Source organism: Streptomyces sp. NPDC005774, assembly GCF_042871645.1.
Lineage (GTDB): Bacteria > Actinomycetota > Actinomycetes > Streptomycetales > Streptomycetaceae > Streptomyces > Streptomyces pratens.
Genome location: NZ_JBIAIV010000005.1, coordinates 1 through 54914, shown reverse-complemented (window position 1 = coordinate 54914; position 54914 = coordinate 1). Strand labels below are relative to the sequence as shown.

Annotated in this window: 59 protein-coding genes (1 of these 59 running past the window's edge); 36 read left to right on the top strand and 23 right to left on the bottom strand. The window is 70.9% G+C overall.

The features are described 5' to 3' along the window. Positions 1-539 carry the 3' portion of an enoyl-CoA hydratase/isomerase family protein gene (locus ACFYQA_RS06805; protein ID WP_388912545.1) on the top strand. The gene continues 265 nt to the left of window position 1, outside the view, so the window shows 539 of its 804 coding nt (coding positions 266-804); its start codon lies off the left edge, out of view; its stop codon occupies positions 537-539. A 26-nt stretch (positions 540-565) separates the two neighbouring features. Here the strand turns inward: ACFYQA_RS06805 and ACFYQA_RS06800 are convergent, their stop codons facing one another. Then, on the bottom strand, positions 566-1387 hold the full coding sequence (locus ACFYQA_RS06800; RefSeq protein ID WP_388912542.1) for a nucleopolyhedrovirus P10 family protein: 822 nt from the start codon (positions 1385-1387) through the stop codon (positions 566-568). A gap of 88 nt (positions 1388-1475) precedes the next feature. On the opposite strand from ACFYQA_RS06800, the gene ACFYQA_RS06795 reads away from it, so the two are divergent. The 12 genes from ACFYQA_RS06795 (at position 1476) to ACFYQA_RS06740 (ending at position 10891) form a co-directional block, all read left to right on the top strand. Beyond that, a complete protein-coding gene (locus tag ACFYQA_RS06795) occupies positions 1476-1970 on the top strand; it encodes an Asp23/Gls24 family envelope stress response protein (protein WP_388913002.1) in 495 nt (164 codons plus the stop codon). Between the two features lie 69 nt (positions 1971-2039). After that, positions 2040-2225 carry a hypothetical protein gene (locus ACFYQA_RS06790; RefSeq protein ID WP_388912539.1) on the top strand — a complete coding sequence of 62 codons (186 nt, stop codon included), beginning with the start codon at positions 2040-2042 and terminating at the stop codon, positions 2223-2225. Between the two features lie 23 nt (positions 2226-2248). Further along, positions 2249-2623, top strand: a complete 375-nt coding sequence (locus ACFYQA_RS06785; RefSeq protein ID WP_388912536.1) for an Asp23/Gls24 family envelope stress response protein — start codon at positions 2249-2251, stop codon at positions 2621-2623. Beyond that, on the top strand, positions 2620-3252 hold the full coding sequence (locus tag ACFYQA_RS06780) for a DUF6286 domain-containing protein (RefSeq protein WP_388912533.1): 633 nt from the start codon (positions 2620-2622) through the stop codon (positions 3250-3252). Before ACFYQA_RS06785 ends, ACFYQA_RS06780 begins: the two co-directional genes overlap by 4 nt. Beyond that, entirely contained in the window at positions 3249-3836 is a 588-nt protein-coding gene (gene amaP / locus ACFYQA_RS06775) for an alkaline shock response membrane anchor protein AmaP (RefSeq protein WP_388912530.1), read from the top strand. Before ACFYQA_RS06780 ends, amaP begins: the two co-directional genes overlap by 4 nt. A 304-nt stretch (positions 3837-4140) precedes the next feature. Next, a complete protein-coding gene (locus ACFYQA_RS06770) occupies positions 4141-5061 on the top strand; it encodes a ribokinase (RefSeq protein WP_388912527.1) in 921 nt (306 codons plus the stop codon). Further along, positions 5058-6062: an ABC transporter permease gene (locus ACFYQA_RS06765; protein ID WP_388912524.1), complete on the top strand. Its 1005-nt coding sequence runs from the start codon at positions 5058-5060 to the stop codon at positions 6060-6062. Before ACFYQA_RS06770 ends, ACFYQA_RS06765 begins: the two co-directional genes overlap by 4 nt. Positions 6063-6215: 153 nt before the next feature. Next, positions 6216-7235, top strand: coding sequence for a sugar ABC transporter substrate-binding protein (locus ACFYQA_RS06760; protein ID WP_388912522.1), 1020 nt, complete (start codon positions 6216-6218; stop codon positions 7233-7235). Beyond that, positions 7232-8752: a sugar ABC transporter ATP-binding protein gene (locus ACFYQA_RS06755; RefSeq protein WP_388912519.1), complete on the top strand. Its 1521-nt coding sequence runs from the start codon at positions 7232-7234 to the stop codon at positions 8750-8752. Before ACFYQA_RS06760 ends, ACFYQA_RS06755 begins: the two co-directional genes overlap by 4 nt. Positions 8753-8785: 33 nt before the next feature. Next, positions 8786-9241: a D-ribose pyranase gene (gene rbsD, locus ACFYQA_RS06750; protein ID WP_055605790.1), complete on the top strand. Its 456-nt coding sequence runs from the start codon at positions 8786-8788 to the stop codon at positions 9239-9241. Between the two features lie 76 nt (positions 9242-9317). Further along, positions 9318-10034 (top strand): deoxyribose-phosphate aldolase, encoded by a 717-nt coding sequence (deoC, locus tag ACFYQA_RS06745; RefSeq protein ID WP_388912516.1) that lies wholly within the window; start codon positions 9318-9320, stop codon positions 10032-10034. Between the two features lie 95 nt (positions 10035-10129). Further along, positions 10130-10891 (top strand): GntR family transcriptional regulator, encoded by a 762-nt coding sequence (locus tag ACFYQA_RS06740; RefSeq protein WP_386395945.1) that lies wholly within the window; start codon positions 10130-10132, stop codon positions 10889-10891. Positions 10892-10929: 38 nt separating this feature from the next. Here ACFYQA_RS06740 and ACFYQA_RS06735 read toward each other — a convergent pair whose 3' ends face one another. Genes ACFYQA_RS06735 through ACFYQA_RS06725 form a run of 3 tightly spaced genes read right to left on the bottom strand, consistent with a single transcriptional unit; the run spans position 10930 to position 14351 of the window. Further along, on the bottom strand, positions 10930-11685 hold the full coding sequence (locus ACFYQA_RS06735; RefSeq protein WP_388912512.1) for an SDR family oxidoreductase: 756 nt from the start codon (positions 11683-11685) through the stop codon (positions 10930-10932). A gap of 5 nt (positions 11686-11690) precedes the next feature. Continuing rightward, complete coding sequence (locus ACFYQA_RS06730) at positions 11691-13484, bottom strand: glycoside hydrolase family 15 protein (protein WP_388912509.1); 1794 nt, start codon at positions 13482-13484, stop codon at positions 11691-11693. Positions 13485-13544: 60 nt separating this feature from the next. After that, a complete protein-coding gene (locus tag ACFYQA_RS06725; RefSeq protein WP_388912506.1) occupies positions 13545-14351 on the bottom strand; it encodes an SURF1 family protein in 807 nt (268 codons plus the stop codon). Positions 14352-14597: 246 nt separating this feature from the next. Between ACFYQA_RS06725 and ACFYQA_RS06720 the strand changes: the two genes are divergently transcribed. After that, positions 14598-14849, top strand: a complete 252-nt coding sequence (locus ACFYQA_RS06720) for a hypothetical protein (RefSeq protein ID WP_388912503.1) — start codon at positions 14598-14600, stop codon at positions 14847-14849. 29 nt (positions 14850-14878) lie between these two features. Here ACFYQA_RS06720 and ACFYQA_RS06715 read toward each other — a convergent pair whose 3' ends face one another. The 4 genes from ACFYQA_RS06715 to ACFYQA_RS06700 form a co-directional block, all read right to left on the bottom strand. Further along, complete coding sequence (locus ACFYQA_RS06715) at positions 14879-15865, bottom strand: DEDDh family exonuclease (RefSeq protein ID WP_388912500.1); 987 nt, start codon at positions 15863-15865, stop codon at positions 14879-14881. Positions 15866-16080: 215 nt separating this feature from the next. Continuing rightward, positions 16081-17088, bottom strand: coding sequence for a CopD family protein (locus ACFYQA_RS06710; protein WP_388912497.1), 1008 nt, complete (start codon positions 17086-17088; stop codon positions 16081-16083). A gap of 114 nt (positions 17089-17202) precedes the next feature. Further along, positions 17203-18696 (bottom strand): CoA transferase, encoded by a 1494-nt coding sequence (locus ACFYQA_RS06705; RefSeq protein WP_388912494.1) that lies wholly within the window; start codon positions 18694-18696, stop codon positions 17203-17205. Between the two features lie 178 nt (positions 18697-18874). After that, complete coding sequence (locus ACFYQA_RS06700; RefSeq protein WP_388912491.1) at positions 18875-20437, bottom strand: S8 family serine peptidase; 1563 nt, start codon at positions 20435-20437, stop codon at positions 18875-18877. 265 nt (positions 20438-20702) lie between these two features. Between ACFYQA_RS06700 and ACFYQA_RS06695 the strand changes: the two genes are divergently transcribed. From ACFYQA_RS06695 to moaA, 3 genes are all read left to right on the top strand, one after another. Beyond that, the gene (locus ACFYQA_RS06695) at positions 20703-21059 is read left to right on the top strand and encodes a DUF485 domain-containing protein (RefSeq protein WP_388912488.1); all 357 of its coding nucleotides are present in this window, start codon (positions 20703-20705) and stop codon (positions 21057-21059) included. After that, positions 21056-22684: a cation acetate symporter gene (locus tag ACFYQA_RS06690; protein ID WP_386395882.1), complete on the top strand. Its 1629-nt coding sequence runs from the start codon at positions 21056-21058 to the stop codon at positions 22682-22684. The genes ACFYQA_RS06695 and ACFYQA_RS06690 overlap by 4 nt, the downstream gene beginning before the upstream one ends. A gap of 167 nt (positions 22685-22851) precedes the next feature. Next, positions 22852-23841 carry a GTP 3',8-cyclase MoaA gene (gene moaA, locus ACFYQA_RS06685; protein ID WP_388912485.1) on the top strand — a complete coding sequence of 330 codons (990 nt, stop codon included), beginning with the start codon at positions 22852-22854 and terminating at the stop codon, positions 23839-23841. Positions 23842-23889: 48 nt separating this feature from the next. Here moaA and ACFYQA_RS06680 read toward each other — a convergent pair whose 3' ends face one another. Both ACFYQA_RS06680 and ACFYQA_RS06675 read right to left on the bottom strand, forming a co-directional pair. Next, a complete protein-coding gene (locus ACFYQA_RS06680) occupies positions 23890-24114 on the bottom strand; it encodes a hypothetical protein (protein WP_388912482.1) in 225 nt (74 codons plus the stop codon). Positions 24115-24378: 264 nt separating this feature from the next. Beyond that, positions 24379-24777: a DUF3099 domain-containing protein gene (locus ACFYQA_RS06675; protein ID WP_388912479.1), complete on the bottom strand. Its 399-nt coding sequence runs from the start codon at positions 24775-24777 to the stop codon at positions 24379-24381. A gap of 277 nt (positions 24778-25054) precedes the next feature. Between ACFYQA_RS06675 and ACFYQA_RS06670 the strand changes: the two genes are divergently transcribed. After that, positions 25055-25333 carry a GlsB/YeaQ/YmgE family stress response membrane protein gene (locus ACFYQA_RS06670; protein WP_386395886.1) on the top strand — a complete coding sequence of 93 codons (279 nt, stop codon included), beginning with the start codon at positions 25055-25057 and terminating at the stop codon, positions 25331-25333. A gap of 143 nt (positions 25334-25476) precedes the next feature. On the opposite strand, the gene tyrS is transcribed toward ACFYQA_RS06670, so the two are convergent. From tyrS to ACFYQA_RS06645, 5 genes are all read right to left on the bottom strand, one after another. Then, the gene (tyrS, locus tag ACFYQA_RS06665; RefSeq protein ID WP_388912476.1) at positions 25477-26745 is read right to left on the bottom strand and encodes a tyrosine--tRNA ligase; all 1269 of its coding nucleotides are present in this window, start codon (positions 26743-26745) and stop codon (positions 25477-25479) included. 86 nt (positions 26746-26831) lie between these two features. After that, positions 26832-28229, bottom strand: a complete 1398-nt coding sequence (locus ACFYQA_RS06660; protein ID WP_388912473.1) for a metallopeptidase TldD-related protein — start codon at positions 28227-28229, stop codon at positions 26832-26834. Beyond that, a complete protein-coding gene (locus ACFYQA_RS06655; RefSeq protein WP_388912470.1) occupies positions 28226-29749 on the bottom strand; it encodes a TldD/PmbA family protein in 1524 nt (507 codons plus the stop codon). Before ACFYQA_RS06655 ends, ACFYQA_RS06660 begins: the two co-directional genes overlap by 4 nt. A 104-nt stretch (positions 29750-29853) precedes the next feature. Continuing rightward, positions 29854-30075: a DUF397 domain-containing protein gene (locus ACFYQA_RS06650; protein WP_386395893.1), complete on the bottom strand. Its 222-nt coding sequence runs from the start codon at positions 30073-30075 to the stop codon at positions 29854-29856. Next, positions 30072-30938: a helix-turn-helix domain-containing protein gene (locus ACFYQA_RS06645; protein ID WP_388912467.1), complete on the bottom strand. Its 867-nt coding sequence runs from the start codon at positions 30936-30938 to the stop codon at positions 30072-30074. The genes ACFYQA_RS06650 and ACFYQA_RS06645 overlap by 4 nt, the downstream gene beginning before the upstream one ends. Before the next feature lie 152 nt (positions 30939-31090). On the opposite strand from ACFYQA_RS06645, the gene ACFYQA_RS06640 reads away from it, so the two are divergent. The 6 genes from ACFYQA_RS06640 to ACFYQA_RS06615 all read left to right on the top strand — a co-directional run bounded on the left by ACFYQA_RS06640 (position 31091) and on the right by ACFYQA_RS06615 (position 34344). Beyond that, positions 31091-31576: an ATP-binding protein gene (locus tag ACFYQA_RS06640; RefSeq protein ID WP_388912464.1), complete on the top strand. Its 486-nt coding sequence runs from the start codon at positions 31091-31093 to the stop codon at positions 31574-31576. 4 nt (positions 31577-31580) lie between these two features. Then, on the top strand, positions 31581-31802 hold the full coding sequence (locus tag ACFYQA_RS06635) for a hypothetical protein (RefSeq protein WP_388912461.1): 222 nt from the start codon (positions 31581-31583) through the stop codon (positions 31800-31802). After that, entirely contained in the window at positions 31799-32125 is a 327-nt protein-coding gene (locus ACFYQA_RS06630) for a PIN domain-containing protein (protein WP_388912458.1), read from the top strand. The genes ACFYQA_RS06635 and ACFYQA_RS06630 overlap by 4 nt, the downstream gene beginning before the upstream one ends. Positions 32126-32310: 185 nt before the next feature. Further along, positions 32311-33015, top strand: a complete 705-nt coding sequence (fabG, locus tag ACFYQA_RS06625; RefSeq protein ID WP_388912455.1) for a 3-oxoacyl-[acyl-carrier-protein] reductase — start codon at positions 32311-32313, stop codon at positions 33013-33015. 5 nt (positions 33016-33020) lie between these two features. Beyond that, complete coding sequence (gene fabI / locus ACFYQA_RS06620; protein ID WP_388912452.1) at positions 33021-33788, top strand: enoyl-ACP reductase FabI; 768 nt, start codon at positions 33021-33023, stop codon at positions 33786-33788. Positions 33789-33954: 166 nt separating this feature from the next. Then, entirely contained in the window at positions 33955-34344 is a 390-nt protein-coding gene (locus ACFYQA_RS06615; protein ID WP_388912449.1) for a hypothetical protein, read from the top strand. On the opposite strand, the gene ACFYQA_RS06610 is transcribed toward ACFYQA_RS06615, so the two are convergent. Further along, the gene (locus ACFYQA_RS06610) at positions 34322-35014 is read right to left on the bottom strand and encodes a FadR/GntR family transcriptional regulator (protein WP_388912446.1); all 693 of its coding nucleotides are present in this window, start codon (positions 35012-35014) and stop codon (positions 34322-34324) included. The two genes, ACFYQA_RS06615 and ACFYQA_RS06610, sit on opposite strands and share 23 nt — an antisense overlap. Before the next feature lie 82 nt (positions 35015-35096). Between ACFYQA_RS06610 and ACFYQA_RS06605 the strand changes: the two genes are divergently transcribed. The 4 genes from ACFYQA_RS06605 (at position 35097) to ACFYQA_RS06590 (ending at position 37699) form a co-directional block, all read left to right on the top strand. After that, complete coding sequence (locus ACFYQA_RS06605) at positions 35097-36539, top strand: CynX/NimT family MFS transporter (protein ID WP_388912443.1); 1443 nt, start codon at positions 35097-35099, stop codon at positions 36537-36539. Positions 36540-36615: 76 nt separating this feature from the next. Beyond that, complete coding sequence (locus ACFYQA_RS06600; RefSeq protein ID WP_095534108.1) at positions 36616-36732, top strand: SGM_5486 family transporter-associated protein; 117 nt, start codon at positions 36616-36618, stop codon at positions 36730-36732. Between the two features lie 177 nt (positions 36733-36909). Continuing rightward, a complete protein-coding gene (locus ACFYQA_RS06595; RefSeq protein ID WP_386395909.1) occupies positions 36910-37116 on the top strand; it encodes a hypothetical protein in 207 nt (68 codons plus the stop codon). 64 nt (positions 37117-37180) lie between these two features. Then, on the top strand, positions 37181-37699 hold the full coding sequence (locus ACFYQA_RS06590; protein WP_388912440.1) for a SixA phosphatase family protein: 519 nt from the start codon (positions 37181-37183) through the stop codon (positions 37697-37699). 171 nt (positions 37700-37870) lie between these two features. Here ACFYQA_RS06590 and serB read toward each other — a convergent pair whose 3' ends face one another. Further along, entirely contained in the window at positions 37871-39079 is a 1209-nt protein-coding gene (gene serB / locus ACFYQA_RS06585; RefSeq protein ID WP_388912437.1) for a phosphoserine phosphatase SerB, read from the bottom strand. 133 nt (positions 39080-39212) lie between these two features. Continuing rightward, positions 39213-41276: a streptophobe family protein gene (locus ACFYQA_RS06580; protein WP_388912434.1), complete on the bottom strand. Its 2064-nt coding sequence runs from the start codon at positions 41274-41276 to the stop codon at positions 39213-39215. 239 nt (positions 41277-41515) lie between these two features. On the opposite strand from ACFYQA_RS06580, the gene ACFYQA_RS06575 reads away from it, so the two are divergent. Beyond that, positions 41516-44023: an FHA domain-containing protein gene (locus ACFYQA_RS06575; protein ID WP_388912999.1), complete on the top strand. Its 2508-nt coding sequence runs from the start codon at positions 41516-41518 to the stop codon at positions 44021-44023. Between the two features lie 141 nt (positions 44024-44164). On the opposite strand, the gene ACFYQA_RS06570 is transcribed toward ACFYQA_RS06575, so the two are convergent. Further along, entirely contained in the window at positions 44165-44956 is a 792-nt protein-coding gene (locus tag ACFYQA_RS06570) for a transglycosylase SLT domain-containing protein (RefSeq protein ID WP_388912431.1), read from the bottom strand. A 464-nt stretch (positions 44957-45420) separates the two neighbouring features. On the opposite strand from ACFYQA_RS06570, the gene ACFYQA_RS06565 reads away from it, so the two are divergent. The 3 genes from ACFYQA_RS06565 (at position 45421) to ACFYQA_RS06555 (ending at position 47892) form a co-directional block, all read left to right on the top strand. Further along, positions 45421-46602: a GAF domain-containing sensor histidine kinase gene (locus ACFYQA_RS06565; RefSeq protein WP_388912428.1), complete on the top strand. Its 1182-nt coding sequence runs from the start codon at positions 45421-45423 to the stop codon at positions 46600-46602. Further along, on the top strand, positions 46595-47236 hold the full coding sequence (locus tag ACFYQA_RS06560; RefSeq protein ID WP_360036891.1) for a response regulator transcription factor: 642 nt from the start codon (positions 46595-46597) through the stop codon (positions 47234-47236). Before ACFYQA_RS06565 ends, ACFYQA_RS06560 begins: the two co-directional genes overlap by 8 nt. A 410-nt stretch (positions 47237-47646) precedes the next feature. Next, positions 47647-47892: a chaplin gene (locus ACFYQA_RS06555; RefSeq protein ID WP_381210325.1), complete on the top strand. Its 246-nt coding sequence runs from the start codon at positions 47647-47649 to the stop codon at positions 47890-47892. A gap of 128 nt (positions 47893-48020) precedes the next feature. Here ACFYQA_RS06555 and ACFYQA_RS06550 read toward each other — a convergent pair whose 3' ends face one another. Beyond that, positions 48021-48809 (bottom strand): hypothetical protein, encoded by a 789-nt coding sequence (locus ACFYQA_RS06550; protein ID WP_386395922.1) that lies wholly within the window; start codon positions 48807-48809, stop codon positions 48021-48023. Positions 48810-48960: 151 nt separating this feature from the next. Between ACFYQA_RS06550 and ACFYQA_RS06545 the strand changes: the two genes are divergently transcribed. From ACFYQA_RS06545 to ACFYQA_RS06535, 3 genes are all read left to right on the top strand, one after another. Continuing rightward, a complete protein-coding gene (locus ACFYQA_RS06545) occupies positions 48961-49758 on the top strand; it encodes an ABC transporter ATP-binding protein (RefSeq protein WP_332426432.1) in 798 nt (265 codons plus the stop codon). Between the two features lie 174 nt (positions 49759-49932). Next, a complete protein-coding gene (locus tag ACFYQA_RS06540; RefSeq protein ID WP_386395924.1) occupies positions 49933-50364 on the top strand; it encodes an NfeD family protein in 432 nt (143 codons plus the stop codon). Between the two features lie 181 nt (positions 50365-50545). Beyond that, on the top strand, positions 50546-51502 hold the full coding sequence (locus ACFYQA_RS06535) for an SPFH domain-containing protein (protein ID WP_388912422.1): 957 nt from the start codon (positions 50546-50548) through the stop codon (positions 51500-51502). A gap of 145 nt (positions 51503-51647) precedes the next feature. Here ACFYQA_RS06535 and ACFYQA_RS06530 read toward each other — a convergent pair whose 3' ends face one another. From ACFYQA_RS06530 to ACFYQA_RS06520, 3 genes are all read right to left on the bottom strand, one after another. Further along, a complete protein-coding gene (locus ACFYQA_RS06530; RefSeq protein WP_388912419.1) occupies positions 51648-52154 on the bottom strand; it encodes an HNH endonuclease in 507 nt (168 codons plus the stop codon). Positions 52155-52349: 195 nt separating this feature from the next. Then, positions 52350-52889: a YbhB/YbcL family Raf kinase inhibitor-like protein gene (locus tag ACFYQA_RS06525; protein WP_388912416.1), complete on the bottom strand. Its 540-nt coding sequence runs from the start codon at positions 52887-52889 to the stop codon at positions 52350-52352. A gap of 44 nt (positions 52890-52933) precedes the next feature. Continuing rightward, positions 52934-53716, bottom strand: coding sequence for a sporulation protein (locus tag ACFYQA_RS06520; protein WP_388912413.1), 783 nt, complete (start codon positions 53714-53716; stop codon positions 52934-52936). 162 nt (positions 53717-53878) lie between these two features. On the opposite strand from ACFYQA_RS06520, the gene ACFYQA_RS06515 reads away from it, so the two are divergent. Beyond that, positions 53879-54520, top strand: a complete 642-nt coding sequence (locus ACFYQA_RS06515; RefSeq protein ID WP_388912410.1) for a DNA-3-methyladenine glycosylase — start codon at positions 53879-53881, stop codon at positions 54518-54520. The last annotated feature ends 394 nt before the right edge of the window (positions 54521-54914 follow it).

Genomic DNA, 54914 nt, shown 5'->3' with positions numbered 1-54914 from the left:
CGTTCGTCGAGATGGCACGCGGCAGCGAGGCCGGCCTCGACGCGACCATCGCCACCTACCAGGAGGCGTTCACCTGGTGGCGGCGCAGCGACATCGTGTCCATCGCGGCCGTGCAGGGGCATGCCATCGGAGCCGGTTTCCAGCTGGCCCTCGCCTGCGACCTGCGGGTCGTCGCCGACGATGTCCAGTTCGCCATGCGCGAGACCAGCCTGGGACTCGTCCCGGACCTGACCGGCACGCATCCGCTGGTCGGGCTCGTCGGGTACGCCCGCGCGCTGGAGATCTGTGCGACCGGGCGGTTCGTCACGGCCGAGGAGGCCGTGAACACCGGACTCGCCAACATCGCCGTACCCGGTGACGAACTGGACGGAGCGGTACGGGACCTCGCCGCGGCGCTGCTCGCCGCACCCCGGGACGCCGTGATCGAGACGAAGGCGCTGCTGAGCGGGGCCGTGGAGCGTACGTACGAGGAGCAGCGAGTCGCCGAGCGCGCGGCTCAGGGCCGCCGGCTGCGGGACCTGGCCGGCCTCGGCGAATGAACGGGCCCGGGACGCGCTGAGGAGCGTCAGTCGACCGCTGTGACCAGGACCGCCACCGTCGGACGATCCGGCAGGGCGGCCGACACCGCCGAACGGACCGACCGGGCCACGTCCAGGGCCCGGTGGTCCGCCCCGACGGCGAGATCCACGCGCGCGTGACGACCGGCCAGGGCGACACCGTCGGGTGCCTGCGGTGACGGCGCGAGGTGCACCGCCCGGCCGAGCGCGCCCGTCAGCCGGGACACCCCCGGTACGGCGAGCGCCGCGGCGGCGACCCGGTCCTCGTCGGACCCACCGGAGTCCGGGGCATCGGACGGAGCAACGGCCGGCCCCTCGGACGGAGCAGCGGCCCGGCTCTCGGACGGAGCAGCGGCCGGTCCATCGGCCGGTCCGTTCGCTGTGTCCCGCGCCCTGCTCTCCGCTGCCGGGCCCGCCGCCGTCCCGGCCTCCGCGTCCAGCAGCTCCGTCACCCCCAGGTCCACCTCCGTCACCACCAGCCCGATCCGCTCCGCCGCGGCCCGCGACAACACCGCCCGCAGCCGGTCCGCCGTCACCGGCAGAGGCTCCGCCGCCGTGGCCGCGAACCGGGCCGTCACCCGCAGCGAGCCCGGTGGCAGGGCGCTGGGCGGAGCGGGCACCACCGGCTCCACGGCGTCCTCCGGAGCGGCGAGCGCGATCCGCAGACCGTCCAGGCGCAGGCCCGGCTCGGCCCGTGCCACCGCGTGTCGCAGAACCGCTCCGGCGGCCCGCTCGAAGATCCACGCGCCGTCGCGCGGTCCGCCCAGAGGCAGAAGCCTGCCCAGTCCCAACTGCTGCCGCACTGTCCGAGTCCATCGGTCCGCCGTCATTCCTCCAGCCTGCCGTATCCCTGGCGCGCAACCACGCATCGGCGCATACGGTGGTCCTGTGGACGACGATCGGAAGGGACGTACGGCGATGAGCGACATCACGGACGGCGGCTCGACGCGGGCCGCGGATCTCGAGAAGACCGGGCCGGACACCTCCGCGCGCAGGGGCCCGGGCACCCGGCGCGGCGGAGGCGATGCCGCCACGCGTGGCCGCACCACGATCGCCGACGGCGTCGTGGAGAAGATCGCGGGCCTCGCCGCGCGGGACGTGCTCGGGGTGCACGCCATGGGCAGCGGCCTGTCCCGCACCTTCGGGGCGGTGCGCGACCGGGTGCCGGGCGGATCGAAATCGGTGACCCGTGGTGTGAAGGCCGAGGTCGGTGAGGTGCAGACCGCGCTCGACCTGGAGATCGTCGTCGACTACGGCGTGTCCATCGGCGATGTCGCCAGGGCCGTACGGGAGAACGTCGTCGCGGCGGTCGAGCGGATGACGGGCCTCGAGGTGGTCGAGGTCAACATCGCGGTGAGCGACGTGAAGCTGCCGGACGAGGAGGACGAGGAGCCGGAGAGCCGCCTCCAGTGAGAAACCGGACGGTGAACGGGGCCCGGGACCGCGAGAACGGCGAACCGCTGAGCAACTGAGGAGCGCACCATGAGCATGGCCGTGGTCGGCATGATTGCCGGCATGGCGCTGGGCTTCGCCGGATATTTCGGCGGATTCGGAGCCTTCCTGCTGGTGGCGGCCCTGGGGGCCGTCGGTTTCGTCGTCGGGCGATTCCTCGAGGGAGACCTGGAGTTCGGCGACTTCTTCCGTCCCCGTAACGATCGGCGGCGGTGACACCGGTGAGACCGGTGGGACCGGTGAACACGGCGGAGGGTGAGGCCGACGGTGCCCCGGGCCTCGTGCCGCCGCGTGAGCGCGGCGCGACCAGGATCGCCGACCGGGTGGTCGCGAAGATCGCCTCCCAGGCGGCCCGCGAGGCGGTCGGACCGCTGCCCCGGGACGCCGAGCCGCCGTACGCCACGGTCGTCGTCCACCACGACGACACCGCGCGGGTCCGCGTCCATGTCGAACTCGGCTACCCCGGCGACATCGGCGGCCGGTGCGGACGGGTACGCCGCCAGGTGACCGAACGGGTGTCCGGACTGACGGGCATGCAGGTACCGGAGGTCGCCGTCCAGGTGGAACGGCTGCACCCGGCGGGGCCCGACGAGTTCCACGGGAGGACCCGATGAGCGAAACCGGGCCCGGCGAGGTCACCACGGGCACCGTCCTGGAGAAGGCACAGCCGCCCGCGCCGGACGACGACACCGTGGGCAGCGGGGTCCGGCGCTTCTGGTCGGCGCGCAGGATTTCCGCCGGCCTGCTCGCGCTGCTGCTTCTGGCAGTGGCGGCGATGTTCCTGTACGACATCGTCGCGGTGCGCGCCGGCCGGCCCGCGATGAGCTGGCGCCGGGAACTGGCCGACCAGCTGGCCGGGCGGCCCCTGGACGACATCTGGGTGCTGCTGGGCGCCGGTGTTGCCACCGTCCTCGGTCTCTGGCTGCTCCTGCTGGCCCTCACCCCCGGGCTGCGGTCCCTGCTCCCGATGCGCCGCACCCACCCCGACGTACGCGCCGGTCTCGACCGCGACGCGGCGGCGATGGTCCTGCGGGACCGGGCCATGGAGACCGCCGGGGTGCGGTCGGTACGCGTACGGGTGACCCGCAGGCGGGCCGACGTCCGCGCGGTGTCGCATTTCCGTGAACTGGACGACGTGCAAGCCGACCTGCGCGCGGTGCTCGCCGACGCGGTCGGACGGATGGCGCTGTCCCGGCCGCCGGTACTGGCGGTACGGGTGCGGCGCCCCGGACGGAAGGGGTGAGGGCGGTGGTCAGGGTCGTCAACCGTGTCCTGCTCGGCATCGTGGGCCTGCTGCTGGTCGCCATCGGCGGGTCCGTCCTGGCCGTCGGACTGGGGGCACCCGCGCCCTCCTGGTGGCTGCACGACGGACGGCACGACGTCCTGCTGGACGAGGCCGAGCGGACCCGGTGGCGGGACGAGGGCTGGTGGTGGCCGGTCGTGATCGCCACGCTCGCCGTCCTCGTCCTGCTCCTCCTGTGGTGGCTGATCGCGGTACTGCGCAGGCGACGGCTCGCCGAGGTGTTCGTCGACACCGGCGACGGTGACGACGCGGTGCTGCGCGGCCGGGCGCTGGAGACCGCCCTCGCCCAGGAGGCGGGCCGGCCGGTCGGCGTCGAACAGGCCCACGTACGGCTGACCGGCCGCCGCGGCATCCCGCGGACCCGCGTCCACCTCCTCCTGGAACCCCACGCCGACCCCGGCACCGCGCTGGACACCCTCACCACCGGAGCCCTGGCCCACGCCCGCGAGTCGGTGGGTCTCACCACCCTCCCGGCCGAGGTCCGCCTCAGTGCGGTCAAACACCGGGCAGAACGGGTCAGTTGAGCGCCCCGGCGCATTCACCGGTTCCCCGCGAAGACGCGCGGGCACTCCGCGGGCATCCCGCTCCCGCCGGCGTGCCCGCGGGCGGCCCGGCCGATGATCCTCACACCCGGGTGCACTGACCTTCGCCTGGATGCACCGGGCTCCACCTGAGTCCGCGGCGTACATCCGCGCCGCCCGCTGACGGCTCCGTCGGTCTTCCGATGTTGGCTCAAAAGACGCTTTCCCTTGGCCATTGACTATAGACATCACTGTACATACGCTCGGCCTCATGTTCACGGTTGTCCCTATGCAATGAGGTGGGCGCATGGTCAAGGTGGCGGTTGTCGGAAGCTATGGGGCCGGGCTGACCATGCGGTTGCCCAGGTCACCCGCCGCGGGCGAGACCGTCTCGGGCGGGGTGTTCTCGCCGGGGCCCGGGGGCAAGGGAAGCAATCAGGCCATCGGTGCCGCCAGGCTCGGCGCGCAGGTCTCCCTGCTGACCGCCGTCGGTGACGACGACTTCGGGCGGGCCGCTCGCGCACTGTGGCGCGAGGAAGGCGTCGCGGCGGATCACGTCCTGACGGCCGGAGCCCCGACGATGGTCGGCTTCATCCTGGTCGAACCGTCCGGGGAGAACCGCATCAGCATCGCCCCCGGCGCCCTGGACGAACTGGACGCGGCCGCCGTGGAGTCGTTCCACGCCGAGATCGCCGCGGCCGACATCCTCGTGGTCTCCATGGAGATCCCCGAGGCGGCCGTCGCCGCGGCGCTGCGCGCGGGCCGTGACGCGGGAACCACGACTCTGCTCAACCCGGCGCCCGCCCGCCCACTGCCCGACGACCTCTGGCCGCTGATCGACGTGATCACTCCCAACCAGACCGAGGCCCCGGTGCTCCTCGGACTCCAGGAGGGTCACGGACTGGACGACGAGGAACTGACGCACCGTCTGTGCGCGCTCACCGGCGGCGCCGCGGTCCTCACCCGGGGCGGAGAGGGAGCACTCGTCGCACAGGCGGGAGCCACGACACGGATCCCGCCGCACCCGGCCAGGTCCGTCGTCGACACCACCGGCGCGGGCGACTCCTTCACCGCCGCGCTCGCCGTCACCCTCGCCGAGGGGCGCCCCCTCACCGAGGCGGCGCACACCGCCGGGGTGGCCGGCGCCCACACCGTGACCATCGCCGGGGTCATTCCCGCACTGCCGACCCGAGACCAGCTGAATGCCCTGATTGGAACCGAACGATGACCACGACCACCGCGCCCGCGCAGCGGCAGTTCGCACTTCCACTGCGCAGAATGCTGCACGCTCGTGAGTCCGGTGTCTTCGCCGCGCTCGTCCTGCTCTTCGTGCTGGGCAGCATCCTCTCGCCGAGCTTCGCCCAGTCCGACAACCTGCTCTCGGTCGGTCAGCAGGTGTCCCAGATCGGCATCATGGCCATCGGCGTGACCTTCGTGATCCTCAACGGGGAGATCGATCTGTCCGTCGGTTCCACCTACGCCCTGTCGGCGATCTCGACCGGCATCCTGATCTCGGACGGCTGGAGCTGGGGCCTGGCGGCGTTCGTCGGACTCGCCGTCGGCGCGGTGGCCGGACTGTTCAACGGTCTGGCGGTGGTCGTACTCGGTGTGCCGTCGTTCATCGTCACCCTCGGCACGCTCAGCGTGTTCCGCGGCGCTGCCCTGCTCATCTCCGACGGCGCCCCGATCTCCCTCAGCTCCTCGCAGGCGGGCGTCGCGGACTTCAACCTGCTGGGGCAGGGCCTCCTGTTCGGCGTCGTCCCGATGCAGTTCGTGTTCTTCGCCGTCATCGCCGTGATCGGCGCGGTGCTGCTGTCCCGTTCCCGCTTCGGCTTCAACACCTACGCCGTCGGCGGCAACCAGGAAGCCGCCCGGCTCGTCGGCGTCAACGTCAAGCGGGTCAAGCTGACCGCGTTCGTCCTCTCCGGATTCACCGCCGGACTCGCGGGCGTCCTCGGCCTGTCCTTCCTGTCCTACGTCCAGGGCGTCACCGGCCAGGGCATGGAACTCACCGTGATCTCCGCGGTCATCATCGGCGGCGCGGCGCTGTTCGGCGGCTCCGGCACCATCTGGGGCACCGTCATCGGTGTCGCCTTCATCGGTCTGCTCCAGAACATCCTCAACGTCAAGGGGATCTCCTCCTTCTGGCAGACCGTCGTGACCGGCCTGGTCATCGTCGCCGCGGTCGCCGCCGACACCTGGCAACGCCGGCGCAAGTCCCGCGCCTGACCGCCGTCTTCCTCCCCTTCCGTCCAGACCCTCCCGACCACCTGCGCCCCGGCCGCGCACACGCCCCGAACAGCCGGCCGCACAACAGCGGCCGCCGAGGAGCGCCCCCGGACCGCTGTCCCCAGCGACACCCCGTGACAAAGGAGTCTTGCCGTGTCCTCTCGTCCCACCCTCCGAAGCCTCGTCGCCGTGGCCACCGCCACCACCGTCCTCGGCCTCACCGCCTGCGGCGCCGTCACCTCTGCCGACAGCGCGGGTACCGACGACGGGTTCAAGCTCGCCGCCCACGTCCAGCAGCGCATCGACGACGGCAAGCCGCTGCGGATCAAGCTCAGCTACCACGACCCGTCCCTGGCCTTCGCCACGCCCATCGGCGCGGGCATGAAGAAGGCGGGCAAGGAACTCGGCGTCGAGGCGAGCCTGATCGGGCCCACCGGCGGCGACGCGGCCAAGCAGGTCTCCGAGATCCAGACGCTGCTGCAGCAGAAGGCCGTCGACGGCCTCGCCGTCTCCTCCGCGTCCAGCGACGCCCTCAAGCCCGTCATAGCCCAGGCGTACAAGGCCGGTGTCCCCGTCGTCTCCTTCAACACCGACAACCCGGACTCGGAGCAGATGGGCTTCGTCGGCCAGGACCTCAAGGCTTCGGGCAAGGCGCAGGCCGAGCGGCTCCGCGAGGAACTCGGCGCCGACGCCAAGGGCAAGGTCGTCGTCTTCTCGGTGGACACCGGCGCCGGCTGGTCCCACGACCGGTTCGGCGGATTCGAGCAGGGCATGTCCGGGAGCGGCCTGGAGATCGTCGGCCCGGTCAACGTCGGCAACGAGCCCAGCGCCGCGTACAACACCGTCGAGTCCACGATGTCCGGGCAGTCCGGCGTCGTCGCGGTCGCGGGTCTCGACTGCTGCTCCACGACCGCCGCCGCCAAGTGGGTGGCGGGCGCGAAGAAGCAGGACGCCGTCACCGTCGGCGGTTTCGACCTGCTGCCGCAGACCGCCGAGTACCTCCAGAGCGGCGTGGTCGACTTCACGATCAGCCAGAACCCGACCGAGCAGGGCTACCAGGCCGTCAAGGTCCTCCACGACTTCCTCGACGAGGGCACGGAGATCAACGGCGTGAACACCGGGGCCCAGTTCGTCACCCGGGACAACCTCGGTGAAGCGACGGTGGAGAAGTGACCGTCGCGCCCCAGGCCACCACGGCCGTCGAGGTACGCGGACTGTCCCGCAGCTTCGGCCCGGTGCGCGCCCTGTCCGACGTCTCCTTCGACGTCCCCGCAGGCGAGGTCACCGCGCTGCTCGGGGAGAACGGCGCGGGAAAGTCCACCCTGCTCAAGATCCTCGCCGGTCTCCAGCCGCCCAGCGAGGGCACCGTCACCGTCTTCGGGGAGCAGGTGACCTCCTTCGACCCCAGCACCATGCTGGACCGGCACGGCGTCGCGATCGTCCCCCAGGAGCTGTCGCTGCTGCCCGACCGCAGCGTCGCGGAGAACGTCCTGAGCGGTATGGAACCGGGAAACCGCTGGTTCCCCTCCCGCGGCCGGATGGCGGAGCGCACGGCCGAGATCCTGGCCCGCCTGGACCTGGCCCTGGACCCCGCCACACCCGTCGGGTCGCTGGACCTGGCCACCCAGCAGCTCGTCGTGGTGGCCCGGTCCGTCGCCCGGGGCTGCCGGGTCCTGATCCTGGACGAGCCGACCGCGATGCTCACCCCCGCCGAGGCGGAGCGGCTGTTCACCCTGATGGACGGTCTCAAGGCGGACGGCACCACCCTGCTCTACGTCTCCCACCGCATGCCGGAGGTCTTCCGGCTGGCCGACCGCATCGAGGTGCTGCGCGACGGCTCCCACGTCGCCTCCTGGCGGAACTCCGAGACCACCCCCGACCAGGCGGTCGCCGCCATGGTCGGCCGCCGCCTCGGCCACTTCGAACGGCGCCCCGACCACCGGCCCGACCCCGGTGTCGCGCCCGCCCTGCGCCTGGCCGGGCTGACCGGCCGCCGGCACCGGGACGTGTCCCTGGAGATACGGCCCGGCGAGATCCTCGGTGTGGCCGGTCTGCCGGACTCCGGGCGGGTGGAACTGCTGCACAACATCTTCGGCGGCGACCGCGGCACCGGCGGCGCGGTGGAACTCCTGGGCGAGCCCTACCAGCGGCGCAACCCCGTCGCCAGCGTCGGCCGCCGCCTGGCGTTCGTCCCCGGCGAGCGCCGCGCCCAGGGCCTGCTGACGACCATGAGCGTCGGCGACAACGTGAGCGCGCTGACCACGGAGCGGCTGAGCCGGTTCGGACTGCTCCGCCGCCGGGCCCTCGACCGGCAGGCCACCGAACAGGCACAGCGCATGCGGGTCAAGACCGCCACCATGGAGCAGCCCATCACCAGCCTCTCCGGCGGCAACCAGCAGAAGGTGGTCCTCGGCCGCTGGCTGGCGATCGACCCGGCCGTGCTGATCCTCGACGAACCCACCCGCGGGGTGGACGTCGGAGCGAAGGCGGAGATCTACGAGCAACTGTTCGGGCTGGCGGAGAAGGGCCTCGCGATCCTCTGCTCCTCCTCGGACCTGCCCGAACTGCTCACCCTGACCGACCGGATCGTGGTGATGAGCGAAGGCCGCGTCGCCGGCATCGTGCCGTCGGCCGAGGCGACCGAGGAATCGATCATGACCTTGGCGACCGGAGCGGTGCCGGCCGCCTGAGCACCAACTTCCCCACCACAGAAGGGAACGACCATGAAACGACACGGCATCCTCAACGCCGAACTGAGCGGGGCCCTGGCCACCCTCGGTCACACCGACCTCCTGCTGGTCGTCGACGCGGGCTTCCCCGTTCCCCGGGACGCCCACCGCGTCGACCTGGCGATCGCGGAGAACCTTCCGGACCTGCGGACCGTGCTCGGGCTGATCGCCGACGAACTCGTCGTCGAGGGCGTGGTGCGGGCCGAGGACGTCCCCACCCGGCACCCCCGGCTCGACGCCTGGCTGCGCGAGAGGTTCTCCGGCGCCGAGTTCACCACCCGGCCGCACGCCGAGGTGCTCGGCGAACTGGCCCGCCAGGCCAAGGTCGTCGTCCGCACCGGCGCCTTCGAACCCTGGGGCAACATCGGCCTGTTCTGCGGTGTCGACGCGCCCCGCTGGTTCGACAAGGAGGACGTCGACGTTCCTCCGGAGTACGCCTCCAAGCTCTGATCCCCCGGGATCCGACGTCGTGGGCGCCGGACCGTTCCGCCGCCCGCACCACCCCCACCCTTCAGGGAGACAACCCGTGTCCGAGACCGTGACGACCCCCACCGCCGAACTGAAGCTCAGCCCGGCCGAGCTGGCCCCCTACATCCAGCACACCCGTATCGAGCCCGACGCCACCCGCGACGACATGGTCGCCCACGCGCAGGAGGCCGTCACCTACGGCTTCAACGCCGCGATGGTCCCCGCCTCCTGGCTCCCCGTCGTGGTCGCCGAACTGCGCGGCACCGGTATCGAGGTCGCCTCCGCCCTGGACTTCCCCACGGTCGGCGTCATGACCAGCGCGGGCAAGGCCGCCGAAGCGGCCGAGATAGCCCGGCTCGGCGCCACCCAGCTCGACATCGGCGTACAGGTCGGCTGGCTCAAGAGCGGCAAGTACGATGAGTTCCGCGAGGACATCGCGGGTGTGGTCCGCGCCTTCGGAGGCCCCGTCAAGGTCATGCTGGAGCTGCCGCTGCTCAGCGCGCAGGAGAAGGAGGCCGCCGTCGAACTGGCCATGGAGGCCGGTGTCGCCTACCTCAAGAACGCCAGCAGCGGACAGATCGAGACGGCCGGCCCGGACAGTGTCCGCTACCTTGTCGACCGGGCCCGTGACGGTGTCCGGGTGAAGGCGTCGGGGTCCATCAAGTCCTACCGCCAGTCCCTGGAACTCCTGCGTGCCGGCGCTTCGTTGCTCGGTACGAGCGCCGGGAAGGCGATCGTCACCGACACCGGCGACGATCACACCGTCAGCTACTGACCAGTCGCCGGGCGGCTGTGACCGACCGGCTGCCGCGCCCCGGCCTCCCACGGCCGGGGCACGGCGTATCCACCGTGGAGAGGAGACGTGTGACCGTGACGGCCGACGAAGGGGGTCTTCCGGGCATCCGGCGCAACGTCCCCACCGCGATCCACGTGCAGATCTCGGAACACATCCGGCTGCGCATCGCGAGCGGTGAGTGGCCGGCGCACTACCGGCTCAAGAGCGAGCCCGAACTGGCCCAGGAGTTCGGCGTCAGCCGCGGCACGGTGCACCGCGCCCTGACGACCCTCATCGAGGAAGGGCTGCTGAGGCAGGTCCGTGGACGCGGCACGTTCGTCACGTCCACGGTCATCGAACCGTCGATCGCCCAGAAGCTGAGCACCCTCTCGGAGGACTTCGCCAGCCAGGGCGTCGTCGCCGCCACCGAAGTGCGGGAGTGTTCCCTGATCACCCCGCCCCGGCCGGTCGCCGCCCTGCTCGACCTGACCTCCCCCGACGCCCGGGTACTGCGCCTGGTGCGGGTGCGTACGATCCCCGAAGGCCCGGTCGCGCTCCTGTTCAACTTCGTGCGGGCCGACCTCGCGCCCGGCATCGAGCGGGCGGACTTCACGTCCTCGAGCCTCTTCGGCGAGCTGGAGGGCACGTTCGGTCTCCGGATCGCCACCGCCCGCCGCACGTTCAGCGCCGAGGCGGCCACCGAGGAGACCGCCGCCGCCCTGGCCGTGGAACAGGGCAGCCCGGTGCAGTACCTCCAGCAGGTCACCTATCTGGACGACGGGCGGCCGGTGGAGTACTCCGACGTGTGGATCCACAGCGGCCGACTGCGTGTGACCTCGCTCCTGATGCGTCGCTGACCGGACCGTTCCGCGCGGCCCCGCCTCCGGAACGGCCCTCAGAACCCGTGCCGTACCCCGCCGTCCACCGGGACCATGACGCCCGTGACGTAGGAGGCGGCCGGGGAGAGGAGGAAGGCCGCGGCGCGGCCGAACTCCGCAGGGGTGCCGTAGCGGCGCAGCGGGATGCGGGACTGGGCCGCCTGGCGGGTGGCCTCCGGGTCGGCGGAGAGGGAGTCGAGCTCACGGACGCGGTCCGTGTCGATGCGTCCCGGGAGCACACCCACGACACGGATGCCGCGGGGGCCCAGCTCGTCCGCGAGGGACTTGGCGAAGCCGGCCAGCCCAGGGCGCAGCCCGTTGGAGATGGTCAGGCCGGGCAGCGGCTCGTGCACCGAGCCGGACAGCACGAAGCCGATGACACCGCCCTCGCCCAGCTCCGCCGCGGCGGCCCGGGCCAGCCGCACCGCGCCCAGGAACACCGACTCGAACGCCGACTGCCACTGCTCGTCGGTGGTGTCGGCCACGAACCCGGGCGGGGGACCGCCCACGCTGACGAGGATGCCGTCGAAACGGTGGAACCGCTCACGCGCGGTCGCGATCAGCCGCGCCGCCGCCTCGGGGTCGGCGTTGTCGACCACCACGCCGACCGCGTCCGGCCCCAGATCGGCGGCCGCCTCGGCGACGCTCTCGCGCTCCCGTCCCGTGACGACCACCTTCGCGCCGTCCGCGACCAGCTCGCGTGCGGTGGCGTTGCCCAGCCCGCGGGTCGCCCCGGTGACGACGTACACCCGGTCCTTCAGTCCAAGATCCATGGCCCCTATCCTGCCTCCTCACCTGCGAACAGGGCGAGAGCGGTGTTCACCAGACCGATGTGACTGAACGCCTGCGGGAAGTTGCCCAGCAGCCTCTCGCCGACCGGGTCGTACTCCTCCGCCAGCAGACCCACGTCGTTGGCGAGTCCCAGCAGCCGTTCGAACAGCTCGCGCGCCTGAGCCGTCCGGCCCGTCATGTGCAGGGCGTCCGCGAGCCAGAACGAGCACACCAGGAAGCTGCCCTCCACACCGGGCAGACCGTCGACGTCGGTACCGGCCGGGGTGTAGCGGCGCACGAACCCGTTCTGTCCCAGCTCCGTGTGGATCGCGTCGACGGTGCCGAGCACCCGGGGATCGTCGGGCGGCAGAAAGCCCACCCGGGGGATCAGCAGCAGCGCGGCGTCGAGTTCCCGCGAGCCGTAGGACTGCGTGAAAGTGTTCCGCTCGGGGTCGTACCCCTTCTCGCACACGTCACGGTGCACCTCGTCGCGCAACGCGCGCCAGTCCTCGAGGTCGCTCTCCACGTCGCCTTCGAGGTCCGGGTTCTCCTCCAGGAGACGCACGGCACGGTCGGCGGCCACCCACACCATCACCTTGGAGTGCACGAAGTGCCGCCGGCCGCCGCGTACCTCCCACAGCCCCTCGTCCGGCTGCCGCCAGGCCGACCGTAGGAAGTCCAGCAGCACCCTCTGCAGCGCCCACACGTCCGGGTGCGGGGACAGACCCGACCGCCGGGCCAGTGCCAGCGAGTCCACGACCTCGCCGTACACGTCCAGCTGGAGCTGGTTGACGGCGTTGTTCCCGACCCGCACCGGAGTGGCGCCGTCGAAGCCGGACAGCCACGGCAGTTCGGTCTCGGGCAGCCGCCGCTCGCCCGCCACCCCGTACATGATCTGAAGATCCGCCGGGTCGCCCGCGACTGCGCGCAGCAGCCAGTTGCGCCACGCCTCCGCCTCCTCCTGGTAGCCGGCCGCCAGCAGCGCGCTCAGGGTCAGCGTGGAGTCGCGCAGCCAGCAGAAGCGGTAGTCCCAGTTGCGCACCCCGCCCGGTTCCTCCGGCAGCGAGGTGGTGGGCGCGGCGACGATGCCGCCCGTCGGCGAGTAGGTGAGCGCCTTGAGTGTGATCAGGGACCGCACGACAGCGTCCCGGTACGGCCCGTCGTAACGGCAGCGGGACGCCCACGCGCGCCAGTCGGCGATGCTGTGCCGCAGCGAGGAGTACGGATCCACCAGCGGCGGGCGCGGCTCGTGGGACGGGTGCCAGGTGAGGACGAACGCGACCCGCTCGCCCGGCGCGACCGTGAACTCGGAGTGCGTGCCGAGGTCCTCGCCCCAGGTGGGCACCTCCGGCACACTGCGCAGCCACGCCGAGTCCGGCCCGGCGACCGCCACCCGGTGGCCGTCCGCCCTGCGCACCCAGGGCACCACCGAGCCGTAGTCGAAGCGCAGCCGGAGCGTGCTGCGGACGGTCACCTCGCCACGGACGCCCTCGACGATACGCACCAGGTCGGGCGCGCGGTCGCGCTGCGGCATCAGGTCCGTGACACGCACCAGGCCCTCGTCGGTCTCCCATTCGGTGTCCAGGACGAGGGTGTCCCGGCGGTAGGCGCGGCGCGTGTACCGCTCGGCGCCCACGGGCGCGATGCGCCAGTGGCCGTTGTCCTCGTCGCCGAGCAGCCGGGCGAAGCAGGCGCCGGAGTCGAAGCGGGGCAGGCAGAGCCAGTCGACGGAGCCGTCCGCGCCCACCAGGGCAGCGGTCTGTTCGTCGCCGATGAGCGCGTAGTCCTCGATACGGTGCACGAGGTGCGGATGCCCGGCCACCGGGTGCGGCAATCAGGGCGGAGCCGGGTGAGTGACGGGCTACACCGCCGCGGGTTCGGTGTCCTCCGCGTCCTCGGCGTCCGCCTCCCGCTCCGCCTTCTCCGCCCGCTCCCGGACCTCGCGGCGGACGAGGACGACCCAGCCCACGGGGACGCCCGCGGCGAACAGCCACCACTGGACGGCGTATGCCATGTGGATGCCGGTCTCGTCGTGCTCGGGCGAGGCGATGGGCTCCAGGATGTCGCCGCCCGGCCCGGGGTCGGTCAGGTCGACGTAGCCGCCCAGGACCTCCTTGCCGAGACGGTCGGCCTCCAGCTCGCTGTTGATCAGCATGATCTGCCGGTCCGGCAGGCCCTGGAGGTTCTTGATGCCGCTGTCCTCGGTCGTCTGGTCCTGCATCAGCCGCCCGGTGATGGTGAGCTCGCCCCCGGGCGGTGCGGGAACCTTCGGGAACGCGGTCTGGCTCGGACCGTCCGAGGGGATCCAGCCCCGGTTGACCAGCAGGACCTTGCCGTCGTCGAGGACGAAGGGGGTCAGGACGTGATAGCCGACCTCCTCGTCCGCGTTGGTGCGGCGGCGCACGACGACCTCGTCGGAGGCGTCGAAGCCGCCCTTGGCCGTCACCCTGCGGTACAGGTGGTCACCGTCGACCTTCGCCCCGGGCGCGGTCAGCGACTCGACGGGGACCGGCTTCGCCGCCAGGGAGTCGGCGATCACCTGGTTCAGCGCGACCCGGCGCTCGTGACGGTGCAACTGCCAGAAGCCCAGCTCGACCATCGTCGGGATGAGCACGAGCGCCAGCAGAGTGAGGATCACCCACTGGCGGGACAACAGGAAGCGGTACACCCCACGACCGTACAACCAGGGCCGGGGGGTGCATTGAGGCGGGTACGTCCGCACGCCCGGCCGAGGATTCCGTCCCGACCCCACCGAGACCGGCCGGACGGGAATTCCTGAGCCGGTGGAGCCGCAGCGACTCCCTCAGAGGCCGCAGCGACTTCCTCCGGGGCCGCTGCGCCGACCGGGTAGAACCTTCGGGCAGCAGCCCCCGTCGGCTTGCCAGTGCCCCACCCGGCCCCAACGATGCGCTTTATGACACGTTGCGAAGTGTGCGGGAACGACTACGCGCTGGCGTTCACCGTCACGACCCAGGACGGTTCCGCCCATGTATTCGATTCGTTCGCCTGTGCGATTCATCGCATGGCCCCGATCTGTGAGCACTGCCGGGTGCAGATCATCGGGCAGGGCGTCGAGGTCGACGGCCACTGGTACTGCGGAGCGCACTGCGCCCGCGCGGAAGGGAAGGCCGGCATCGTGGACAAGGTCGGCAGCGCGAGCGGTTAGGGCCCCTCCGGCGGCCCGGGCGTACGGGGTCAGCTCTCCGGCGCGGGCTCGACGTCGTGCAGCAGCTGTCCGAACGCCGCCTCGTCCATGACCGGAGTGCCGTACTGCCGGGCCTTGACCACCTTGGACGTGCCCGAGTCCGGATCGTTGGTGACCAGGAGACTGGTCAGCCGGGAGATGCTGGTGGCGACATGCAGCCCGGCCTCGGTCGCCCGGTCCTCCAGCAGGTCCCGCTCCACGGAGGTGTCGCCGGAGAAGGCGACCCGCATGCCCTGCTCGAGGGGCTTGCCCGGCTCGTACCGGCCCGGGTTGGGGTACGGGCACGCCGGCCGCTTGCGGGACGGACGCCAACCGGTGGGCCGGTAGCCGCTCCCGTGGCCCGCCCCCTGCCCCACGCGGGGCCGGTCCGTCCACTCCGTCAGCGGCAGGCACTCGTGCAGCGGCAGCCGTACGCCGCGCGCCGCCGCGGTCCGCAGACTGGGCCGGAAGGCCTCTGCCAGCACCCGCGCGTCGTCCAGCGCGTGGTGCGCGCGCTGCTGGACCACGCCGAAGTGCGCGGCGAGCGACTCCAGTTTGTGGTTGGGCAGCGGCAGCGCGAGCTCCTTGGAGAGGGCGATCGTGCACAGCCGCTGCTTCACCGGCGCCTGCGCGCGGGCGCGCGCGTACTCGCGGGCGATCATCTGCCAGTCGAAGACGGCGTTGTGCGCGACGAGCACCCGGCCCTCCAGCCGGGTGGCGAACTCCCCGGCGATGTCGGTGAAGAGGGGTGCCCCTCGGAGCGCCTCGCTCGTCAGACCGTGGATCCACACGGGGCCGGGGTCCCGCTCCGGGTCGATCACCGTGTACCAGTGGTCCTCCACCTCGCCGCGGGCGTCCAGCTGGTAGACGCCCGCCGAGATGATGCGGTCGTCCCGGGCCAGCCCCGTGGTCTCCACGTCGACGACCGCGTATCCCTGCGGATACGCGGACGGCCACGCGGTGGGGGAGGACGCTTCGGTCGTGAGGTCTTCGAGCATGGTTCACGAGGATACGGGCCCCCGCCGACAGCGCTGCCCGTCAGGCATCGCGAGGGGCACGCCCGTTCGGTGCAGGGAATGTCCGGAGCGGTGTGCCGGGCGCCGTCTCCGACGCCACCTCCGGCGCGCCGGCCACCCTCGTCCCCACGGGCCGGAGCAGCGCCCGCCCGGGCGTCCGTGCAGGGAGGGTGAGGGAGCCCCACATCGCCCGCCCCTCACCAGCGGATCGGTACCGGCAGTGCCGTCAGGAGGCCCGAGACCGCCACCACCAGGGCCAGAACGTACGCCTCCGCCCGCGCGGGGGCGCGGGCGCTCAGCGGATCGGCTGCGCGGGCCAGCCGGATCCTGGCCCACAGGGCGAGGGCCGCGACCCCGGCCATCAGGATCACCTTGGCGAGCAGGACCCGCCCGTACGCCGTGTCCGTCAGCTGCTCCAGGATCGACCCCGGAGGCATCCGGCGCAGTGAACTGCACACCCCGGTCGCCGTGATGGCGACGAGCAGAACGGCCGCCACGCGCGCGTACAGCCCCAGCAGCACGGCGCCCGCCGCCGAGCCCCGCCACGCGCGCATCGTGCGCAGCACGTACAGCAGGCCACCCACCCAGAGCGAGGCGCAGACCAGATGGATCAACGTCAGCCCGGAGCCGATCAGTGGGGTGTACTCGGTCTCGGGGTGCGCGCGCAGGGCCTCGGCGACGACGATCGCGGCCAGTGGCCAGACCTGCGTACCCGGACGGCCGGAGGCGGCGCACAGGGCCGCGGCGAGGAACGCGTTGACCTCCAGGAGGGCGAGCTTGCCCTCCCGCGAGTCGTACAGACCGCCCACGTCGATGGCGGCGAGGCTGTCGGGAATCAGGTTCCCGGTGGCCACGACGCAGGCGAGTCCGAGAGCGGCCACGAAACCGACGGAGTTCGCGGCGGTGGACCAGCCGCGCGGCACGGCCGGGGGAGCGTTGGGCACGGAACGCAGCAGCCGCCTCACGAACAGCTCGCCGACGGGCACGGCCAGCGCCGCGAACAGCACCGTCCGGAGCAGGGCGATGCCCCCGGTGCCGGGCGCGGCGGCCTCACCGGTGTGGTGCAGGGCCGGGGACGGGCCGAGGAGCGGTATCAGCGCGGCCAGCGCCACCAGAACGAGGACGGCGACGGCCGGGCCGGTGCCGGGACGCCGCGCGCCCCTGTGCGCGCCGGTCGTCCCGGACGTGGGATTGGTCAGAGTCACCCCAGGATCTTCACAAGGGCCCACAGAACGGGCAAGCACGAGGTGGAAGGCAGGCGTGTATTTCCCGTCAAGGCGGCATTTGCCGACCCGGCCGACTGCCCGTCACCGGTCCCGTCACCCCCACCGGGCCGCGTCGGCGCCCCATGGTCCGGGCGGACGGGTCCAGTCCCGGGGGCCGCCGGTGAACGACACCGGGGACCGGGCGTACCGCAGTCTCCCCAGGGGGCTGTCCGTCTGCGTGAGCCAGTCGTCGGCGGACCCGCCCGCGGCCGGGGCAGGGGCCGAGGCGGAGGCGGAGGCGGAGGCAGGGCCGAGGCCTGCCGCGGTCCGGTCGCCGCCCGGCGCACGCGTGGGCGCGGCCCCCTCCAGCAGCCAGGCCGCCGTCCGCGTCAGCGCCAGTCGCACGAACCGGCTGCCGCCCTCGTCCGTCTGCTCGGTCAGCGCCCGCAGCACCGCCGCCGCCAGCAGATACCCGGTGCCGTGGTCGAGGGCCTGCGCCGGGAGCACCCCCGGCCGCCCGGCCGCACCCTCGCTCACCGCGATCCCCGTGGCCGTCTGCACCAGACTGTCGAAGCCGCGCCGGTCGCCCCACGGCCCGTACGCCCCCCACGCCGACAGCTGGGCCACGACCACCCCGGGCCGGCGCTCGGCCAGTGCTTCGGCGCTCAGCCCCAGACGGTCCAGGGCCCCCGGCCGGTACCCGGTGACCACCACGTCCGCCGCCGCGAGCAGTTCCCCGAACGTGTCCTGGCCGGCCCGCAGGTCCAGCAGGGCCGAGCGCTTCCCGAACCCCGTGTCGGTGTGCTGGTCGGGGAGTTCGGGCAGCCCCGGCGGGTCCAGACGCAGCACGTCCGCGCCGAGCAGGGCGAGGGTACGGGTGGCGACGGGGCCCGCGACGACCCGGGTCAGGTCCAGCACCCGCAGTCCCGCCGCGGGCAGCAGCGGATCGCGGTCCACGGGGGTGAGCGCCCGCGCGGGCGCGGAATCCAGCAGTCCGCGCTCCACCAGCGGGCGCCGCGCCACCGCCGCCGCCTGCTCGTGCGCCGCCCACTCGGCGGGCGTCCGCAGGGCTACGGCGAGGCCCCCGGCGGCGTACACGGCCTCCTCGACCTCCGCGGCCGACCGCTCGGCGAGCGTCGCCGCCACCGCCTCCGGGGCGTCGGACGTACCCAGCGCGGCGAGCAGCCGGGCCCGGTGGTGAGGGTAGTTGGCGTGCGTGCGCACCCACCCGTCCGCCGTGCGCCAGAAGCGCGACAGCGGGGCGAAGGACACCGGGGCCCGCCCGTCGACCAGCAGATGGCGCTCACTGACGAACGCTGCCGCCACCGCTCCGTCGTCCACTCGAACGGCGGGCACTTCGAGGTCCGGCGGGTGACCGGGACGAGCGGGTTTCGCCCGTCGCGCGCCCAGTTCGGCCGCGGCCAGCCCGCACGCGCCCACGCAGGCGCGCGCCAGCTCCCGTACCGGCAGCCGCGCGGGAAGCGCCCCGGGCCGCTCGACGGTCGTCACGCGCGCGAGGAGGGCCGGGTCTCCGCCCAACGACGACCAGGCGGCGGCGAGGCCGGGGCCGGTGCGGGAGCCGGGGGAGGGGCGGTCGTTGTCGGTCAAGGGTGCACTATGCGGTATCGGCCGGCCGACAGCGGGAGGGGGCCGGACGAATGATCGCCCGGCCCCCTCCCGCTCACCCGCAGGCCCCGCAGGACGAATAACGCGTCACTGCGTCACTGCGCGTACCGCGTCACTGCTTCACCGCTTCACCGCTTCACCGCGTCACTGCGTCACTGCGTCACCGCTTCACCGCGCGCAGCGCGTCGACGATGCCGGAGCCGTAGAAGCCGTTGACCCGGCTGCCGCCCTCACACGTCGCGTCCTGCACACCGTCGCCGTTCTGGTCGTAGGACTCCGGGCAGCCCGGGTTGTTCGCCTGCGCCTTCAGCAGCGCCTGCAACTGGGCCGGGGGCGCCCACGGGTACCTGGACTTCAGCAGCGCGGCGACACCGGCGACGTGCGGCGCGGCCATCGACGTGCCCTGCAGGAAGGCGTACTGGCCGTTCGGCATGGTGGACAGGATGCGGCCGTTCTTCGACGGGGTGTCGGGCGTCTGGTAGCGCCCGTCGCCGCCGGGCGCGGCCACGTCGACGACCCCCTTGCCGTACGTGGAGTAGTACGACTTGAGGTTCTGCACGCCCGTGGCGCTGACCGTGACCACGCCCGGGAGCTGGGTCGGCAGGTCGAGGCACTCGGACGGGTCGATGGTGCGCTCGACCGGCGTGGTGTCGTTGGGGCTGGAGGCGTCGTCGATCGCGTCCGAGGCCAGGTCGTGGTTGGAGTTGCCGGCCGAGGAGACGTGCAGGGTGCCCTTGCGCTGGGCGTACTTCTGGGCCCGGTTGACCGCGTCGAGGATCGCCCGCTGGTCCGGGTCGTCCATGCAGTTGTAGAGCCACGGGTCGACGTAGTAGCTGTTGTTCGTGATCTCCACGCCGTGGTCGGCGGCGAACACGAAGGCGCAGACGACGTTCTCCGGGTAGAACAGCCCGTTGTCCGGGTCGCTCACCTTGATGGACGCGACCTTGACGCCGGGCGCGACACCGGCGACGCCGATGCCGTTGCGGGCCGCGGCGATCTCACCGGCCACGTGGGTGCCGTGGTAGTCCTCGTCGGTGTACGGGCGCCAGGCGCCCTCACTGGTGTCCGCCTTGCCGCCGACGCAGTTGGCCGACTGGGCGGCGGAGAAGTTCGGTTCGAGGTCGGGGTGGGAGTCGTCCACGCCGGTGTCGATCACGGCGACGGTCACCTTGCGGCTGCCCGGGTCGATCCGCGCGGCCTTGTCGGCGCCGATCGCGCGCAGGTCCCACTGGTCGGCTTCGAGCGGCTCGCTGCCGGGGGTCTTCGCGGAGGCGGCCCGCGTCCTGGCGGCCTCCGCGGCCGTCACGTAGTCCGCCGCACCCTCGTCGGTCGTCCCCGCGGGGACCAGCGGTGCGGTGCGGGTCGCACCGGCCGACTGCACCCCGCGCACGGTGCGCATCTCCTGGGCGAAGCCGGGGTTCGCCGAGTGGACGACGATCACACCGATCCGGTCGTACGTGACCACGACGGTCCCGCCGGCCGCGGCGACCGCCTTCTCCACCGACGCGATCGTGCGGCGGTCCGTCCTGGTGTTGACGACGTACGCCAGACCGGGGGCGTTTGTCGCACGCTCCGTCGCCTGCCCGTTCGCCCGTTCGGCTGCCGTCGATGCCGCCGGCGGAGCCGCCGAGGCCGCCGTCGGCAGGAAACCGAGCGAGACGGTCAGGGACAGCGCGACGGGCACGGCGAGGGCGAGTCGGCGTCTGGAACGCAGATGAGCCATGGGATCTCCACATCATCCGGAAACAAAACCGGCCCGAGGCACAGATGGTGCTTGGGCAGGTACATGACGGGTGGTGCAGTGTGAAGCTATCCCGCGCGCCCGCCGGCCAGCAACGGTTTCCCGGCCGTGTCTTCGGCGAACGTCCGCGCGAAAGAAGTACGCGGGGTTGAACCGGCCCTCGCGTGGCGCCGTGACGTTGTGCAGGGAGCGCGAGGACACTCGCCCCCGTCCCCGTCCGAACGCACCCACAACGCGAGGAGACTTCGTGGCCGCCGAAGCACCGCCCCCCTCAGCAGAGGAACACAAACTCCCCACGCCCGAGGAGTTCACCGAGGTGCAGGAGAGCGCTGAGTTCGGTGAACTGCGCCGCTCCTACCGCTCCTTCGCCTTCCCCGTGACCGTCGGCTTCATCGTCTGGTACCTGCTGTACGTGCTGCTCTCGAACTACGCGGGCGGCTTCATGGGCACCAAGCTGTTCGGCAACATCAACGTCGCCCTCGTCTTCGGTGTCCTGCAGTTCGTCACCACCTTCCTCATCGCGTGGTGGTACTCCCGGCACGCCGCCACCAACCTCGACCCCAAGGCCGAGGCCATCAAGTCGCGTATGGAGGGTGGCGCATGAGCCCCTCGATCACCACCGTCCAGCTCGCCGCGAACGAGGCGAGCGAGCACCGCCCGCTCATCATCACCCTGTTCGCACTGTTCGTCCTCGCGACCCTCGGCATCACCGTGTGGGCGGGCCGGCAGACCAAGGACGCCGCCGACTTCTACGCGGGCGGACGCCAGTTCAGTGCCTTCCAGAACGGTCTCGCGGTCTCCGGCGACTACATGTCGGCCGCGTCCTTCCTCGGCATCGCGGGCGCCATCGCCCTCTTCGGCTACGACGGCTTCCTCTACTCCATCGGGTTCCTCGTCGCCTGGCTGGTCGCCCTGCTCCTGGTCGCCGAGCCCCTGCGGAACTCCGGCCGCTACACGATGGGTGACGTCCTCGCCTACCGCATGCGCCAGCGGCCCGTGCGCACCGCCGCCGGCACCTCCACCATCATCGTCTCGATCTTCTACCTGCTGGCCCAGATGGCGGGCGCCGGCGTGCTCGTCTCGCTGCTGCTCGGCATCACCTCCGACGCCGGCAAGATCCTGATCGTCGCCCTGGTCGGCGTCCTGATGGTCGTGTACGTCTCCATCGGCGGCATGAAGGGCACCACCTGGGTGCAGATGGTCAAGGCCGTGCTCCTCATCGGCGGCACCATCCTGATCACCTTCCTGGTGCTGCTGAAGTTCAACTTCAACATCTCCGACCTGCTGGGCAAGGCCGCCGACAACAGCGGCGCGGGCGCGGCCTTCCTGGAGCCCGGTCTGCAGTACGGCGCGAGCGGCACCACCAAGCTGGACTTCATCTCCCTCGGCATCGCCCTGGTGCTCGGCACCGCCGGCCTGCCGCACATCCTGATCCGCTTCTACACGGTGCCCAACGCCAAGGCCGCCCGTAAGTCCGTGAACTGGGCCATCGGCATCATCGGCGGCTTCTACCTGATGACCATCGCGCTCGGCTTCGGCGCCGCCGCGCTCATCTCGCGGGACGAGATCATCGCCTCGAACCCGTCCGGAAACACGGCCGCGCCGCTGCTCGCCCTGCACCTGGGCGGTGTCGACTCGACCTGGGGCGCGATCCTGCTCGCCACCATCTCGGCGGTCGCCTTCGCCACGATCCTCGCCGTGGTCGCCGGCCTCACTCTCGCCTCGTCGTCCTCCTTCGCGCACGACATCTACGCCAACGTCATCCGCAAGGGGAAGGCCACGGACAAGGAGGAGATGAAGGCGGCCCGCCTGGCGACCATCTTCATCGGCGTCGTCTCCATCGCGCTCGGCGCCCTCGCCCGCGACCTGAACGTGGCCGGTCTGGTCGCACTGGCCTTCGCGGTCGCCGCCTCCGCCAACCTGCCGACGATCCTCTACAGCCTGTTCTGGAAGCGGTTCACCACCCAGGGCGCCCTGTGGTCGATCTACGGCGGTCTCATCGTCGCCGTAGGCCTGGTGCTGTTCTCGCCCGTCGTCTCCGGCGACCCCAAGGCGATGTTCCCCGACGTCGACTTCGCGTGGTTCCCGCTGAAGAACCCGGGCATCATCTCCATCCCGTTCGGATTCCTGATGGGCTGGCTCGGCACCGTCCTGTCGAAGGAGGAGCCCGACGTCAAGAAGTTCGCGGAGCTGGAGGTCCGGTCACTGACCGGCACCGGCGCCCACTGACCGACCCGATCGACACCCCTTCCGGCCGCGTCGCAGGGACCTCGCAGGTTCCTACGACGCGGCCGTCGTGCATCTCGTGGTTACCGGGGCGCTGCGGCTTGTCGGTGGCGTCACGTAGGCTCACAGAGAGGGAGCATGAGTGATCCGAGCGGAGGGAGGGGGCCCACGTGCTCATCGACACGTACGGCCGGGTGGCCACCGACCTGAGGGTGTCACTGACCGACCGGTGCAATCTGCGGTGCACCTACTGCATGCCCGAGGAGGGCCTGCAGTGGCTGGCCAAGCCCGACCTGCTGACGGACGACGAGATCGTCCGCCTCGTCGGCATCGCCGTCACCTCCCTCGGCATCGAGGAGGTCCGCTTCACCGGCGGTGAGCCCCTGCTCCGCCCCGGCCTGGTCGGCATCGTCGAGCGGGTCGCCGCCCTGGAGCCCCGCCCCCAGATGTCCCTCACCACCAACGGCATCGGCCTGCGGCGCACGGCGGAGGCACTGAAGAAGGCCGGCCTGGACCGGGTCAACGTCTCCCTGGACACGCTCCGCCCGGACGTCTTCAAGTCCCTCACCCGCCGCAACCGCCACCAGGACGTGCTCGACGGCCTGTACGCGGCCCGCGAGGCCGGTCTGACCCCGGTGAAGGTCAACTCGGTCCTGATGCCGGGGCTCAACGACGACGAGGCCCCCGACCTGCTCGCCTGGGCCGTGGAGCACGACTACGAGCTGCGCTTCATCGAGCAGATGCCGCTGGACGCCCAGCACGGCTGGAAGCGCGACGGCATGATCACCGCCGGCGACATCCTCACCTCCCTGCGCACCCGTTTCGAGCTGACCTCCGAGGGCGACGAGGCCCGGGGCTCGGCCCCTGCCGAGCGCTGGCTGGTGGACGGCGGTCCGCACCGCGTGGGCGTCATCGCCTCCGTCACCCGGCCGTTCTGCGCGGCCTGCGACCGCACCCGCCTCACCGCCGACGGACAGATACGCACATGTCTGTTCGCCTCCGAGGAGACGGACCTGCGCGCCGCCCTGCGCTCCGACGCCCCCGACGAGGAGATCGCCCGGATCTGGAAGCTGGCGATGTGGGGCAAGAAGGCGGGCGCCGGCCTCGACGACCCGTCCTTCGTCCAGCCGGACCGCCCGATGTCGGCGATCGGCGGCTGAGGGCCGTCGACGGGGGAGCCCGAGAGCTCGCGGAGCGGCCTGAGGGTCCTACGCCCCTTCGGGCGCCTCCCACTCCTCGAAGCGCACGACATCCTTCAGGAACCCGCGCACACCGAGGAACTGCGACAGCTGCTCCCGGTGCTCCTCGCACGCGAGCCAGGTCTTGCGGCGCTCCGGCGTGTGCAGTTTCGGATTGTTCCAGGCGAGCACCCACACGGCGGCGGCACGGCAGCCCTTCGCGGAACAGATCGGCGTCTCGGGATCAGGGTCCATCACACCGCCGACCCTAACCCGATCGGCACAGTGCGAAATTCCGTGCGAAAGGGTGAAAGCGGGGGAAAGGGCGACGCCGAGCAGCCACGGGGGGAGCTGCCCGGCGTCGGTCCGTCGCTCCGACGGGGGATGCGGAGCGCGTACGAAGTATGTCACGGGTCGCCCCGCCCCCGGCACCGGAACAACATGATTGATCTGAGCTTTTCTTGAGCTTGGCGGGTTAACATCTTCCGCTTACAGCCGGTCATGGTCATGTCCCAAAGGTCATGACGGCTCGGACCGCTCCGTTCGTACACCGGGGGTGGGCTCGGGCGTCACATCTTCCGTCCCGGATTCCGCCGGACCGTCATTCGTCCGTGACGATGTGATCATCGGCCGCATCTGCGGCGTCAGATAAGACGACGGCAGCGACGGCGCGTTTTCGCGCCCGGCGTTGGCGATCACCACCGCGATGTACGGCAGCAGCATGCCGATAACCAGCGCCACGATCGCGACGTGCCGTTCCACGTTCCAGAGCGTGGCCGCGAGGACGACCGAAATCGTACGAACGATCATCGAGATCACGTACCGGCGCTGCCGCCCGCGCACATCCTCCTGGAGACCCGTTCTGGCGCCGGTGATCCGGAACACCTGGACGCCGCCGTTGCCATGCTGCTTCCGCATCGCATTCCACCATCCGCCCGAATCGGACTTTCCCTGCCTCCGGCCGTCCTGCGACCGGCCGGAACCCGGGCCCGCACATCACCACGTTACGCCGCACCCCCACCGCCCACGAGGTCGGGTCGCCCGGGTCCGTGTCCCCGTCCGCGCCCCGGGCCCGTGCCCGGGGTTCCCCGTCCAGCCTGCGCCGTAGTGCGTATGGCACGGCCGACATGCGGCGTACCGGGTCCGGGCCGACACTGGCCGTAATGCTCGCGTCAAGGTGTACCAGGAGGCAGTCATGGGCTGGTTGTGGGCGATCATCGTGGGGTTCGTGCTGGGTCTGATCGCGAAGGCGATCATCCCGGGGAAGCAGCACAGCCCACTGTGGCTGACCACCATCTGCGGCATCCTCGGCGCCCTCGCGGGAAACGCCATCGCGCGTGGCTTCGGGGTCGAGGCGACGTCGGGCATCGACTGGATCCGGCACATCTTCCAGGTGGTGGCGGCGGTCGTCATCGTCTTCGTCGTCGACATGCTGTACATGCAGATGAAGGGCAGGCGCACCCAGCGGACCTGACGCACGCCGGGGCACGCGCCGCGTACGACGCACCTGCCCGGCGACGACGCGGGGCAGCCTCCGGTGGGCGCGAACCACACACCCGCCAAAGACCGCCCCCTGCCATGCGTGGACGTGCGCGTGACGCACCCGAACGGCGCGGCTCAGGCGGTCGTGACCTCCACCGCCGCCAGGTTCTTCTTGCCCCGGCGCAGCACCAGCCAGCGGCCGTGCAGCAGATCCTCCTTCGCGGGGACGGCGTCCTCGGCGGTGACCTTGACGTTGTTCACGTAGGCACCGCCCTCCTTCACCGTGCGCCGCGCGGCCGACTTGCTGGGTACCAGGCCGACCTCGGCGAACAGGTCGACGACCGGACCGAGATCGGCGACCCGGGCATGCGGCACCTCCGAGAGGGCCGCCGCCAGCGTCCGCTCGTCCAGCTCCGCCAGCTCGCCCTGGCCGAACAGCGCCTTCGACGCGGCGATCACGGCGGCCGTCTGACCGGCGCCGTGCACCAGCGTCGTCAGCTCCTCCGCCAGGGCGCGCTGCGCGGCGCGGGCCTGCGGACGCTCCGCCGTCTGCTGCTCCAGCGCCTCCAGCTCCTCGCGGGACGCGAAGGACAGGATGCGCATGTAGGTCGAGATGTCCCGGTCGTCCACGTTCAGCCAGAACTGGTAGAACGCGTACGGCGTGGTCATCTCCGGGTCGAGCCAGACGGCGCCGCCCTCGGTCTTGCCGAACTTGGTGCCGTCCGCCTTTGTCATCAGCGGCGTCGCCAGCGCGTGCGCCTCGGCGTCCGGCTCCAGGCGGTGGATCAGGTCGAGCCCGGCCGTGAGGTTGCCCCACTGGTCGCTGCCGCCCTGCTGGAGCGTGCAGCCGTAGCGCCGGTACAGCTGGAGGAAGTCCATGCCCTGCAGGAGCTGGTAGCTGAATTCCGTGTAGCTGATGCCCTCGGAGGACTCCAGCCGCCGTGCGACGGAGTCCTTCGTCAGCATCTTGTTGACGCGGAAGTGCTTGCCGATGTCCCGCAGGAACTCGATCGCGGACAGGTTCTGCGTCCAGTCGAGGTTGTTGACCATCGTGGCCGCGTTCGCACCCTCGAAGGACAGGAACGGCTCGATCTGGCCACGCAGCCGGTCCACCCAGCCGGACACCGTCTCCGGGTCGTTCAGCGTGCGCTCCGCCGTCGGGCGGGGGTCGCCGATCTGGCCCGTGGCACCGCCCACCAGCGCCAGCGGCCGGAGCCCGGCCTGCTGGAGCCGGCGCATCGTGAGCACCTGCACCAGATGTCCGACGTGCAGGGACGGCGCGGTCGGGTCGAAGCCGCAATAGAACGTGACAGGACCGTCCGCGATCGCCTTGCGCAAGGCGTCCTCGTCGGTGGACTGGGCGAACAGCCCGCGCCACTTCAGTTCGTCGACGATGTCCGTCACGGTTCTCGCGTCTCCTCGGTACTTCTTCGGTTCGTTGCAGTCAGGGCCGTTCGGGCAGTCGGGTGACAGCCCGGACAGCAACGAGGTTATACGCCCTGGCTGACAGAACTCATATGGAAATCGGGGACCCGCAGCGCGGGCATCGCGGCCCTGGTGAACCAGTCGCCCCACTCCCTGGGCAGCGTCTTCTCCGTACGCCCCGCCTCCGTGGCCCGGCCCAGCAGGTCCACCGGCGACTCGTTGAACCGGAAGTTGTTGACCTCGCCGACGACCTCGCCGTCCTCGACGAGGTAGACGCCGTCCCGGGTCAGACCGGTGAGCAGCAGAGTCGCCGGGTCCACCTCGCGGATGTACCACAGGCAGGTCAGCAGCAGCCCGCGCCCGGTGGCCGAGACCATCTCCTCCAGGGAACGGTCGCCGCCGCCGTCCAGGATCAGGTTGTCGATCGCGGGCGCCACCGGCAGCCCGCTGAGGGCCGCGCTGTGCCTGCTGGTGGTCAGCCGGTTCAGCTCGCCCTCCCGCACCCAGTCGGTGGCCGTCAGGGGCAGCCCGTTGTCGAACACCGACCGGTCGCCCCCGGAGGAGTGCGCGATCACGAACGGGGCCGACTCCAGGCCCGGCTCGTTCGGGTCGCTGCGCAGGCTCAGCGGCAGCCCGGTCAGCCGCTCGCCGGCCCGGGTGCCGCCGCCCGGCCTGGAGAACACCGTGCGGCCCTCGGCCGCGTCCCGGCCGGAGGCCGACCACAGCTGGTAGATCAGCAGGTCCGCCACGGCGGTCGGCGGCAGCAGCGTCTCGTAGCGGCCGGCGGGCAGTTCGAGTCGCCGTTCGGCCCAGCCCAGCCGCACCGCCAGCTCGGCGTCGAGCGCCGCCGGGTCGACGTCCTTGAAGTCCCGCGTGGAGCGGCCCGCCCACGCCGAGCGGGTACGGTCCGGCGACTTGGCGTTGAGCTCCAGCGTCCCGTTGGGCTGGTCGTGCCGCAGCCGCAGACCCGTGGAGGTGCCGAGATAGCTGGACACCAGCTCGTGGTTGGCGAAGCCGTACAGCTCCCGGCCGCCCGCCCGCGCGCGTGCGAACGCCTCCCCGAGCGCCGGCGCGAAGTCGGCGAACATGGCGGACGAGGTCTCCGCGGGCGCCTCGGTGAACTCAGGGGACTCGGCCACTCCCGTGACCAGCGGCTGGGCGTCCTCGGCGGGACCGGCACCCCGCGCGGCGTCCTCGGCGGCCCGCACCAGGGACTCCAGTTCGTCGACGGTCACCGCCGACCGGGACACCACGCCGGACGCGGTGCCCTCCACGCCGTCCACGGTGGCGATGACGGTGAGCGTGCGCCCGCGCGTGACACCGTTCGTGGTGAGCGAGTTGCCCGCCCAGCGCAGATTGGCGGTCGACTGCTCGTCGGCGATCACGACACAGCCGTCGGCTCGGGACAGTGCGAGAGCGCGCTCGACGATCTCGTGCGGCTTGGTGGTCACACGCGCGCTCATCGACCGGCCTCCTGCGTGGTGTTCAAGATGTTGACGCCCTTGAAGAGGGCGGAGGGGCAGCCGTGCGAGACCGCCGCGATCTGCCCCGGCTGGGCCTTGCCGCAGTTGAAGGCGCCCCCGAGGACATACGTCTGCGGGCCGCCGACCGCCGTCATGGAGCCCCAGAAGTCGGTGGTCGTGGCCTGGTAGGCGACATCCCGCAACTGCCCGGCGATCCGCCCGTTCTCGATCCGGAAGAAACGCTGACCGGTGAACTGGAAGTTGTACCGCTGCATATCAATGCTCCACGACCGGTCACCGACGACATAGATGCCCCGGTCCACGCCCCCGATCAGATCCTCGGTCGACATCCCGGCCGGATCCGGCCGCAGCGACACATTGGCCATGCGCTGCACCGGCACATGCCCGGGGGAGTCCGCGAACGCGCACCCGTTGGACCGCTCGAACCCGGTCAGTCTCGCGATCCGCCGGTCCAGCTGGTAGCCGACCAGCGTGCCGTCCTTCACCAGGTCCCAGGACTGCGCCTCGACGCCCTCGTCGTCGTACCCGACGGTCGCCAGGCCGTGCTCGGCGGTGCGGTCGCCGGTGACGTTCATCGCCTCGGAGCCGTACTTCAGCTTTCCCAGTCGGTCGAAGGTGGCGAAGGAGGTGCCGGCGTAGGCGGCCTCGTAGCCGAGGGCCCGGTCCAGCTCGGTGGCGTGCCCGATGGACTCGTGGATGGTCAGCCACAGGTTGGACGGGTCCACGACCAGGTCGTACAGGCCCGGCTCGACACTCGGCGCGCGCATCTTCTCGGCCAGCAGCCCGGGAATCCGCTCCAGCTCGTCGTCCCAGTCCCAGCCGGTGCCCGTCAGGTACTCCCAGCCACGCCCGGCGGGCGGCGCGAGGGTGCGCATGGAGTCGAACTCACCGCTCGACTCGTCGACGGACACGGCCGTGAGCACGGGGTGCAGCCGCACCCTCTGCTGGGTGGTCACGGTCCCGGCCGTATCGGCGTAGAACTTGTTCTCGTGCACGGTGAGCAGTGAGGCGTCCACATGGTCCACCCCGCGCGCCGCCAGCAGCCGCGCGCTCCACTCGGCCAGCAGCCCGGCCTTCTCCGCGGCGGGCACGTCGAACGGGTCGACCTCGTACGACGACACCCAGGTCTTCTCGGCGTGCACCGGCTCGTCGGCCAGCTCGACCTTCTCCTCGGACCCGGCCGTCCGGATCACCTGTGCGGACAGCTTCGCCATCGCCACGGCCTGCGACGCGACCTTGGCGGCGGCGCCCGGGGTGAGATCCACGCCGGACGCGAAACCCCACGCCCCGCCGTGCACCACGCGCACCGCGTACCCGAGATCGGTGGTGTCCGACGACCCGGCCGGCTTGGCGTCCCGCAGCCGCCAGGACGCGCCGCGCACCCGCTCCAGCCGGAAATCCGCGTGCTCCGCCCCGAGCGAGCGCGCCCGTGCGAGCGCCGCGTCGGCGAGGGGGCGCAGGGGCAGGGCCAGGAATGTCTGATCAACTTCGTGGGGCACGGGTGGGAATTCCCTTCGAACGCTCGCCGGAGGACCGTCGAAGGCAGTGAATCATGCGTGCGCCGACAGGCCGAGGCGGCAGGCTGCCTCTCGTCAGCCCCCGCTCAGAGTTCCCCGGATATCACTCCCGCGCGGAACGCCGCCCACTCCGAGGCGGTGAAGCGCAACGGCTCCCGCTCCGGGTTCTTCGAATCCCGTACCGCACGGCCGTCACCGGGCAGCACGGCTATCTCGACACAGTCGTTCTCGGCACCACTCGCGGACGCCTTGCGCCACTCGACATCGGTGAGGTCCAGCAGGTACAGCTCGGTCTTGCGGTCGGTCACTGTCTCAGGCCTTCTTCCAATTCGGCGATGCGGACGAGCGAGTCCTCCACGGGCAGTGCGGTGGCCCGGATGCGCTCGTACGCCCTCGCGAAGGGTGAAGCGTCTTCGCCTTCAACGTATGTCGCGCTCCCGGCGTTCTCCAAGAGGACGACTTCCGGCAGTGGCGGCCTGAACTTGGTGAGACTGAACCCACCTTCGAGTCCTGGGTGCGCGGTGGAGGCCAGCGGCATGATCTGGACCGTCACATTCGGGAGTTCGGAGGCGTCCAGCAGTTTGCGGAGCTGCTCGCGCATGGTGGCCGGGCGTGCGGCGAACCTCTGGTGCAGGGCCGCCTCGTGAATGATGGCCCATACTTCCAACGGAGCGCCGGGCCGCGTCAGCACGGACTGCCGTGCCATACGGACCTCCGCAAGTGCCGTGACTTCCTCGGGAGTGCGGGTCGTGGTGATCCCGGTGATCGTCTCGCGGGCGTAGGCGGCGGTTTGGAGCAGCCCCGGGATCAGCAGCGGGGTCCATACGCAGACCTGCTCGGCGTCGGTCTCCAGGGAGATGTAGTCGGCGTAGGCGGGCTGCACGATCCCGGAATAGGCCTGCCACCAGCCCTTCTTCGCAGCGTCACGGCGCAGGGTTTCGAGTACAGCGCAGACGTCTGGGTCCGTGACCCCGTACACCTTGAGCAGCTCCGCGAGATCCCCGGGTTTGATGCCCTGGACGGCGTTCTCGATCTTCGACATCTTCGGGCCGTTCCACGTCATGGCCTCGGCAGCCTGGTCGAGGCTGAGCCCCGCCTCGTTGCGGAACCGGCGCAGGGTGGCTCCGAGGCGGCGTCGTCGGACTGTCGGGACCATGGGGGAGTTGGGCATGAGAAAAGCCTGCACTGAAATTGCTGTCGCGACCACGGGCGGATGGATTCGTCACTCGATTGGGTAGAAAGGTTGCGATTCTCCTTGGATTGGCGTCACTCTCAACTTGGCTGTAACCGAGCCAAATCGGAGCGCACCCCTCAAGGAGCCCTGTGTCCGTCACACCCGATTCCTTCCTGTACCCCCTCGCCGCGACCCGATCCCTGGGTCACTACCTCACCCCCACTCCCGCCGGCTTCGCCCTCCACATGTCGGCCTCCCCGGGAAACCTCCGGGCCGTCCGAGGGCTCACCGCCCGCTCCCTCCGGGACCACGGTGCCGGGGCCGATCTGGTCGACGCGGCGCAGCTCGTCCTGTGCGAGCTGTACGGGAACGCGGTGCGAGCCTGCGGTGATCACGCGCCGCTGGTCGCCGAGGTGGAGACCGGACCGGCCGGGGTGTGGGTACGGCTGCACGACCCGGACCGGAGCCGTCACCCGCGACGCGTTCCCGGAGTCCGGCTCGACGACGGGGAGGCCGAGTCGGGGCGAGGGCTCCCGCTGATGGACCTCTTGGCACCCGGCTGGGACCTGGTGACCACGCCGGTCGGGAAGCAGGTGCGGTGTCTGGTCTCTCACGACCTCGACGGGGTCAACTGACCGGGTGAGCGGCCGGATTGCCTGGCAGTGCGACGGTCGGTGGTCGGAGATGACCTTTCCGGCCGGTGGCCCCATGGAGCGGTACGCGCACTTGGTGGCGCAAGGAAAGATCAAGCTGAAGGCGGTCACCGCCGCCGAGCGGCACAGCATGCCGCACTACGAGGTGCCGGAAGATGTCGACCCCGTGGCGCTGCTGCTGGCCGGGCGCGAAGAGGACGACCGTTGATCTACCAGCGAGTCACGGAGCCGCTGGCCACCAGCACGCTCGGCTTCGTGGAGACCGTACGGACCCTGGACCTCATGGGGTACTTCCCCAAGGCGATGGAGGACCTGGACGCCCGGATCACCGAGATCCTCCTCACTCGAGAGGTGCGTGACGGAGCGGCCCTGCTCGTCGGGTGTCTGAGGACGCTGGACGCCGTCCAGGTGGCCAGCGCGATGTCGCTGCGGGACGACGACCTGACCGCCCTGGTGACCTACGACCGCAGGATGCTCGAGACCGCTCGCACCGAAGGGCCGGCCGCGCACGCGCCGGGAATGGCGGACTGACCCCGACTGTCTGCGGGGGCGCCGACTGTAGGGATCCGACAGTGACGCTCCGGTGGCACTGTCGGTGCCCGATTGCTCCGGGGAGCGTCCCGACCGATAGGTTTTCGGTGAAGCCGCCTGCCGTCGCCGCCTGTCATTCAGGTGTTCGGGCGGGGGAACCAGACCGCTATCGAAAGGGTGATCCGTTGAGCCGCTCGGTTCTCGTCACCGGAGGCAACCGAGGCATCGGCCTCGCCATCGCCCGCGCGTTCGCCGACGCCGGTGACAAGGTCGCCATCACATACCGCTCGGGGGAGCCCCCCGAGGGATTCCTCGCCGTCAAGTGCGACATCACCGACTCCGAGCAGGTGGAGCAGGCCTACAAGGAGATCGAGGCCCAGCACGGCCCGGTCGAGGTGCTCGTCGCCAATGCCGGCATCACCAAGGACCAGCTCCTGATGCGCATGTCCGAGGAGGACTTCACCTCGGTCATCGACACCAACCTCACCGGCACCTTCCGGATCGTCAAGCGTGCCAACCGTGCCATGCTGCGCGCCCGTAAGGGCCGGGTCGTCCTGATCTCCTCGGTGGTGGGCCTGGCCGGCCAGGCGGGACAGGCGAACTACGCCGCGTCCAAGGCCGGCCTGGTCGGCTTCGCGCGCTCCCTCGCCCGTGAACTGGGCTCGCGCAACATCACCTTCAACGTCGTCGCACCCGGTTTCGTCGACACCGACATGACCAAGGTGCTCACCGACGAGCAGCGGGCGGGCATCGTTTCGCAGGTGCCGCTCGGCCGGTATGCGCAGCCCGAGGAGATCGCCGCCGCGGTGCGGTTCCTCGCCTCGGACGACGCCTCGTACATCACTGGAGCCGTCATTCCCGTTGACGGCGGACTGGGAATGGGTCACTGAACGACATGAGCGGAATTCTCGAGGGCAAGCGCGTCCTGATCACCGGTGTGCTGACGGAGTCCTCCATCGCCTTCCACACGGCCAAGCTGGCCCAGGAGCAGGGCGCCGAGATCATCCTGACCGCCTTCCCGCGGCCCACGCTGACCGAGCGCATCGCCAGGAAGCTGCCCAAGCCCACCAAGGTCATCGAGCTCGACGTGACCAACGAGGAGCACCTCGGCCGGCTCGCGGACATCGTGGGCGAGGAGCTCGGCGGCCTCGACGGCGTCGTGCACTCCATCGGCTTCGCTCCGCAGGACGCGCTCGGCGGCAACTTCCTCAACACGCCGTTCGAGTCGGTCTCCACGGCCATGCACGTCTCGGCGTTCTCCCTGAAGTCGCTGACCATGGCCTGCCTGCCGCTGATGCAGAACGGCGGCTCCGTCGTCGGCCTCACCTTCGACGCGCAGTACGCCTGGCCGCAGTACGACTGGATGGGCCCCGCCAAGGCCGCCCTGGAGGCGACCAGCCGCTACATGGCGCGTGACCTGGGCAAGCAGAACATCCGCTGCAACCTGATCTCGGCGGGCCCGCTCGGCTCCATGGCCGCCAAGTCCATCCCGGGCTTCACCGAGCTGGCCTCCGTGTGGGACAGCCGTTCCCCGCTGGAGTGGGACCTGAAGGACCCCGAGCCGGCCGGCCGCGGTGTGGTCGCCCTGCTGAGCGACTGGTTCCCGAAGACCACGGGCGAGATCGTCCACGTGGACGGCGGACTGCACGCCGTCGGCGCCTAGGGGCACCCACGTCCTGCCGAGGGCCCGTACCCGTGAGGGTGCGGGCCCTCGGCCATGTCACCCGACCGGCTCAGCAGGACAGGCGGGGTCCGGCGTCGACGAGGGACCGTGGAGTACGCGTTCGTCGCGTGATCCCCCTCCCCAGCACGGCCGAGGAGGTCCCCTTGTGCGCTTCTATCGCCTGGTCTCGATGACCACCACCGTCGTTGCCGGTATCGGCCTCGTGCCGATCCTGTCGTACGACGCGATGCCCCACGTGCGCGTGTACCCCGCGGACGTGGGACCGGACGACGACGGGGCGGCCGGTGCGGCGGCCGACGATCCGTTCGGGGCCGCCTGCCGGATCGGGGTCGACGGGTCCTGGGTGACGGCTTACTGCCACAACCCCTACCCGGACACCGACCATGTGCGCCTGCACATCGAATGCGTCCGATGGTGGGACCTCGACAGCGACAGCGCCCCGGTGGCCGCAGGACCCGCGCAGACCGTGCGGCTCGCCGGACGCTGCTGGGATGCGGTCGGGACGGCGTGGATCAGCCACCGGAAGGCGGGCTGACGCGCCCCGGACGGCACACGAGCGGATAGGCGGCGGCCTCCTCGGCCGCCGTCGCCGCGTCACCCGCGCGGATCGCGTCCACCAACCGCGCGTGGTCCATGTGCGTCTCCGGGGTCAGCTCTTGGCCCACGTCGTCGCGCAGCCAGTCCCGCAGGACCTCGCTCAGGTCCGCGTACAGCGTGGTCAGCACGTCGTTGTGGGACGCGGCCACGACGGCGAGGTGGAAGGTGGCGTCCGCCGCCACGAACGGTTCCGCCTCACCCGACTCCCAGGCCTCCTCGCGGCGCAGCAGCAGCGTGTCGAGCTGCTTGAGGTCCTTCTCGGTGCGCCGCCGGGCGGCCAGCCGCGCCGCGGACGCCTCCAGGGTGGAGCGCAGTTCCGCGATGTGCCCGGGGTCGGCGTCGACGAAACGGCGGTGCATCACACCCGCCAGCTCGCTCGTGGCGACGACATACGTGCCCGAGCCCTGGCGAATGTCCAGCAGCCCGTTGTGCGCCAGCGCGCGGACGGCCTCGCGGACCGTGTTACGGGCCACCCCCAGCTGCTCCACCAGCTCCGGCTCGGTCGGGATGCGGGAGCCGACCGGCCACTCGCCCGAGGTGATCTGGGCGCGCAGAGCGGCGATGACCTGCTCGGACAGGACGGAACGACGGGGGTGGCTCAGGGGCATGACACACCTTCGCACGACGGAGGCGCCGGGCGGCGCTCCAGGCGTGGACAACCAATCATCCTATGATTCTATGATGAGTCTCATGGCTGGTGAGGAATCCTGGACGGACGCGTCCACGACCGCGTGCGCGGCGGCTCCGGCATCCGACAGCACAAGGATCCGTGAGAGGCGGACCGGAGGGCCCGACGGCCCGGAGCCGGGCCAGCCGGAGGCCGGTGACCGGAGGGCCGGACGGGCCGGCTCACGCGCGTGGACGGTGCGGCTGCTCGTCATCGGCATCGTGCTGGCGGCGCTGAACCTCCGACCCGCCATCGTCAGCCTCGGCGCGCTGCTCGAGGAGGTCCGTACCGGGCTCGGTATGAGCGGCACTGTGGCCGGGCTGCTCACCTCCCTGCCCTCGCTGTGCTTCGCCGTCTTCGGAGTCACCGCCCCGCGTCTGGCCCGCCGCTTCGGATCGGGCACGGTGGTGTGCGCCGGCCTGGTCGCCATCTGCGCGGGCCTGCTGATACGCCCGTTCACGGGGAGCGTGGCGGGCTTCCTGGCGGTCAGCGCCCTCGCGCTCATGGGCATCGCCGTCAGCAACGTCCTGATGCCGGTCATCGTCAAGCAGTGGTTTCCGGACCGGGTCGGTTCCATGACCGGCCTGTACTCGATGGCCCTCGCCCTCGGTACGGCTCTGGCCGCCGCGGTGACCGTGCCGGCGACCGAGGCGCTGGGCGGGAACTGGAAGTCGGGACTCGTCCTGTGGGCGGCGCTCGCCGCGGCTGCCGTACTGTCCTGGCTCCCGTTCGTGGGGGAGCGGGGCAGGGCACCGGCAGAGCGGACGCCCGCGCGGGAGCGGCGCAGGGCGGAGCGGCACACGCCGGGAGAGGGAACGCCGGGGGAGCGGGCGCCCGGTGGGCGCCCGTCACGGGAGCAGGAGCCCGCACCCGGGCTGCGGATCACCCGCAGCCGGACCGCCTGGGCGCTGGCCGTCTTCTTCGGGCTCCAGGCGACCGCCGCCTACATCACCATGGGCTGGATGCCGCAGATCTTCCGGGATGCGGGCGTGCCCGCGAGCACGGCCGGGCTGTTGCTCGCGCTCATCATGGTGATGGGCGTGCCGCTCGCCTTCGTCATCCCGCGCGTCGCCGCGCGGCTGCCCCGGCAGGGCCCGATCGTGGTCGTGCTCGGCATGAGCGGCCTGGCCGGATACGCCGGGCTGTACTTCGCGCCCGCCACCGGCGCCCTGGTCTGGGCGCTGCTGCTGGGCATCGCCAACTGCGCCTTCCCGCTCGCGCTCACCATGGTCGGGATGCGGGCGAGGTCCGGCGCGGGTGTGGCCAAGCTGTCGGCCTTCGCGCAGAGCACCGGCTATCTGATCTCCCTCCCGGGCCCCCTCCTGGTGGGCGTCCTCTACCAGCACAGCGGCGGCTGGGGTCTGCCGCTGGCGCTCGTGTCCGCCCTGCTGATCCCGCAGATGGTCGCGGGCGTGCTGGCGGGCCGCGACCGCACGGTGGAGGAAGAGGCGGCGGCCGGCCGCTGAGCCCGCGGCCTTCCGGGTTTCCGACCCGCCGCGCCCCGGGGCGCGCCGGACCGGTGGCGGGTGCGAGACTTGCCCCATGCCAGTCCTCGACCCGAACCCCCAGAACGGCCAGAAGAAGATGCTGCTCGTCTTCGGCGCGTTCTTCGCCATCTTCATCGTCATCGGTGTGATCGCGAGCATTCTGGCGCCGTGACACCCCCGTCGTCACCCCGGTCCGGGGCCCATGGTGGTGCTGGCACCCCCATCCCCTAGGGGGCCAGGCTCAGGGTCAAGTAGGTGGGTCACCGGATGGGCTGGGAGCCCGGGAGTACATACCTTCGAGATGTGGCCGCGAGACGCGGACACGGACCACTCGAAGAGCGGAGGCCCCATGTCGGCGCGCACGCACACCCGGCCCCTCCCGGCCCCCCGGGGCGGCGTCGACATCCGGCTGCCGTGGTGGGCCCTCGCCCTGCCCGCACTCGCCTTCGTCGCGCTGCTCACCCTGCTCCTGAACCCCGCGGACGCGCACGCGGCGACCGCCGAGCCCGGGATCACCCACCTCATCGAGCGGGCACAGCGGCTCATGGCCCGCTGAGCACCCTGGAAGTGGCCGTCAACTACCTGCGCCCCATGGCCTGTTTCGTGCGAAGCTGGGTCACATGAGCGTCGCAGAACCTCGCAGGATTGTCCTTTTCCGGCATGCGAAGGCCGACTGGCCACCGGTGACCGACCATGAGCGCCCGCTCGCCGAGCGTGGCAGGACGGACGCCGCAGTCGCCGGACGCAGGCTCGCCGACTCCGCCATCGCCTTCGATCTGGCCCTGTGCTCCACCGCGAGCCGGACCCGGGAGACGTGGAAACTCGCGGTTCACGAGTTTCCGCAGCGACCGAAGACGGTGTACGAGGAGCGGATCTACGAGGCCTCGCCCGGTGAGCTGATCGCCCTGCTGAACGAAACCCCGGACGACGCGCAGAACGTGCTCCTGGTCGGCCACAATCCCGGGATCCAGGCAGCCGCCGAGATCCTCGCCGGATCGGCCGAGGGGGACGCGGGCGAGCGAATGAGCCGCCGCGGCTACCCGGCAGCCGCGTTCGCCGTGCTGTCCTTCACCGGCTCCTGGAAGTCCCTGGAGCCGGGCGTCGCCACCCTGCTCGACTACTGGGCTCCCAGCGAGTGACCCACCCGGCGTGACGGCGGGGCCCGGCACCGACGGCGTGGATCAGGCGACGGGCCCCGTTCCCCGCAAGGGAACCGGCGGCCGGGGAGAGGAAGGCCGCGCACGGGAAGGCCGCGGACCGGACGGATCGGGTGCGGTGCGGCCGGTGGGCCCGTGGACCCTCCGCGCGGCTCAGTCCAGGTCGAGGATGTCCGCCGCCTCGACCTCTTCACGCGTAATGCCCAGCAGGTACAGGACCGTGTCCAGGAAGGGGAAGTTCACGGCCGTGTGGGCGGCCTGACGTACCACCGGCTTGGCGTTGAAGGCGACACCGAGACCCGCCGCGTTGAGCATGTCCAGATCATTCGCGCCGTCGCCGATCGCCACGGTCTGCGACAACGGGACCCCCGCTTCGGCGGCGAACCGGCGCAGCAGCCGCGCCTTGCCCGCCCGGTCCACGATCTCGCCCGTGACCCTGCCGGTCAGCTTCCCGTCGACGATCTCCAGGGTGTTGGCGTGGGCGAAGTCCAGCGCGAGCCGCTCCTTCAGATCGTCCGTGACCTGGGTGAACCCCCCGGAGACCACACCCACCTGGTAGCCGAGCCGCTTCAGCGTGCGGACCAGGGTACGGGCGCCCGGTGTCAGCCGTACCTCGCTGCGCACCTTGTCCACCACGGACGCGTCCAGTCCCGCCAGCAACCGCACGCGTGCGTGCAGCGACTGCTCGAAGTCCAGTTCCCCGCGCATCGCCGCCTCGGTCACCTCGGTGACCTTGTCCTGGCACCCGGCATGGGCGGCGAAGAGTTCGATCACCTCGTCCTGGATGAGCGTGGAGTCCACATCCATGACGACCAGACGCTGGGCGCGCCGGTGCAGTCCGGCCGCGACGACGGCGATATCGACGCCGAGCTTCGCCGCATCGGTCACCAGGGCGGTGCGCAGCGGCTCCGTCTCCGTGCCGGACACCGCGAACTCCACCGCGGTCACCGGGTACTTGGCGAGCCGGAAGATACGGTCGATGTTGGCGCCGGACCGGGTGATCCGCGCGGCGATAGCCGCTGCCGTCTCTGCGGTGAGAGGGTGGCCCAGCACGGTGACCAGGGAACGGCCGAGTCCGCGCGGGCGGTTGTCGCCGATGCCGGAGATGATCTCCGCCTGCAGTTTCATGGACTCCGCCCAGCTGTGGACGGTCGCCCGTAGATTGCCCTCCAGGCCCTGCGACGGCTCGGTCACGAGCGCGCACAGCACGATTCGGCCACGGGTGACGACCTGCTCGATGTCGACCACATCGACGGAGTAGGCGGCGAGGGTGTCGAAGAGGCCGGCTGTGATGCCCGGCCTGTCCTTGCCGAAGATCTTGACGAGGAGCGTGGGAACGTCCGAGGTCTGCGATGCGCTCATGGTGTTCCCACCGTATCCGGCACGCAGTGCCCCGCGCGCCCGAGGTCCGTCTGGCGGACAGCGAACTCTCGGCGACCCAAAGGTGTCCCGGACCTTACGTGCTCCGGATGCAGCCTCCCCCACCGCGCCTTCCTCACCGTCCGCCACCGGGCCCGCGCGGTGCCGGGGGAGGAGGCGACGGGGGCGGTGGACCCTCGTCCGGCCACAACGGCGACCGCCTCCCGGCCGGGGGCCCGGAACCACGCCCGGACCCGCCGCTCCCGGGCTGCCCGCCCTCGGACCGCCCGCCCCGGGGCCGGCCACGCGGAGGCGGTTCGACGGGACGGATCACGGTAGGAGCATCGGAGATGTCGCCGTCGCCCGGCTCGCCCGCGCCCGGTTCGCCCGGTCCACCGCCGTCCCGGGGAGGCTCGCCCGCCGCTCGGCCGGGCGGCCGCATGTCACCGAGTGCCGGTGGGGGACCGGGCCGCTGCCGCCCCTCTCCGGGCGGGCGCGTGTCCTGCGGCCCCCACAACTCCTCGGGCACGGTCAAATAGGGGTTGGTGTCCGGATTCGGTGGCCGGTACGGCATCCCCGGCGCATACGGCCCGGTTCCCGCCCCGGACGACGGCCCGCCTTCCGTAGGGCCGACAGCCCCGGCGCCCCGTACGACCTCCGTGCCGCCGACGCCCGCTGTACCCGCCGCGTCCGCCGTGTCCTTCCCGGCCCGGACATCCACCCGGGCCGGGGCCGCCGCTTGCGCCGGCGGTGCCGCCCGCCGTCCCGCGGCCCCGCTCGCCCACGCCAGCAGCGCCCCCACGGCACCCGCGCCCGCGCCCCAGACGGCCCCCATGAGCAGCGCCATGCCGAGGTTCCCGTGCAGCTCGATGCCCGCGCCGAACACGTCGAAGCCGAGCACGGACAGGGAGGCGTTCGCCGACACCTCCGTCAGCCGGGCCAGCAGAGGCAGGGCCAACGCCGTCGCGACCCCCAGCCGCAGCGCACACCGCCCGGCGAACCCCGCGGCGCCCCCTTTCCGTAGGGCACCCGCACCACCGGTGCCGGGCGCGCCCGGCACCCCGCCACCCGGATCCCCCGGCCCGGCCGCCGCCTCCAGCGGCGTCCGTACCGCGACCAGCACACCGGCCAGCAGCATCATCACCGCGGCCGCCACCCCCAGCAGCCACACCCGCCCGTCGAGTCCGGCCAGCCGGGCCAGCGTGACCTGCTGCCCGGAACCCATGCGCAGCAGGTCGTCCACAGGGTGTGGCAGAACACCGAGCAGCGCACCCGTCGCCCGCCCGTCCCAGGGCACGAACAGCCCGATCGGGACGCCGAGCCACACCCCGTTCGGCGCGCCCAGCAGAGCCGCTCCGGCGATCCGCCGGGGATGGTCGTCGTCGATCGCCGCGTACCCCGCCGCCGCGTACCCCGCCGCCACCGCCACCAACCCCACCATGACCAGGGCGGACACGGCAGGCCGTACGACCCGGTGCACGGCTTCCCAGCCGCGTGGCAGCGGGGTGCGCCGGGACGCGAGCAACGCGACGGCCAGGACGCCGACCGACCAGCCCAGGCCGCCGAGCAGGGTCGGCACCGTCTCGACGGTGAACCCGACCGTCGCCTGAGCGTCGACGAGGTCGCCGACCCGGTCCGGCAGCAGACCCCCGACGTCCCCGAGGTCCCCCAGCCCCGGAATCGCCGGCCCGCCGCCGCCACCGCCCGGCAGGTCGGCCGGCCCCAGCGCGCCCCCGTCGATCGTCACGACATCATGGCCCGCCCACACCAGCCCGCCCGACATCCCCACGAAGAGCGCTACGACCGTGCCCGCGCGGGCGACGAGTTCGGCCGGCGACAACACGGCACCCGCGGCCCGCAGGGACCGTAGGAAGAAATACGACAACAGCAGCGCACCGACCAGACTCACCCCCAGTGGCGTGAGCTCGACGGCCGTACTCGCCTCCGCACCCGACAGCCCGAACGCCGACACATCCCCGGACGGGGTGACCGAGCCGCCGGCCGCCAGTGCCACCACCGCGGCCGTCATCGGCCCCAGGGAACCCGCCGAGTCCGCGTCCAGCAGACGCAGCCCGAGCACCGCCGTCCCCGCCATCCCGATCAGCGCCCAGCTCACCCCGGCGACCGCGGACATCACGACGTCCACCCACGGCACGCGCGTGCCGTGCCCCGTGGTACCGACGCCCGTGGCAGCACTCATGGCAGACCCCCCGATCCGCTCCGCGGCGAGGTGGCCGCGCATGTCCCCCTCGCGTGCTTTACCACTCTCCGGCCCGGTTTCAACGCCGTCAACGGCGGCATCCGAAGCGTCGGGTGTCCGCTTCGCAAGGCCCGACTTCCGGTCGGAGGGCCGAGCCTGAAATAGTTCCCCCCGATGTTCGACATCCCTAGACTCCCTGCGATGGGGGAAATTCGGGGGACAACTCAGTGGGGCATGGAGTGCCGGAACTCGTACTGGAATCAAACGGACGGACCTGGACGCTCGATCCGTCCAGGTCGTACACCCTGGGACGCGATCCGCAGGGGGATGTCGTGGTGGACGATGCCAGGGTGTCCTGGCGTCATGTCACGATCAGCTTCAACGGGCGCAGTTGGGTCGTCGAGGACCATGGCAGCACCAACGGCACGTTCGCGCAGGGCCAGCGGATCCATCATCTGGAGATCAGCTCCGACACGGCGCTGAACCTGGGCAACGCGAACGACGGGCCGCGTGTGACCCTGTCCGGCGCCGTGGCCCCGGCCGCCTCGCCGCAGCAGCCGTACGCCGCGCAGGGGGTGCAGGGGGCGGCCCCGGGCTGGGTCCAGCAGGGGCAGCAGCAGGCGCAGGCCCAGGGCGGCTGGCAGCAGCAGCAGCCGCAGCAGCCCGCGCCGCACGTGCCGCAGCAGCAGGGCCCCGGGGGCGCCGCGGGGGCGGCGCCGATGTACGGCGACCGCAGTCCGACCACGTTCCACCAGTTCTCGCTCGGCCGCGTGATGCGGATCGGCCGTGCTCTGGAGAACGACCTGGTCGTCTCCGACCTGCAGGTCTCGCGCAACCACGCCGAGTTCCACTCGACGCCCGACGGTCGCATGGAGATCCGCGACCTGGGCTCGCACAACGGCACCTACGTCAACGGTATGCCGATCGCCAAGGGCGGGACGCAGCTGCTCGGCCCGGCCGACATCGTCGGCGTCGGCCACTCGACGTTCCGGATCGTCGGTGACCGGCTCGAGGAGTTCGTCGACACCGGTGAGGTGTCCTTCTCCGCCCGGCACCTGACCGTCACGGTCGACGGCGGCAAGCAGATCCTCAAGGACGTCTCCTTCGGCGTGCCCGAGAAGTCGCTGATCGCGGTCATCGGCCCGTCCGGCTCCGGCAAGTCGACCCTGCTCAAGGCGCTCACCGGGTACCGGCCGGCCGACCAGGGCGAGGTCCTCTACGACAACCGGAACCTCTACAAGCAGTTCGCCGAGCTGCGCCAGCGCATCGGTCTGGTCCCGCAGGACGACATCCTGCACAAGGAGCTGACCGTCAAGAAGGCCCTCAAGTATGCGGCCAAGCTCCGCTTCCCGGCCGACACCACGGCCGCCGAGCGCGATGCCCGCATCGACGAGGTGCTGCGCGAGCTGAAGCTCGACATCCACAAGGAAAAGAAGATCACGTCCCTCTCCGGCGGCCAGCGCAAGCGGGTCTCGGTGGCACTGGAGCTGCTCACCAAGCCGTCACTGATCTTCCTGGACGAGCCGACCTCGGGCCTCGACCCGGGCATGGACCGCGATGTCATGCAGTTGCTGCGCGGACTCGCCGACGACGGGCGCACCGTTCTCGTGGTCACCCACTCCGTGGCCGAGCTGGCGATCTGCGACAAGCTCCTGGTGATGGCGCCAGGAGGCTCGGTCGCCTACTTCGGCCCGCCCGACGAGGCACTGAACTTCTTCGGCTACGACACCTGGGCCGACGTCTTCTCCGCATTCGAGAACTATCGCGACTACGACTGGGCGGGCCGCTGGAAGGGCTCGCAGCACTACCAGATGTACGCCGCGGACATCGACGCGGTCGCGCCGCAGTCCGTACCGACCCCCCAGATGCAGGCGCTGCGGCCGCCGAAGCCGCAGGGCTGGATGTCGCAGTTCGTCACCCTGGTGCGCCGCTACGTCTCGGTGATCGCCTCCGACAAGGGCTTCCTCGCCCTGACGGTGATACTGCCGGCCGTTCTCGGCGCGGTCAGTCTGCTCATCGACCCCGACAAGGGGCTGCTGCCGAACGTGCCCAACCAGGCCGGCCAGATCCGTCCCAACGGCACCGCCGCCACGGTCCTGCTGATCCTCGCGGTCGGCGCCTGCTTCTCCGGCGCCGCGAACTCCGTACGTGAGCTGATCAAGGAACGGGTCATCTACGAGCGGGAACGCGCGACGGGGCTGTCCCGCTCGGCGTATCTGATGTCCAAGGTGTTCGTGCTCGGCATGGTCACCGTGCTGCAGGGCCTGCTGGTCGGCGTCATCGGTTTCTCCAGCCGGGAGATTCCCGAGGAGGGGCTGGTCCTCGGTGGCTTCACCCTGCTCGAGCTGTCCATCCCGATCATGGCGCTGGGCTTCACCTCGATGATGTTCGGTCTGATCATCTCTGCGCTGGTGAAGACCGCCGAGAAGACCATGCCGCTGCTGGTGATGTTCGCGATCATCCAGGTCGTGTTCACCGGCTGCCTGTTCGCGCTGCACGGCACGGTCGGCGTCAACCAGTTCTCGTTCCTGATGCCGTCGCGCTGGGCGGTCGCCGCCTCCGGTGCCACGTTGGACTTCAACCTGATCAGCCCACCGGAGACGCCGGGCGACACCGATCCGCTGTGGGAGCACACCGCCGGGACCTGGCTCATGGACATGGGCGCGCTCATCGCCCTCGGCGTGATCTGCGGCTTCTTCGTGGCCCGCTTCCTGCGCCGGCACGAGCCCGAGGTCATGCGCAAGTGACCGGTGCGGTGACACGCGGACGGTGACCCGCGCGGTGACCCCGCCATCCGTACGCTGTACGCACGCCGAAGGGCGGCACCCCGTCAGCAGGGGGTGCCGCCCTTCGGCGTACGTGTTCGCGAGAAGAGGTCCGCGCCGGCCTCAGTACGCGCTGTTGACGTTGTCGATGGTGCCGTAGCGGTCGGCCGCGTAGTTGGCGGCGGCGGTGATGTTGGCGATCGGGTCGTAGATGTTCCAGGACGTGCCGGACACGTGGTACGCCTGGAAGGTCGGCGGGATCACCTGGAGCAGGCCCTTGGACGGGATGCCGTTGATGGCGTTGATGTCCCAGTCGTTGATCGCGTTCGGGTCGCCCGAGGACTCCCGGATGATGTTCTTGTGCAGGCCGTGGTAGGAGCCCGGGATGCCCTTGGCCTCCATGATGTCCAGCGACTCACGGATCCAGCCGTCGAGGTTGTCGGTGTAGCTCTTCCGGTCGGGCTTGCCGGCGTCGGCGCGCTTGCCGGTCTCACCGCGCTTGCCACCCCAGTGGCGGTCGCCGGAGCGGCTGGCCGCTTCCTCGGCCTCGCGCTCCCGCTCGGCCTTCTTCTTCGCGTCGGCCGCGTCGGCCTTCTTCTTGGCCGCGGCCGCGTCGGCCTTCTTCTTGGCCGTGATGTCGGTGGCCGCCTGCTTCTTCGCCGCGATCAGCTCGGTCTTCACACCGGAGCCGGCCAGCTGGTCGGTGATGGTGCCCTTGACGTCCTTGATCGGCTCGGTGCTGTACGAGATCCGTGTGGCGGGGACCGCCTCGCTCGTGGTGGTCGTCGACGCGTTGCTCGGCGTGGCCGAGAAGCCGATGGCGGCGGCACCGAAGGCGGCGACACCGGCGACGGCGATCTTGTGATGGCGGTTCAACGCACGGGTATGACCACGGGTGAGGAAGTTCTTCGACATGAGTGGGAGACCTCTTCGACTAGCGCGGAGGTCGCTCAACGTCCGGTGGGGGGCAGGGTTTCTTCCGGCACGAACGCCGTGGGGGACAACCCACGGCACTGAGCGACGGGAGCCATTCTTAGCGGCCGCAAAATAGCGGGGCAAAGGTGTGACGTACGAAGGCGGATAGTGGATCAAGATAGGGCATGAGGGGCGAATCGGACTATCCGCCTCGCCGAGACGCCCGTTTTTTCTCTCCTATCCACCTTCGTACGTGACGTGCGCCCTATGTCCGGCCTCACACCGGGCACCCGCAGTTCTCACTGAGGGTTGCTGGAGCAAGTCATTCCGTGAGGGGTTTTGGCCGGTGCTCCGGCAGGCCGTCGGAGGGCCCCGGCAGGACCGAGGTCCTACGACCTCCGGCCCAGGTCACCGCCGCCACCGGACGGATCCGCGGGGGAGGGACCCGCCGGTACCGTGAGGACATGAGCCACGGTCCCCCGTCCGGTCTCGCCGCGGTGAGCACCGCGCTGCTGGCCATGAGCAGGCACCTCGAGGTGCGCGACGTCCTCAAGACGATCGTCGCCTCGGCGCGTGAGCTGCTCGACGCGCAGTACGCCGCGCTCGGTGTCCCCGACGACCACGGCGGCTTCGCCCAGTTCGTCGTCGACGGCGTCAGCGACGGTCAGTGGAAGGCCATCGGCCCCCTCCCGCGCCAGCACGGCGTGCTCGCCGCGATGCTGCGCGAGGACGGGCCCCAGCGCCTCGCCGACGTGCGCAAGGATCCCCGCTTCGGGGGCTGGCCCAGCGCCCACCCCGACCTGGTCGACTTCCTGGGCCTGCCCATCCGCGACGGCGACGAGGTCATCGGCGCCCTCTTCCTCGCCAACAAGCTGAGGCCTGTGGGGGGACACCCGTCCCAGGCCTCGGACGGTCCCGAGCCGGACGGCGTCTGCGGATTCACCCAGGACGACGAGGACGTCCTCGGCATCCTGGCCCAGCACGCCGCGATCGCCCTCACCAACGCCCGGCTCTACGAACGCAGCCGCGAACTGACCATCGCCGAGGAACGCTCCCGCCTCGCACACGAGCTCCACGACGCCGTCAGCCAGAAACTGTTCTCCCTGCGCCTGACCGCCCAGGCGGCCGCCCGCCTCGTGGACCGCGATCCGTCCCGGGCCAAGGGGGAACTCCAGCAGGTCGCCGCACTCGCGGCCGAGGCCGCCGAGGAGCTGCGCGCCGCGGTCGTCGAGCTGCGCCCCGCGGCCCTCGACGAGGACGGTCTCGTCGCCACCCTCCGCACCCAGGTCCAGGTCCTCGACCGGGCGCACAGCGCGCGCGTGACCTTCACCTGCGAGGGTGTGCGCGCCCTGCCCGCCACCCAGGAGGAAGCGGTGCTGCGTGTGGCCCAGGAGGCGCTGCACAACGCGCTGCGGCACGCTGAGGCCGACCAGGTCGACGTCACCCTGGAACGCAGGGGCAACGGGGCCGTCCTGCGGGTCGCCGACGACGGCAAGGGCTTCGCCCCGGGGATCATCCGCCGCGCGGGACGCCACCTCGGTCTGGTCTCGATGCGCGACCGGGCGAGCGGGGCCGGCGGCAGCCTGACCGTGGAATCGGCGCCCGGCAAGGGCGCCACGATCGAGATGGAGGTTCCCGGTGGCTGACGCGATCAGGGTGCTGCTGGTCGACGACCACCAGGTGGTCCGTCGGGGCCTGCGCACCTTCCTGGAGGTGCAGGACGACATCGAGGTCGTCGGCGAGGCCGCGGACGGCGCCGAAGGAGTCGCCCTCGCCGGCGAACTGCGGCCCGACGTGATCCTGATGGACGTCAGGATGCCGGGCATGGACGGGGTGGACGCCCTGCGCCGGCTCCGCGAACTGGACCACCGCGCGCGCGTGCTGATCGTCACCAGCTTCACCGAGCAGCGCACCGTGGTCCCGGCCCTGCGCGCGGGCGCCGCCGGATACGTGTACAAGGACATCGACCCCGACGCGCTCGCCGGGGCCATCCGCTCCGTGCACGCCGGACACGTCCTTCTCCAGGCCGAGGTCGCCGGTGCCCTGCTGGCCCAGGAGGAGACCCACTCCGGTCAGGGCCGCGCCGGTTCGCTCACGGAGCGGGAACGCGAGGTGCTCGGCCTCATAGCGGACGGACGCTCCAACCGGGAGATCGCCCGAGCCCTCGTGCTCTCCGAGAAGACCGTGAAGACCCACGTCTCGAACATCCTGATGAAACTCGACCTGTCGGACCGCACCCAGGCCGCCCTGTGGGCCGTACGCCACGGGCTGAGCACCTGAGCACCTGAGCCCGGGCCCTCGGGTGCTTCCGGACGCCCGAGGGCCCGACCAGGGCCTGTCCGGCGGATCATGCCGCAGACGTGGGGCCGGCATGCTCTCCCCCGAGCTCTTCGAGCAGGGGGACCCCGTCGCGTCGACGCCCTCCTCGGCCTTGCAGCTGAACGCACCAGTTCTCGCTCACCCTGGTCGGACGGATACCACCGGTTGCCTCCGACTTGATCCGCCGCACCGGCCTGGCCGCCTGGCGGCCGGGTGCGTGACGCCCGGCGCCGTGCGGATGGTTCCCCTCCGGTCCGAGATTCATACTGTCGTGGGAATGCCGCCCAGATGGCGCATCCTTCTTCGCCCCCCGCCGTTGTCCCGTACGTACCGCGGCGCCTGCCGCGGGGACCGCGAGGAGGGCTCGGAAAGTGAAGAACCTGAAGAAGGCAGCGGCCGTGACGATGGTGGCCGGCGGACTGCTCGCCGCCGGTACGGGCATGGCCTCCGCCACCGACGGCGCGCACGCCGACGGTACGGCCGTGGGCTCCCCGGGCGTCGTCTCGGGCAACGTCATCCAGGTCCCGGTCGACGTCCCGGTCAACGTGTCCGGTAACAGCGTCAACGTGATCGGCCTGCTGAACCCCGCCTTCGGCAACGTGGCGGTCAACGGCTGACGCCTGTCACCGAACCGGTGACGACCCCGGCCTCCCGGCCTCACCCGGGAGGCCGGTCGGCATGGTCGTCGCTGTCCGGGGCACCGGGGGCACAAGGGCCGTTCTCCCGGTCACCGACGAACCGGCACTCACCCGACGCCCCGCTCCCGCTCCTCCACCACGGAGCCGTACGCGGCGACCTGCGCCCGCCGGGCCGTCCGCTCCACTGGACGCAGAGCCTCCCCGCGGGCCGCCATCTCCGACGCGCTCACCGCGCCCCCGTGCCCGTTCGTACGGGCCAGCGAAACCAGCGCCCCGACCCGCTGCGCCAGCTCCAGCACCCGCACCGCCCGCGGCGGATATCCCGGTGCCAGCACCTGACGCCCCGGCTCCACCCGCGCCCGGTAGGCGTCGAGCGCCGCCTCGGCCACCGGCCCCGACCCGGCCACGTCCAGCCGCGTCAGGACCTCGGTCGCCTCCCGCAGCGCCTCCGCCAGCTCCCGCTCCGCCTCGCCGAGCGAGGGCACATCGGCGGGCGGTGCCTCCCGTACCGGCAGGCAGTGCCAGACGACCTCCACATGTACATCACCCTCGGGCCCGGCCTCCCGGACCTGGGGCACCAACCCCAGGGCGGCCCCGTGACCGACCACCGCCTCCCCGGCCTCCAGCGCCCGCGCGTTGAACTCCGGCGGCCCGCTCAGCCCCAGCGGATGCCCAGGAGTGGGCAGCGCGATCCGCAGCCCGGTCACCCCGAGCGCCCGCAGCCGGCCCAGCGCCAGCGTGAGGCCCACCGGCGCGGGCTCGCCCGGCAACCCCTCCACCCGGTGCACCGCGTCGTCGCCGACGATGGCGAGCACGGCGTCATCAGGGGAGACAAGACCGGAGAAAAGGGCATTTCCCCATGAGGTGAGACGTCCTGAACGTGGTTCCGAGAGCATGCCTCCACCCTAAGGACAGGACCTATGGGATGTCCGGGCCGACCGGTGGCGTAGATTTCATGGAGGGCTGCGCCCACGGGGGCGGCGGACCGATCACAGGCGTACGACACAGCCGAGACCCGGCCACACTGCAAGGGGAGACAACGCGCTCATGAGCGATGTTCTGGAGCTTCAGGACGTATCCGTGGTCCGCGAGGGCCGGGCTCTGGTGGACCAGGTGTCCTGGTCGGTCAAGGAGGGCGAGCGCTGGGTCATCCTCGGCCCCAACGGCGCCGGCAAGACCACTCTCCTCAATATCGCCTCCAGTTACCTGTTCCCCAGCAGCGGCACCGCCACCGTTCTCGGCGAGACCCTCGGCACCCCCGGCACCGACGTCTTCGAACTGCGCCCGCGCATCGGCATCGCCGGCAACGGCATGGCCGACAAGCTCCCCAAGAACCAGACGGTCCTGCAGACCGTACTGACCGCCGCCTACGGCATGACCGCCGGCTGGCAGGAGGAGTACGAGGAGGTCGACGAGCAGCGCGCCCACGCCTTCCTCGACCGTCTGGGCATGTCCGAGTTCGTGGACCGCACCTTCGGCACCCTCTCCGAGGGCGAGCGCAAGCGCACCCTCATCGCCCGCGCGCTGATGACCGACCCGGAGCTGCTGCTCCTCGACGAGCCCGCCGCCGGCCTCGACCTCGGAGGCCGGGAGGACCTCGTACGCCGTCTCGGCCGCCTCGCCCGCGACCCGATCGCCCCCTCCATGCTCATGGTCACGCACCACGTCGAGGAGATCGCCCCCGGCTTCACCCACGTGCTGATGATCCGTCAGGGCAAGGTCCTCGCCGCCGGCCCGCTGGAACTCGAGCTCACCTCACGCAACCTCTCCCTCTGCTTCGGCCTTCCGCTGGTCGTGGAGCAGGTCGGCGACCGCTGGACCGCACAGGGCCTCCCGATGGCCTGAGACCGGCGACCCGAACCGGGCCCGGCCCGGCTCTGTTCTTGGGAGGATTCAGGGAGCAGACCCAGGAGTTCAGGAACGCGCCAGGACAGGTCCCCCTCAAGAACCGGGCCGAGAAGGTCCGTTCACACCCCGGTGCTCTGTCGGTAACCGGGTGCGCGGTCCTACCATGACGATGTGGACATCGACGCATGGCTCTGGTGGCTGATCGGCGCGGCTGTACTCGGCATCGCGCTGGTGATCACCGCGATGCCCGAACTCGGCATGCTCGCGGTGGGCGCAGTCGCCGCCGCGGTGGTCTCCGGAATCTTCGGTGGCGGTGCCGTGCTCCAGGTCGTGGTCTTCGCCGTCGTCTCGACCGCTCTCATCGCCGTCGTACGGCCCATCGCGAAGCGACAACGCGCACAACGCCCCCAACACGCCACCGGCGTGGATGCCTTGAAGGGCAAACAGGCGGTCGTACTGGAGCGGGTGGACGGCTCCGGCGGCCGGATCAAACTCGCCGGCGAGGTCTGGTCGGCACGCGCCCTCGACTCCGGCCGTGTCTTCGAAGCCGGCCAGGAAGTGGACGTCGTGGAGATCGAGGGAGCCACGGCGATCGTCATGTGACCGCACGACCGACCGCACGACCTGCGCGATCGACCTCGTACGACGTGCTCCCACGGGACAACAACTGGACTGAACCGCCAGCGAGTTGTACTACGGTCTGGCAGACTCGACCAGCAAGATCTTCAGCAGGCATAAGATCTTCCGAAGGCGCCGAGACGAAGAAGGGTACGGGGAACCGACGATGGAACCGGTCATCATCGTTCTGATCATCCTGGTGGTGTTGGTCTTCATCGCCCTGATCAAGACGATCCAAGTCATCCCGCAGGCAAGCGCGGCCATCGTCGAGCGCTTCGGCCGCTACACACGCACGCTCAACGCGGGCCTCAACATCGTCGTCCCGTTCATCGACACCATCCGCAACCGGATCGACCTGCGGGAACAGGTCGTCCCGTTCCCGCCCCAGCCGGTGATCACCCAGGACAACCTGGTCGTCAACATCGACACCGTCATCTACTACCAGGTGACCGACGCGCGGGCCGCGACCTACGAGGTCGCCAGCTACATCCAGGCGATCGAGCAGCTCACCGTCACCACTCTGCGCAACATCATCGGCGGCATGGACCTCGAGCGCACCCTGACCTCCCGCGAGGAGATCAACGCGGCGCTGCGCGGGGTCCTCGACGAAGCCACCGGCAAGTGGGGCATCCGCGTCAACCGCGTCGAGCTCAAGGCGATCGAGCCGCCCACCTCCATCCAGGACTCGATGGAGAAGCAGATGCGCGCCGACCGCGACAAGCGCGCCGCGATCCTCCAGGCCGAAGGCGTCCGGCAGTCCGAGATCCTGCGCGCCGAGGGCGAGAAGCAGTCCCAGATCCTGCGCGCCGAGGGTGAGGCCAAGGCCGCTGCCCTCCGGGCCGAGGGTGAGGCCCAGGCCGTCCGCACGGTCTTCGAGGCGATCCACGCGGGCGACCCCGACCAGAAGCTGCTCTCCTACCAGTACCTCCAGATGCTCCCGAAGATCGCCGAGGGCAACGCCAACAAGCTCTGGATCGTCCCCAGCGAGATCGGCGACGCGCTCAAGGGCCTGTCCGGCGCCATGGGCAACTTCGGTGGCTTCGGTGGTGGCGGCGGCCAGGACGGTGGCAACGGCAACTCGGGCGCCACCACGGAACGCCGGGAGAAGCCCTCCATCGACTGACCCGACGACGGGCAGTACGCGCCGAGCAGAACGCGGCCGGCAGTACGCGGCCGGCAGTACGCGGCCGGCAGTACGCGGCCGGCAGTACGGCGGGGCCCGCTTCCCGAGGGAAGCGGGCCCCGCCGTACTCGTACGAGAAGCAGTTCTAGGCCGCGGGCTGAGCCAGCCACTCCGGCAGCGCGTCCAAGTCATCCCGCCCCAGCGCCAGCAGCATCGCGTCCGCCGGAGTCGGCTCGAACGGCTGCCGCAGCAGTGGCATCCCCGCCTGCTCCGGAGTCCGGTTCGCCTTGCGGTGATTGTCCTCCGTGCACGAGGCCACCGTATTCAGCCAGGTGTCCCGACCACCGTGCGACCGCGGTACCACGTGGTCCACGGTGGTGGCCCGCCGCCCGCAGTACGCGCACCGGTTCCGGTCACGCACCAGCACACCCCGCCTCGACCATGGCGCCCGTCTTCGGAACGGCACCCTGACGTATTGGCAGAGCCTGATCACCCGCGGCGCCGGTATGTCGACCGCGGCTCCCCGCATCCGCAGCTCGGGATGGGCCTGCTCGACGACCGCCTTGTCCTGAAGCACCAGAACGACGGCTCGGTTCAACGTCACCGTCGACAACGGCTCGAAGCTCGCGTTCAGTACCAGCGTGTCCCGCATGTCAGCCCACCTTCCGTGCCCACCGGCCCACCCCTCGGCGGACTGGGATCAACTCTGGCCGGGCACGCCGAGATGGACAACGCAATATCTGCTGCTTCACGGGAGGTGTCCCCCGCCCCCGGCAACAAAAATGCCCGCCCCTGATCAATTCCAAGACCAGGGGCGGGCAAACGTTCCGTGAACGCCGGGATCGGGTCAGGAGCCGGCGGGCACCTCGTACTCACCGATCAGCTGGGCCCGCGCGAGCGTGTGGAACCGCAGGTTGAAGCCCACGGCCGCAGGGGACGCGTCCGAGTCCGGACCGAGCTTCTCCTGATCCACCGCGTACACCGTGAACACATACCGGTGCGGTCCGTCACCGGGCGGCGGCGCCGCACCGCCGAAGTCCTTGGTGCCGTAGTCGTTGCGCGCCTGAATCGCGCCCTCGGGCAGCCCCTCGAACCCGCCGCTGCCCGCCCCGGTCGGCAGTTCGGTCACCGAGGCCGGGATGTCGAACACCACCCAGTGCCAGAACCCGCTCCCCGTCGGGGCGTCCGGGTCGTAGCAGGTCACGGCGAAGCTCCTGGTCTCCGGCGGGAAGCCCGTCCAGCGCAACTGCGGCGAGGTGTTGCCGCCCGTCTGCACCTGGGCTTCCTGGAGCGTCGCGCCCTCCTGGACCTCCCCGCTCGTCACCGTGAACGACGGTACGGGCGGGTGGAAGGCATGGGGGAGCGGACGTCGCTCGAGCTCGGTCACCTCGGTACCTCCTGCTGATCGCCTACGTTCGGTGGGAACCGAGCCTAGAACCAGTTCCGCTTGCTGCCGACCTCCGACAGCCACTGGTTGAGGTAGGCGGCCCAGTCGGTGCCCTGGTAGTCGTTCAGCCCCACCTTGAAGGACCGGAAGGTGTCGCTGCCCTCACTGAACAGACCGGGCTTCTTGTCCATCTCCAGCACGACATCCATCGCCTGGTCGTCGGCCACGAAGGTCAGCTCGACCTGCTGCAGCCCGTGGTACTGCTGCGGCGGGAAGAACTCGATCTCCTGGTAGAAGGGCAGCTTCTGCCGAGTGCCCCGGACATGGCCGCGCTCCATGTCCGCGCTCTTGAACCGGAAGCCCAGCTGGATGAACGCGTCCAGAATCGCCTTCTGTGCCGGCAGCGGGTGCACACTGATCGGGTCCAGGTCACCGGAGTCCACGGCCCGCGCGATCGCGAGTTCGGTGGTCACACCGATGTTCATCCCGCGCAGCGGCTGTCCGTCGATCGTCGTGATCGGCGTCTCCCAGGGGATCTCCAAGCCGAACGGGACCGCGTGCACGGCGTCCGCCTGGAGCTCGAAGGCGCCACCGAGCTGTGACTTGGCGAACTTGATGTTCTGCTTGAACTCCTCGTCGCCGCTCTCGACCTCGACCTTCGCCTGCAGCCCGACCGCCAGACCCTCGATCCGCTGATTCACGGACCCGCCCTGGATCCGTACCTCACCCTGGACGACCCCACCCGGAACGACGTTGACCTCGTGCAGCACCGTCTCGACCGAAGCCCCGCCGGCTCCCAGGCTCGCGAGCAGCTTCTTGAACGCCATGTCTCTCCCCTTGTCGTTCTCTATCGCGTCGTTGCCACATGTGGACCTTCGATCCCTAACAACGCGATCCGGCTCTGGCCGGTTCCGTGTCCGTCACCCTTGCAAGCACGGTGCTCTGTGACCACCCCGTGGCGGAACCCGCCTGGAGTACTCTCGGGCGCCATGATCGCGACCCCCGACCGTACGCCCCTGCCCAGGGAGTTCTTCGACCGCCCCGTCCTCGAGGTCGCCCCCGACCTGCTCGGTCGGCTCGTCGTGCGTAGCACGCCGGACGGTCCGATAGCCCTCCGCCTGACGGAGGTCGAGGCGTACGACGGCCCCAACGATCCCGGCTCCCACGCCTACCGGGGTCGCACCGCCCGCAACGGCGTGATGTTCGGTCCGCCCGGCCATGTATACGTTTACTTCACCTATGGCATGTGGTTCTGCATGAACCTGGTGTGCGGGCCCGAGCACCGGGCGAGCGGGGTACTCCTGCGGGCCGGCGAGATCATCGAGGGCGCCGAGCTCGCCCGCACCCGTCGACTCTCGGCCCGTAACGACAAGGAACTGGCCAAAGGCCCGGCCCGTCTGGCAACGGCCCTGGACGTGGACCGTTCCCTGGACGGTACGGACGTGTGCACCTCGAGCGACACCCCGCTGCGGATGCTCACCGGAACCTCTGTTCCCTCCGATCAGGTCCGCAGCGGCCCGCGCACCGGGGTCTCCGGCGACGGAGCTGTGCACCCCTGGCGCTTCTGGATCGCCGAGGACCCGACCGTGAGCCCGTATCGGGCCCATGTCCCGAAGCGCCGAAGAAGTTGACTCTCCCCTGGAAGATGCGTAATGTGGTCCGAGCCGCTGAACCGGGTACGGCGTTCGCCTGCAGCCGGAAGCGGTCAACCCACTACTTAAGATCACCCTCAAGAGGGTCGAATTCGTCATGTCCTCATGCCTGAATTTCGAACCGGTGAAGCTCGATTATGAATCGAGCGAGGGAATCGGCTAGCGTAGTGAATGCCGAAAGGCCGACGGGCGAAAGCCCAAAGCGTGACGGCAATCCCATCGACTGGGAATCAGGCCCGAAAGGGTCTGATAGAGTCGGAACCGCCGGAAAGGGAAAACGCGAAAGCGGAGACCCGGAAGGCGAAACCCCGAGGAAATCGGATCGGAAAGATCTGATAGAGTCGGAAACGCAAGACCGAAGGGAAGCGCCCGG

Excerpts from the sequence above, each read along its gene's own strand:
- ACFYQA_RS06800 (WP_388912542.1), bottom strand. The coding sequence starts at position 1,387 with ATGACGGCGGACCGATGGACTCGGACAGTGCGGCAGCAGTTGGGACTG.
- ACFYQA_RS06795 (WP_388913002.1), top strand. The coding sequence starts at position 1,476 with ATGAGCGACATCACGGACGGCGGCTCGACGCGGGCCGCGGATCTCGAG.
- ACFYQA_RS06790 (WP_388912539.1), top strand. The coding sequence starts at position 2,040 with ATGAGCATGGCCGTGGTCGGCATGATTGCCGGCATGGCGCTGGGCTTC.
- ACFYQA_RS06780 (WP_388912533.1), top strand. The coding sequence starts at position 2,620 with ATGAGCGAAACCGGGCCCGGCGAGGTCACCACGGGCACCGTCCTGGAG.
- ACFYQA_RS06770 (WP_388912527.1), top strand. The coding sequence starts at position 4,141 with ATGGTCAAGGTGGCGGTTGTCGGAAGCTATGGGGCCGGGCTGACCATG.
- ACFYQA_RS06765 (WP_388912524.1), top strand. The coding sequence starts at position 5,058 with ATGACCACGACCACCGCGCCCGCGCAGCGGCAGTTCGCACTTCCACTG.
- rbsD (WP_055605790.1), top strand. The coding sequence starts at position 8,786 with ATGAAACGACACGGCATCCTCAACGCCGAACTGAGCGGGGCCCTGGCC.
- ACFYQA_RS06735 (WP_388912512.1), bottom strand. The coding sequence starts at position 11,685 with ATGGATCTTGGACTGAAGGACCGGGTGTACGTCGTCACCGGGGCGACC.
- ACFYQA_RS06720 (WP_388912503.1), top strand. The coding sequence starts at position 14,598 with ATGACACGTTGCGAAGTGTGCGGGAACGACTACGCGCTGGCGTTCACC.
- ACFYQA_RS06715 (WP_388912500.1), bottom strand. The coding sequence starts at position 15,865 with ATGCTCGAAGACCTCACGACCGAAGCGTCCTCCCCCACCGCGTGGCCG.
- ACFYQA_RS06700 (WP_388912491.1), bottom strand. The coding sequence starts at position 20,437 with ATGGCTCATCTGCGTTCCAGACGCCGACTCGCCCTCGCCGTGCCCGTC.
- ACFYQA_RS06690 (WP_386395882.1), top strand. The coding sequence starts at position 21,056 with ATGAGCCCCTCGATCACCACCGTCCAGCTCGCCGCGAACGAGGCGAGC.
- ACFYQA_RS06680 (WP_388912482.1), bottom strand. The coding sequence starts at position 24,114 with ATGGACCCTGATCCCGAGACGCCGATCTGTTCCGCGAAGGGCTGCCGT.
- ACFYQA_RS06675 (WP_388912479.1), bottom strand. The coding sequence starts at position 24,777 with ATGCGGAAGCAGCATGGCAACGGCGGCGTCCAGGTGTTCCGGATCACC.
- ACFYQA_RS06670 (WP_386395886.1), top strand. The coding sequence starts at position 25,055 with ATGGGCTGGTTGTGGGCGATCATCGTGGGGTTCGTGCTGGGTCTGATC.
- ACFYQA_RS06660 (WP_388912473.1), bottom strand. The coding sequence starts at position 28,229 with ATGAGCGCGCGTGTGACCACCAAGCCGCACGAGATCGTCGAGCGCGCT.
- ACFYQA_RS06645 (WP_388912467.1), bottom strand. The coding sequence starts at position 30,938 with ATGCCCAACTCCCCCATGGTCCCGACAGTCCGACGACGCCGCCTCGGA.
- fabI (WP_388912452.1), top strand. The coding sequence starts at position 33,021 with ATGAGCGGAATTCTCGAGGGCAAGCGCGTCCTGATCACCGGTGTGCTG.
- ACFYQA_RS06610 (WP_388912446.1), bottom strand. The coding sequence starts at position 35,014 with ATGCCCCTGAGCCACCCCCGTCGTTCCGTCCTGTCCGAGCAGGTCATC.
- ACFYQA_RS06605 (WP_388912443.1), top strand. The coding sequence starts at position 35,097 with ATGGCTGGTGAGGAATCCTGGACGGACGCGTCCACGACCGCGTGCGCG.
- ACFYQA_RS06600 (WP_095534108.1), top strand. The coding sequence starts at position 36,616 with ATGCCAGTCCTCGACCCGAACCCCCAGAACGGCCAGAAGAAGATGCTG.
- ACFYQA_RS06595 (WP_386395909.1), top strand. The coding sequence starts at position 36,910 with ATGTCGGCGCGCACGCACACCCGGCCCCTCCCGGCCCCCCGGGGCGGC.
- ACFYQA_RS06590 (WP_388912440.1), top strand. The coding sequence starts at position 37,181 with ATGAGCGTCGCAGAACCTCGCAGGATTGTCCTTTTCCGGCATGCGAAG.
- serB (WP_388912437.1), bottom strand. The coding sequence starts at position 39,079 with ATGAGCGCATCGCAGACCTCGGACGTTCCCACGCTCCTCGTCAAGATC.
- ACFYQA_RS06580 (WP_388912434.1), bottom strand. The coding sequence starts at position 41,276 with ATGAGTGCTGCCACGGGCGTCGGTACCACGGGGCACGGCACGCGCGTG.
- ACFYQA_RS06570 (WP_388912431.1), bottom strand. The coding sequence starts at position 44,956 with ATGTCGAAGAACTTCCTCACCCGTGGTCATACCCGTGCGTTGAACCGC.
- ACFYQA_RS06565 (WP_388912428.1), top strand. The coding sequence starts at position 45,421 with ATGAGCCACGGTCCCCCGTCCGGTCTCGCCGCGGTGAGCACCGCGCTG.
- ACFYQA_RS06550 (WP_386395922.1), bottom strand. The coding sequence starts at position 48,809 with ATGCTCTCGGAACCACGTTCAGGACGTCTCACCTCATGGGGAAATGCC.
- ACFYQA_RS06545 (WP_332426432.1), top strand. The coding sequence starts at position 48,961 with ATGAGCGATGTTCTGGAGCTTCAGGACGTATCCGTGGTCCGCGAGGGC.
- ACFYQA_RS06535 (WP_388912422.1), top strand. The coding sequence starts at position 50,546 with ATGGAACCGGTCATCATCGTTCTGATCATCCTGGTGGTGTTGGTCTTC.
- ACFYQA_RS06530 (WP_388912419.1), bottom strand. The coding sequence starts at position 52,154 with ATGCGGGACACGCTGGTACTGAACGCGAGCTTCGAGCCGTTGTCGACG.
- ACFYQA_RS06520 (WP_388912413.1), bottom strand. The coding sequence starts at position 53,716 with ATGGCGTTCAAGAAGCTGCTCGCGAGCCTGGGAGCCGGCGGGGCTTCG.
- ACFYQA_RS06515 (WP_388912410.1), top strand. The coding sequence starts at position 53,879 with ATGATCGCGACCCCCGACCGTACGCCCCTGCCCAGGGAGTTCTTCGAC.